Below are 57,025 nucleotides of genomic sequence, written 5' to 3'. Positions count from 1 at the left end.
CGCCTGCAGCGTCAGATTGGCGGCCAGCGGTTCGTCCAGCAGCAGGCCCTTTCCCTTGCGGTCTTCGGTGAGATAGACCAAGCCCGCATCCGCCCAGCCGGTGACGCTGCGCTGCGTGACCGGCGTGCCGCCAAGCTTCACGCTGTCCGCATGGGACGGACGCAGGCCCATCAGCCCCTCGAACAGCTCGGTCCGGCCCGATCCGATCATGCCGCCGATGCCCAGAACCTCGCCGGACTGCAGCGTAAGGCTAGCCTCGACCGCGCCGTGATCCACGCTCAGACCCGCAATCTCAAGGATCGGGGCGGTATCCGTTGCCGGACGCTTGGGCGGGTAAAGCATGTCCAGTTCCCGCCCGACCATCAGCTCCGCCATGGCGCGCTGTGTCAGCCCGGCCGCGGGCCAGGTGCCGATCATCCGGCCATCGCGCAGCACGGTGATGCGGTCGGCCAGCGCCTCCACCTCATCCAGACGGTGCGAGATATAAAGGACGGCGACGCCCTGCGCCCGCAGCCCGCGCACCACATCCAGAAGGGCCGCCACCTCGTCATTCGCCAGAACGGCGGTGGGTTCGTCGAAGATGACCACCCGGCGGGGTTCCAGCAGGGCACGGGCGATCTGCACCAGCTGGCGCTGCGCCAGCGGCAGGGAACCGACCGGATCGCCCGGCCGGCAATGTGCCCCGATCGACGCAAGAACCTCGGCCGTGCGGCGGTTCATCGCGCGGTCATCGACCATCGGGCCGCGTGTCAGTTCGCGTCCGAGGAACAGGTTTTCCGCAACGGTCAGATCAGGCGCCAGCAGGATTTCCTGATGCACCAGCACCACGCCCGCGGCTTCGGCCGCCACAGCACTGCTGAAATCCACCGGCGTGTCCGCCAGAAAAAGCTGCCCGGCGGTCGGGTAGACATAGCCCGACAGCAGCTTCATCAGGGTCGATTTTCCGGCCCCGTTCTCGCCGATGATCGCATGCACCTCGCCCGGGCGGATATCCAGCGTGACATCCGACAGGACGGTGATCGTGCCATAGGTCTTGCCCAGCCCCACGGCCCGCAACGCGGGCGGCGGCAGGCTCGCCTGTTCCGGCGGGATGGGAAACGGGGTGGCTATCGTCATTCGAACGCCAGCATCAGCCTGTCGCGCGACCGCGAGATATGATCATGCATCGCCTGTGCGGCGGCGCCGGGGTCGCCGGCACGGAAGGCCGCCAACAAGGCCTCGTGCTCCTCAAGCGCCTCTTGCGTGACGCGGGTGTGGAACATCAGCCGGAAGAGATGCAGATGGATGTGCTGATCGGCCAGTGCGTGGCGGATCACCTCGTTCCCGGCCAGCTTCATGATCTCATCATGGAAATGCGCATCCGCACGCGCAAAGCGGGAATAGCGGCTGGTGCGGTCGACCGGCGGCGCACCATGCCCCATGTCGGCGGCGACCTGCTCCAGCCGCTCCAGCGCCTCGGGGGTCATGTTCAGCACGGCAAGGCGGGCACCTTCGGGTTCCAGCAACAGGCGGAATGCGAAGAGATCTTCGAACTGGCGGCGCCCAAGCTGCGGCGCGGCGCTGTAGCCGATCAGATGGGCCTTGTGCACAAGCCCCTCGCGCTCAAGCCGGGCAAGCACCTCCCGCACCGGGGTTTGTGAGACGTTCAGATCGCGCGCCATCGCGTCGATGGAGATTCGGGCGCCGGGCGGGATGTCCAGCGACATCAGCTTTTCGTAGATCCTGTCGTAGACACCCTCAACGATGCTGGTCGGCCGCGCAGGTGCGCCGGCTGCCGATTCCCGTTCCGCTGCGATCCCCATGCCCGTTCTCCGTTGTCGGCTTTGCGCCCCGTGATGAGTTGCAAAAATAATATCGGATGTCAAATACAATATCGTATATGATTGGATATATGATTTTGGCAAAGACTGGGCTATATGCTCGGTCGGGCAGGGCACTGGCCCCGCGAAGAGAGGGGCAGCGCGATCTCCATGTGCCCGGAGGATCGCGGCAAGAGGAGAGGAATGAATGATCCATTTCGGTACGATCAGGTCACCGCGCGAGATTATCTTCGGCGCGGGTCAGCGTCGGGCGCTTGGCATGGTGGCAGCGGGTCTGGGGCGCCGCGCGCTGGTGGTCACGGATGCCCGGCTGGCGTCGGATGCGATGTTTCTTGAAATGGTTGCCGATCTGGAAGGCGCCGGCGTGCAGGTTCGCGTCGAATCCGGAACCTTGCCCGATGTGCCGGTGGAATCAGCGGCGGCCGCGACCGCAGCGGCACGCAGCCTTGCGCCCGATCTGTTGATCGGGATTGGCGGCGGATCTTGCCTCGACATGGCGAAATGCGTGGCTCTTCTGCTGTCCCATGGCGGGCAGCCGCAGGATTATTATGGCGAGCTGAAAGTCCCCGGTCCGGTATTGCCGGTGATCGCTGTGCCGACGACATCGGGCACCGGATCCGAGGTCACGCCGGTCTCTGTCCTTTCGGACAGCGCGCGCAGCCTGAAAGTGGGCATCTCCAGCCCGCATCTCATTCCGTTGGTGGCGATCTGCGACCCGGATCTGACGCTGAGCTGCCCGCCCGGGCTGACCGCGATCGCGGGGGCGGATGCGCTGACCCATGCCATCGAGGCCTTTACCGCCAGTCGCCCCGAGACCACGTCGCGTCTGACGCAGGAGCGGGTCTTCGTCGGCAAGAATCAGGTCTCGGATCAATTCGCGCTCATTGCGATTGCCTTGCTGTGGCAGGGGCTGGAACGGGCCTGCCGCGATGGCCGCGATGCTGAGGCGCGCGCGCTTGTCATGCAGGGCGCGACCTTCGCCGGCCTGGCCTTCGGCGTGGCGGGAACGGCCGCGGCCCATGCGATCCAGTATCCGGTCGGCGCGCTGACCCATACCGCACATGGCGCGGGCGTGGCCTGTCTGATGCCCTGGGTGATGGAATGGAACCGTCCCGTTATTGGTGCGGAGCTGATGCAGATGGCCGATGCGATGGGGCTCGATGGGCCGGACGCGGTCATCCCTGCTGTTTCGGCGCTTTTCACCCGGATCGGCATTCCCCCCACTCTGGCCGCGCTCGGCCTTGCCGAAGACCGCATTGACGAGGTTGCAACCCTGGCCTGCGGGATCGAGCGGCTGATCCGCAACAATCCGCGCCCGCTGCCTTTGCCCGACATGACCCGCCTTCTGCGCGCGGCCTTTGCCGGCGACGCCGGGCTGATGACCTGACACCTTCCGAAAGGACCTGACATGACCCTTGATTCCCCTCATCTGCCCTATGCCGATCCGGCCCTTCATGCCCATGGCTTGTTTATCGGCGGCCACTGGCTTTCCGGCGCGGGCATTCCGGTCATCAACCCCTCGACCGGCACCATGCTGGCCGAAGTCGCCGATGCCACGATTGACGATGCCCTGCGCGCGGTTGAGGCGGCCGATGCGGCAGCGGCAGGCTGGCGTGCGACACCCGCCCGACAAAGATCGCAGATCCTGCACCGCTGGTTCAACCTGATGACCGAACATGCCGAGGATCTGGCCCGACTGATTGCGCTGGAAAACGGCAAGGCGCTGCCCGATGCGCGGGGCGAGGTGGCCTATGCGGCGGAATTCTTTCGCTGGTATGCCGAAGAGGCGGTGCGGGTGCCCGGCGAATTCCGCCATGCGCCGTCCGGGGCGCATCACATCCTTGTCGATCATGATCCGATCGGCATCTGCGTGCTGATCACGCCGTGGAATTTCCCCGCAGCCATGGCCACCCGAAAGATCGGCCCGGCGCTGGCGGCGGGTTGCACGGTGATCCTGAAACCGGCCTCCGAGACGCCGCTGACCGCCTATGCCATGGCACGGCTGGGGGCCGAGGCCGGGGTGCCTCCGGGTGTGGTCAACGTGCTGACCACAACGCAGCCCGGGCCGGTGACCAATGCGATGCTGGCCGATCCCCGGGTGCGCAAACTGTCTTTCACCGGGTCCACCGGGGTCGGGCGCGGCCTTTTGGCCGAGGCGGCAAAGACCGTCGTCTCCTGCTCGATGGAACTGGGCGGCAACGCGCCCTTCCTCGTCTTCGATGATGCGGATCTGGAGGCGGCGCTGGACGGGGCGATGATCGCCAAGATGCGCAATGCCGGAGAGGCCTGCACCGCCGCCAACCGGTTTTACGTGCAATCGGGCATCCATGATGCCTTCGTCGCCGGTCTGGCACAGCGCATGGCGGCGCTGAAGATCGGCGCGGGCGCGGATGCCGGCACGCAGGTCGGCCCGATGATCACCACCAGAGCGGTGCAGAAGATCGACCAACTGGTCACGCAGGCCGTGGCGGATGGCGCGCGTGTGGTCACCGGCGGCGCCCCCTTGCCGGGGACGGGCTATTTCTACCCGCCGACCGTGCTGGAAAATGTCTCGCCCGACAGCCGCATCGCGCATGAGGAAATCTTTGGCCCCGTCGCGCCGGTCTACCGGTTCGACACCGAGGAAGAGGCGATCCGGCTGGCCAACACCACCGAATATGGCCTTGCCGCCTATGTCTATTCGCAGGACCTGTCGCGCGCCCTGCGCATCGGCAAGGGGATCGAGACCGGGATGGTTGCTATCAATCGCGGATTGATGTCCGATCCCGCCGCTCCCTTTGGCGGCGCCAAGCAAAGCGGGCTGGGGCGCGAAGGCGGGGTCACCGGCATCCTTGAATTCATGGAGCCGAAGTATTTCGCGGTGAATTTCTGAAAGGCAGGGCGGCGTGGCACAGGATCTTTATCGCAACCGCGATTTCATTCCCGATTTCGATGCGATCATCGCTGAAACCGCCGCCCGCTCGCGTGAAGTGTCGGCGCGGACGGATCTGCGAGCCGACATTGCCTATGGGCCCGGACTGCGGGAACGGATGGACATTCTGCTGCCGAAGACGCCGGCACAGGGGGCGCCGCTGCACCTGTTCATCCATGGCGGCTATTGGCGGTCCGGCAGCAAGGAGGATCATCGCCTTGTCGCCGCGCCGGTGCTGGCGGCGGGGGGGATATGCGCGGTCCTTACCTATGATCTGATGCCGGAAACCCGGTTGGGCGCCATTGTCGCGCAGGTGCGGGCGGCGGCGCGCCATCTGACCGGCATCGCTCCCTCGCTCGGCGCGGATCCGGGACGCCTGACCGTCAGCGGCCATTCCGCCGGGGCGCATCTGGCCAGCTATCTGGCGGCTTATGCTCCGCATGAGCCGATGCCCGACCTGCCGGCCCTGCGCGGGTTGCTGCTGGTCAGCGGCATTTACGATCTGTCGGGCATTCCCGGCAGTTTCCTGAAGGACGAGGCGAAGATGACCCCGGCCGAGGCCGCGGACTGGTCGCCGATGACCTCAACGCACCAGCCTGACCTGCCACGCATCATTACACGGGGGCAGGCAGAAACCGCGCCGTTCCAGCAGCAAGCGGCCGCGCTTGCGGCACTGTTGCCGGGCAGCGAGCTGCGACAGGAGCCCGGGCTTGATCATCTGGCAATCGTTCTGGCTCTGGGTGATCCGCAGGCCTCTTTGGGCCGCAGGCTATCGGAGCTGGTAGCGGCATCATGACATCCACCGGACCTGCCCGATAAGCGGCCACGGAACCGGTGGCATGATGCGGATGGTCCGGCCCTGACCAGCCGCTGATGAAATCTTGGGCAACCGCACGCCCCGCCGCGTGTTTTCCGCGCGGGGGCGGCGGTTGACGCTGGACGCAGGCGCGGGCGGGGACCAGACATCCCGCAACCCAAGATGAAGACCGCGCTGACCATCATCATCGTCGAACAGGACCGCGACCGCGCCATGATGATCGTGGACGCGCTGAAAGAGCTTGGCGAACATTCGATCCATGTCATCGCTTCGGGCACCGGGCTGGCCCGCCGCGTGGCCGAGCTGCGGCCCGATCTGGTGCTGATCCATGCGGGCGACCCGTCACGCGACGCGATGGAGGAGCTGACGCTGGCCGCGGGGCCGCTGGAACGCCCGGTGGCGATGTTCGTGGACCGCGCCGATCAGGGCCTGACCCGCGCCGCGATCGAGGCGGGCGTGTCGGCCTATGTGGTGGACGGGCTGCGCGCCGACCGCATCCGCCCGATTCTGGATGCCGCCATCGCGCGGTTCCATGTGTTCCAGCGCATCCGCAGCGAGCTGGCCGCCACACGCGCCGCGCTGGAGGAGCGCAAGCTGATCGACCGGGCCAAGGGTGTGCTGATGCGCGCCAAGGGGCTGAGCGAGGAAGAGGCCTATGCCCTGCTGCGCAAAAGCGCGATGGATCAGGGCAAGAAGCTGGCCGAACTGGCGCAGGCGCTGGTCACTGCGGCGGATCTGCTGAAATGAGCGCGCCGCTGTCCTTGGGCTTTGTGCCGCTGCTGGATGCCGCGCCGCTGATCGTGGCGGCGGAGCTGGGCTTTGCCGAGCAGGAGGGGTTGAGGCTGGACCTGCACCGCGCGGCCAGCTGGTCGCAGCTGCGCGACATGCTGGATCTGGGCACGGTCGAGGCGGCGCATATGCTTTCGGTCATGCCGGTGGCGCGGGCGCTGGCCTTAGGGGGCGGCACCGGCGGGCTGGATGTGCTGATGGTCCTGTCGATGAACGGGCAGGTCGTGGGTCTGTCCGCCGCGCTGGCCGGGCAGACCGGCGGCTTTGCCTTTGGCGACCCCGCGCTGGCCACCGCGCTGCCGCGGGGCGGCGTGCCGCTGCGGCTTGGCGTGCCCTTTCCGTTTTCGATGCATGCGCTGTTGCTGCGCTACTGGCTGACCCGGACGGCGCCGGATCTGGCCTTTACCATCCATTCCGTCCCGCCCCCCCGCATGGCCGAGGCGCTGCTGGCGGGCGAGATCGACGGTTTCTGCGTGGGGGAACCGTGGGGCACCCGCGCCGTGCAGGTGGCGGGCGCGCGGCTGGTGCTGCCCGGCGCCGCGATCTGGAGCCAGTCGCCCGAAAAGGTGCTGGCCGCCCGGTCTGGCTGGGCCGAGGCGCAGCCAGACCGCGCCGCCGCCCTTTTGCGGGCGCTGTGGCGCGCGGGCGAATGGGCGGGCGACCCGGCCAACCGCACCACTTTGGCCGAGCTTCTGGCCCTGCCCCGCAATCTGGACACTGCCTCGGACCATATCGAACCTGCATTGCGGGGCCATGTCCTGCCCGCCGCCCGCGGGGCAGAGGTGGAGGTGCTCGCGCTGCTGGCCTTTCACCGCGGGCTGGCGAATTTCCCGTGGCGCAGTCAGGCGGGCTGGATCGGGACGGAACTGGCAGCGGCGCACGGGCTGGACCCTGCCCCCACGACAAAGGCCGCCCGCGCCACCTTCCGCAGCGACCTTTACCGGCGGTTCCTTGGCCCCGCGGGGGTGCCGCTGCCCCGCGCCTCGGACAAGGCCGAGGGCGCGCTGGAGGCAGAAGAATCGGTCCCGGCGGTGCATGGCACGCTGATCTTGGCGCGGAACCGTTTCTTCGATGGCGCGGTTTTCGACCCCGCCCCTGCGCACTGATCAAAAACCGGGCAGAATTCTGCGGCGCGGCGAAATTCTGCGGATGCAGCCGGCCGCAGCCGCGCATCCCGCTTGACCCCCGCGCCCGGCGCATGGAACCTGACCTCAAGACGGGGCAATGGCGTTCCGTTCGTCTCCCGCTTCGCTGAGACCAGGCAAGGCCGCCTGACCGCTTTCGACACATGCGTGTCCAAAGCTGTCTGCGGCCTTTTCGCATTTTCCCCTCCGGCTTCCTCCTTCAGCCTTCAAGGACAGATCCCATGCCCCTGATCCGCCACCTGATGCTTTCCGCAGCCTTTCTGGCGCTGCCCGCCCATGCCAAAACCGCCGGTGTCGAAAAGGACACGCTGACCCTTGGCTTCATCAAGCTGACCGATATGGCCCCACTGGCCATCGCCAAGGAGAAGGGTTTCTTCGACGACGAGGGCCTGTCCGTCACGCTGGAGGCGCAGTCGAACTGGAAGGTCCTCTTGGACCGCGTGCTGGCCGGAGAGATCGACGGCGCCCATATGCTGGCGGGCCAGCCCTTGGCCTCGACCATCGGTTACGGCACCGCAGGCGAATTGATAGCCCCCATCGCGCTGGACCTGAACGGCAATGCCATCACCGTCTCGAACGCGGTGTGGGAACTGATGAAGCCGGGCCTTGCGCTGGATGCCGCGGGCAAGCCGGTGCATCCGATCCCCGCTTCGGCGCTGGTCCCTGCCATCGAGGATGCCGCCGACATGGGCCGCCCGTTCAGCATGGGCATGGTCTTCCCCGTCTCGCCCCACAATTACGAACTGCGCTACTGGCTGGCGGCGGGCGGCATCAATCCGGGCTTTTACTCGCCCGATGACACCTCGGGCCAGATCGGCGCCGATGTGTTGTTGTCCGTCACCCCGCCCCCGCAGATGCCCGCCACGCTGGAGGCCGGGACCATCGACGGTTATTCCGTGGGCGAGCCGTGGAATCAGGCTGCTGTCGCCAAGGGGATCGGCGTTCCCGTCATCTCGGACGCGGCGATCTTTCAGCAGAACCCGGAAAAGGTGTTCGGCCTGACCAAGGCCTTCGCCGAAGAGAACCCCAATACCGTGATCGCACTGACCAAGGCGCTGATCCGGGCGCAGATGTGGCTGGATGCCGAAGGCAATGTGAACCGGGCCGAGGCGGTGGAAATCCTGTCCAGCCCCGATTACGTGGGCGCCGATGCCGCGGTGATCGCCAATTCGATGACCGGCACCTTTGAGTATGAAAAGGGCGACAAGCGGGACGAACCGGATTTCAACGTGTTCTTCCGCGGCAATGCAGCCTTTCCCTATTATTCGGACGCGGTCTGGACGCTGACCCAGATGCGCCGCTGGGGCCAGATCGCCGAGGCGAAGCCGGATGCGTGGTATGACGAAACCGCGAAATCGGTCTACCGCCCCGATATCTTTACCGAAGCTGCCAAGCAGCTGATCGCCGAAGGGCGGGCGACCGAGGCGGATTTCGACTTCGACGCCGACGGCTACCGCGACCCGAACGCCACCTTCATCGACGGCGTGGTCTTCGACGGCACCCAGCCCAACGCCTATCTGGACAGCTTCGCCATCGGCCTCCGGACGGGTCAGACCGTCTCGGGCGGTGAAGTCATCAACTGAGCCACGCCCTCTGACCCGCGGATCACAGCCATGACCTCGATCGACCCCGCCACCCTGCCCGGCAAAGAGCGTTCCTCCGTGCAGCCCCGCCTCAAGGCCGTGATCCAGCGGCTGGACCCGTGGTTCGCCCTGCTGGGGCTGGCCTGGATCGCGCCCTTGGGCCGCCTTCTCATCGGCGATGCGCCGCAGGTGCAGCTGCGGCTGATCTGGCGCACCGCGCTGGTGCCGCTGCTGGCCATCCTTGCCTTCCTTGCGCTTTGGGCATGGGCCGCGCCCAAGGTGGAAACCTCGCTCGGCGCCATTCCGGGGCCGGGACAAGTCTGGGCGCAGGTGGGCGTCCTGAATGCCGATGCCGCCGCCGAACAGGCCAAAGAGGCGGCGTTCTACGAAAAGCAGGCGGCCAAGAACGCCGAACTGGTGGCCGCGGGCAAGGCGGATGAGGTGAAGACCCGCAGCTATGCCGGCAAGCCCACCTACTACGACCAGATCCTGACCTCACTGAAGACGGTGTTCATGGGGTTCCTTTTGGCCACGGTGGTGGCGGTCCCTCTGGGCATTCTGGCGGGCCTGTCACCCACGGCGAATGCCGCGCTGTCGCCGCTCATTCAGGTGTTCAAGCCGGTCTCGCCGCTGGCATGGCTGCCCATCGTCACCATGACCGTCTCGGCGCTTTATGCCGGGGGCGATGGTGCGATGTCGAAAAGCTTCATCGTCTCGGCCGTCACGGTCACGCTCTGCTCGCTCTGGCCCACGCTGATCAATACCGCACTGGGCGTGGCGACCATCGACAAGGATCTGGTGAACGTGGGCCGCGTGCTGAAGCTGTCGCTCTGGACCCGGATCACCAAGCTGGTGCTGCCCTCGGCCCTGCCGCTGATCTTCACCGGGCTGCGGTTGTCCCTGGGCGTGGGCTGGATGGTGCTGATCGCGGCGGAAATGCTGTCGCAGAACCCCGGCCTTGGCAAATTCGTCTGGGATGAATTCCAGAACGGGTCCTCCGACAGTCTGGCTCGGATCATGGTGGCGGTGCTGACCATCGGCATCATCGGCCTGCTGCTGGACCGGGTGATGATCGCCGCGCAGACCCTGCTGACCTTTCAGGGGCGGAGGTAACCATGGCCGTCCTTGAATTCCGCAATGTCCACAAGGGCTTTGGCGATGGCGCCGCCCGGGCCGAGGTTCTGCGCAACATCAGCCTCTCGGTGGAGGAGGGTGAGTTTCTGGCCATCCTCGGCTTTTCAGGCACCGGGAAATCCACCCTGATCAACCTGATGGCCGGGCTTGCCCTTCCCGACCGTGGCAGCGTCACCTTCCGGGGCGCGCCCGTCACCGGCCCAGGGCCGGAGCGGGGGCTGGTGTTCCAGTCCTATTCGCTGATGCCATGGCTGACCGTGGCGGGCAATGTGGCGCTGGCGGTGGATGCAATCCACGGCGCCCGGCCCAAGACCGAACGCGCGGCCATGGTGGCGAAATATGTCGCCATGGTGGGCCTGTCCCATGCCGCCGCCCGGCGTCCGGCGGAACTGTCGGGGGGCATGCGGCAGCGCGTCTCGGTCGCCCGGGCGCTGGCGATGGAGCCACAGGTCCTGCTGATGGACGAACCGCTGTCCGCGCTGGATGCGATGACCCGCGCCGATCTGGCCGATGAGATCGAAGGCATCTGGCGGCGCGACCGCAAGACCGCGGTGCTGATCACCAATGACGTGGATGAGGCCATCGTTCTGGCCGACCGCATCGTCATCCTGACCCCCGACGGCACGCTGGGGCGGGAATTCCCGGTGGCGCTGGATCGCCCCCGTGACCGCGGCGCGCTGAACAACGATGCCACGTTCCAGCGCCTGCGCGCCGCCGTCACGGCGGAGCTGATGGAGGTGGGCCTGACCACGAAATCCGAGATGACGCGCCTTCTGCCCGCGCTGACGCCGCGCCATGCCCTGCCCCGCGCCTATGCGCAGGCCGCGCGCAGCCCGATCGACGACCGCTATCTGCATTATTCCCAGTTGTCCAAGGTCTATGACACACCGAAAGGCCCGCTGACCGTGGTCGAGAATTTCGACCTGAAGCTGAAGAAGGGCGAGTTCATCAGCCTGATCGGCCATTCCGGCTGCGGCAAATCCACCGTCTTGTCGATGACCGCCGGGCTGACCGGCATCTCCGGCGGGGCGATCAAACTGGACGGTTACGCCGTCGAAGGCGCCGACCCCGAACGCGCCGTGGTGTTTCAGGCGCCCAGCCTGTTTCCGTGGCTGACAGCGCGGGAAAATGTCGCCATCGGCGTGGACCGGGTTTACCCGACCGCCGGTCAGGCCGAACGGCAGGAGGTGGTGGAATACTACCTTGAGCGGGTGGGTCTGGGGGATGCGATGCACCGCCTCGCCTCCGACATGTCGAACGGCATGCGGCAACGGGTGGGCATCGCCCGCGCCTTTGCCCTGTCGCCGAAGCTTTTGCTGCTGGATGAACCCTTTGGCATGCTGGACAGCCTGACCCGCTGGGAATTGCAGGATGTCCTGATGGAGGTCTGGTCGCGCACGCAGGTGACTGCCGTCTGCGTGACCCATGACGTGGACGAGGCGATCCTGCTGGCCGACCGCGTGGTGATGATGACCAACGGCCCCCGCGCCACCATCGGCCAGATCACCGAGGTGAAGCTGCCCCGCCCCCGTTCGCGCCGCGCAATGCTGGATCATGCCGATTACTGGCACTACCGCGCCGAGATTCTGAACTTCCTGCACGACCATGCCCATGGTCCCGCCAAAAAGAAGGAAGCCGCGTGATGACCAAGAAACTTGTGGTGATCGGGGCCGGCATGGCCTCGGGGCGGATGCTGGAGCATCTGCTGGAGGCGGGCGGCGACTGGGATGTGACCCTGTTCAACGCCGAACCCCGCGGCAATTACAACCGGCTGATGCTGTCGCCGGTGCTGTCGGGCGAAAAGACCTATGACCAGATCGTCACCCATGATGCGGACTGGTATGCCGCGCAGGGCATCGACTGCCGCTTTGGCGAGGCGGTGGTAAAGATCGACCGCGCGAACAAGGTGGTCCATTCAGCGCAGGGCGGCATGCCCTATGACGCGCTGGTCATCGCCACCGGCTCGGCCCCGTTTATCATCCCAGTGCCGGGCAAGGACCTGCCGGGTGTCTGCACCTACCGCGATCTGGAGGATACCAATGCCATGATTGCCGCGGCCAAGCCCGGCGCCACGGCGGTGGTGATCGGCGGCGGCCTTCTGGGGCTGGAGGCGGCGGCGGGCATGGCCGCGCGCGGGGCCAGCGTGACGGTGATCCACCTGATGGGCCATCTGATGGAGCGGCAGCTTGACCCCTCGGCCGGGTATCTTCTGCAAAAAGACCTCGAACGCCGCGGGATCACCGTGCATTGCAAGGGCGCGACGAAGGCCATCCTTGGCACCGACAGGGTGGAGGCCGTGCTGCTGGAAGACGGCACCGTCTATCCCGCCGATCTGGTCTGCATGGCCGTGGGCATCCGGCCTGAGGTGCGGCTGGCCAATGATGCGCATCTGGAGGTGGGCCGCGGAATCGTGGTGAACGACCAGATGCAGACCAGCGACCCGGCGATTTACGCACTTGGCGAATGTGTCGAGCATGAGAAGCAGCTCTTCGGTCTTGTTGCGCCGCTCTATGATCAGGCGAAAGTGCTGGCCGAGACGCTGAATGGCGCTGAGACGGCCTTCCGCCCGGTCCAGACCGCAACCAAGCTGAAGGTCACCGGCGTCGATCTGTTCAGCGCGGGCGATTTCGCCGATGGCCCGGGGCGCGAGGATATCGTGTTCCGCGACCCCGGCCGCGGCATCTACAAACGGCTGATCCTTGAAGGCGACCGTCTGCTGGGCGCGGTGATGTATGGAGATACCGCAGACGGATCGTGGTTCTTTGATCTGATCAGGCAGGGCAAGGACGTGTCCCCCCTGCGTGAGACGTTGATCTTTGGCCCGGCCTTCGCCGCGGGGGGTGCCTCTGCGGACCCTCTCGCCGCCGTTGCAGCCTTGCCGCCTGAGGCGGAGATCTGCGGTTGCAACGGCGTCTGCAAGGGCCGGATCGTTCAGGCCGTCGAAGGCGGCGCCACCTCGCTGGATGCGGTGCGGGCCCAGACCAAGGCCAGCGCATCCTGCGGGACCTGCACCGGGCTGGTGGAAAAGGTCATGGCCCTGTGCCTTGGCGACAGCTTCAAGGCCGATGCCAATCCGCCGATGTGCAAATGCACCGATCACACCCATGAAGACGTGCGCCGTCTGATCAAGTCGCAGGGGCTGAAGTCGATCCCGGCGGTGATGCAGGAACTGGGCTGGAAGACGGTGGGCGGCTGCGCCTCCTGCCGGCCAGCGCTGAATTATTACCTGATCGCCGACTGGCCGCTGGACTATCGCGACGACCGGCAATCGCGGTTCGTGAACGAACGCAATCACGCCAATATCCAGAAGGACGGCACCTATTCCGTCGTCCCGCGGATGTGGGGCGGGGTGACCAACCCGGCCGAACTGCGCGCCATTGCCGATGCCGCGGACAAATACAATGTGCCGATGGTCAAGGTCACCGGCGGCCAGCGGATCGACCTTCTGGGCGTGAAGAAAGAGGATCTGCCCGCGATCTGGGCCGATTTCAACGCCGCGGGGATGGTCTCGGGCCATGCCTATGCCAAGGGGCTGCGCACGGTGAAAACCTGCGTGGGCCAGCAGTTCTGCCGCTTTGGCACGCAGGATTCCACCGGCCTTGGCATCGCGCTGGAAAAACTCCTCTGGGGGTCTTGGACGCCCGCGAAGGTCAAGTTGGGCGTGTCGGGCTGCCCGAGGAACTGCGCCGAGGCGACGTGCAAGGATATTGGCGTCGTCTGCGTGGACTCTGGCTTTCAGATCAGCGTGGCGGGCGCCGCAGGCCTTGACGTGCGGGAGACGGAACTGCTGGTCACCGTCCCCACCGAGGCCGAGGCGATGGAGGTCATTGCCGCCTTCGTCCAGCTCTACCGCGAAAACGCGCGCTACCTGCACCGCATCTACAAGTGGGTGGACAAGGTCGGGTTGGACTGGTGCCGCGAACGGATCGCGGACACGGAAAGCCGCCGCGCGCTCTATGACCGTTTCATGCTGTCGCAGTCGGTCTATCAGACCGACCCTTGGGCCGAACATGCCGCCCGCCCGCAGGACTGGGCGCCGATGAAGACCATCTCAATGGAGGCCGCGGAATGAACGCCATGACCGGAGCCTGGATCGAGATCGGGCCTTTGTCCGACATCCCGCCGCAGGGCGCCCGGGTGGTGAAGACGCCGCAGGGCTGCATCGCCGTCTTCCGCACCGCCACCGATCAGGTCTTTGCCCTGACCGACCGCTGCCCCCACAAGGGCGGCCCCCTGTCCGAAGGCATCGTCCACGGCGACCGGGTGACCTGCCCGCTGCACAACTGGGTGTTCGACATGAACACCGGCGCGGCGCAGGGCGCGGATGTGGGTCAGGTGGGCACATGGCCCGCGCGGGTTCAGGGGGGGCAGGTCTTTCTGGACCTGTCACAACCGGGATGACCGTGCCGGAAATCCGCAGCACCTGCCCCTATTGCGGGGTGGGCTGTGGCGTCTTGCTGCGCGCCACTGAAGCAGGGGTCACGGTCCGGGGCGACCCGGACCACCCGGCCAACCGCGGGCGGCTCTGCTCCAAAGGCTCGGCCCTCGGGGAAACCGTCGGGCCGGAGGGGCGGCTTCTGGCGCCGATGATCGGGAACCGCCGGGCGGGCTGGGAAGAGGCGCTGGATCTGGTCGCCGCCCGCTTTCACGACACGATCGCAGCGCATGGGCCGGAGTCGGTGGCCTTCTACGTCTCGGGTCAGTGCCTGACCGAAGATTACTATGTGGCGAACAAGCTGATGAAGGGCTTCATCGGCAGCGCCAACATCGACACCAATTCGCGGCTGTGCATGGCCTCGGCCGTAGCGGGGCACCGCCGGGCCTTTGGCACTGACACCGTGCCGGGACTGTATGAGGATCTGGAACAGGCCGATCTGGTGGTTCTGGTCGGGTCCAACATGGCATGGTGCCATCCGGTGCTGTTCCAACGGTTGCAAGCCGCGCGTGAGGGCCGCGGCACCCGTGTGGTCGTGATCGATCCGCGCCGCACCTCCACCTGCGACAGCGCCGATCTGCACCTGCCGATTGCACCAGGCGGCGATGCCGCGCTGTTCAACCTGGCCCTTGCCGAGGCAGAGCGGCGCGGCCTTCTGGACGCGGCCTTCCTGCAAAACGTGGAGGGCGCCAATGCCGCGCTGGAGGCCGCCCGTGCGACGGACCCCACGCTGACCGGCCTGACCGCCGCGCAACTGGCGCAGTTCTTCGACCTGTGGCTGGGCACCAGGCGGGTGGTTACCTGCTGGTCGATGGGGGTGAACCAGTCCGACAGCGGCACCGACAAGGTGAATGCGATTCTGAATCTGCATCTGGCCACCGGCCGGATCGGCCAGCCCGGCATGGGACCCTTCAGCCTGACCGGCCAGCCCAATGCCATGGGCGGGCGCGAGGTGGGCGGGCTGTCGAACATGCTGGCCTGCCACCTGAACCTTGAAGACCCCCTCCACCGGCAGGCCGTGGCCGATTTCTGGGCCGCGCCCCGGATGGCGGAAACACCGGGGCTGAAGGCGGTGGACCTGTTCCGCGCGGTGGAGGCGGGCCGGGTCAAGGCCTTGTGGATCATGTGCACCAACCCCGTGGTGTCCATGCCCGAGGCAGAGCGGGTCGCCCGCGCCATCGCCGGATGCGATTTCGTGGTGGTCAGCGACATGATGGCCGAAACCGATACTGCCCGGCTGGCCCATGTCCGCCTGCCCGCCACCGGCTGGGGTGAGAAGGACGGAACCGTCACCAATTCCGAACGCCGGATCAGCCGCCAGCGCCCGTTCCGCACCCCGATGGGAGAGGCGCGGGCCGACTGGTGGCAGATGGCGCAGGTCGCGCGCCGCATGGGCTTTCACGGCTTTGACTGGTCCCATCCGGCGGAGGTATTCGCCGAACATGCCGCCTTGTCGGGCGTGGCCGGGGGTTTGGGATCGGATTTCGATATTTCGGACCATGCCGGGATCACCCATGCCGGATATGACGCGCTGCAGCCGTTCCTCTGGCCCGCCAACGCGCGGCGGCAGGGCGGGCGGTTCTTTGGCGACGGGCGGTTCCACCACAAGGACGGCCGCGCCCGGATGATTGGCGTCACGCCGCGGGCGACGCCTGCGCCCATGGTGCTGAACACCGGGCGGGTGCGCGACCATTGGCATACGATGAGCCGCACCGGCCTTGCGCCCCGGCTGAACCAGCACATGGCCGAACCCTATCTGGAGATCCACCCCGCGGATGCCGCCCGTCTGGGGCTGGAGGCGGACGGGCTGGCACAGGTGACGGCTTTGGGCGAAACGGCGGTGCTGCGGGTGCTGCTGTCGGACCGGGTCGCCCCGGGCAATCCCTTCGCGCCCATCCACTGGACCGCGGAAACCGCCGCCCGCGGACGGGTGGGCGTGGTCATCCCGGGGCCGGTCGATCCCGTCTCGGGCCAGCCCGCGCTGAAATCGGCCGCGGTCAGTGTGGAGCCCTTCCGCGCCGTATGGTTCGGCTATGCCGTGGCCGCCCGCCCCTTCCGCCCCGACTGCGCCTATTGGGCGCGCGCGGTCCATGCCAAGGGCATGACAGCGGAACTGGCCGGGTGCACCCTGCCCGAAAATTGGGAGGCCGCCGCGCGGGAGATGTTCGGCCTTGATGCAAGGGCCGAGGCGCAGGTCTTCACCGATCCGCAGCGCGGACGGGTGCGGCTGGCCTTCGTGCAGGACGGCGCGCTGGTCGCAGCCCTGTTCATCGACCGCCAGCCCCTGGCCATCGCGCGCGGCCATGTCGCCTCGCTTCTGGGAGAGGCGCCCGGCCCGGCCCTGCTGTCCGGCCAGCCCGGCACCGACCGGCCCGATCCCGGCCCCACCGTCTGCGCCTGTTTCAGCGTGGGGCTGAACACCCTCACCGCCGCCATTGCCCGCGGAGACTGCCTGACCGTTGCCGCCCTTGGCGCCAGCCTGAAGGCGGGCACCAACTGCGGCGCCTGCCGCCCGGAACTTGCCGCCCTCCTCACCCGCCACACCCCAGTGCTGAAGGAAGCCGCCGAATGAGCCTGCTGCCGCATCCCGACGATATGCGCCCCGCCCCGCCCTTCGGCCGTCTGACGCTGGTCGGCGCAGGTCCCGGCGCGGCGGATCTGATGACCTTCCGCGCGGTGGACCGGCTGCGGGCCGCGGATGTGGTGCTGTATGACCGGCTGATCGGGCCGGATATGCTGGCGCTGATCCCGGCGGGGACGCGGCGGATCGACGTGGGCAAGGAATGCGGCCACCACCACTGGACCCAGACCGAAATCGACGCGCTGATCCGGGCCGAGCTGCGGAGGGGCCTGCATGTGCTGCGGTTGAAATCCGGCGATCCGTCGATCTTTGGCCGCGCGGGCGAGGAGATCGCCGCCGCCGAAGCCGAGGGTGCCGAGGTCGAGATCGTGCCGGGCATCACCGCCGCCTCGGCCGCGGCGGCCAGTCTGGGCCGCCCGCTGACCACCCGCGGCGTGGCGCAGCGGCTGGTCCTGGCCACCGCCACCGGAACGGATGGTCAGGCGGCGGACCGGATGTGCGCCAGCTTTGGCCCCGGCACCACGCTGGCACTGTATATGGGTCTGTCCAAGCTGCCGCAGATCCGCGATCACCTGCTGGCGGCCGGTGCCGTGCCGGACACGGCTGTGACGGTCATCGCCTCAATCAGCCTGCGCGCAGAACAGCATGTGACCCTACCCTTGGCCGATCTGGCGCAGGCGGCGGGCCGGATGCCCGCGGGCCATCCGGCGCTGATCCTGCTGAGCTGGGGTCAGCTGGTCACCGCCCCGGATCCGGCGGCGATGGTCTGCGCCTAGCGGACCGAAACCCGCGCGCCCTGCATCATCCGCAGCACTCTCCGGAATGTTCGGCGGCGCCGGGCTTTGCCGGCCCCCCTGTTCTTGTATGATATAGAAGCCATCCCCGCTGATCCGCCACCGGGACGGGGCGAGACGGATCGGCCTGCCACCGGGCTGTGCCCGACGGCAGGACCCTTCACCGAGCGGCTGACCAGCCGATCCGCCCCCTGTTTCATCCCTGCGGCAGATCGAATTCGCGCCGGTGCGCGTGATCGCCATGCGACCATGCCAGACGCAGGCGCACGGGTTGTGCGTCCCCGGTGCTCACCGACAGGGTCGTGACGACGGCTGTGGGTTCGGCGGCAAAGACCTCGATCCGCCCTTCGGCATCAATGCTTTCCAGCGTGATGAGTTCGGCCGGTGCCGCGGGACCTTCGGCGCCGCCGTTGTAGAACACCAGCCCCCAGACCGGACCGCCCTGCCCGATGATCTCCACCTGAGCGCCGTGGCCCATATCGGTCATGAAACCGCCGCGCGGGCCGCGGTCGGCCGTGACCACAGGTGCATCCGGGAACCTGTGCTGGCGGGACAGCCTGCCCTCAGGCGTGGTCAGCGAAATGCGGGCATGGGTGGCGAACTCGACCCAGCCCTCGCCGACCACGGTGCCGGGGGTGGCCCCGGGCCGCAGTTTCAGGTTGCGGGCGATCTGGTCGCTGCTGATCGCCTCGACCTGCAGGGCGCCACAGTCGACCGCGCGGGGCATCCCGGCCAGATCGGTGAACAAGATCAGCCAGCTGTCCTCGTCCTGCCGCAGGATGTCGGCGCGCCAATCCTGGCCAAGGTTCAGGCGTTCGATCTGCATGGTGGCATCGGACATGATGTTTCCTTTCTTCAATCAGGGTCAAAGATCGCGGTTGCGGCCGAAGCGCAGCAGCCGCATGGCGTTCAGCGTGACAAGGACGGTGGCCCCGGTATCGGCAAAGACGGCGATCCAAAGGCCGGAAATCCCGGTGACCGTCGTGACCAGGAACACGACCTTGAGGCCAAGCGCGATCAGCACGTTCTGGCGGATGTTGCGCATGGTTTCGCGGGACAGGCGCACCATGCCGCCGATGTCGGTGATCCGGTTGCGCATCAGGGCGGCGTCAGCGGCCTCCATCGCCACATCTGTGCCCGAACCGATGGCCAGCCCGACATGAGCCATGGCCAGAGCAGGGGCATCATTTACGCCGTCGCCCACCATCACCACGGTGCGGGTGGTGCTGATCTGGCGGACCCGTTCGACCTTGTCCTCGGGCAGCAGTTCGGCATGGGCCACCACACCCAGCTTGCCCGCGATGGCCTCGGCGGTGGCGCGGTTGTCGCCGGTCAGCATCACGCTTTCGATGCCAAGCCGCTTCAGCGCGGCCACCCCTTCGATGGCATCGGCGCGCGGCTCGTCCCGCATGGCGATCAGGCCAAGCGCCTGCCCGTCGGCCATGACCACGGCCAGCGTCTTGCCCTCGGCCTCCAGCCGCTGCGCGGCCTGCGCCTGATCGGGCGGCAGCGTGCCATAGGTCGCGGCAAAGCGGGGCGCCCCGATAAAGACCGCGCGGCCCCCGACCCGGCCCTCCATGCCGCGGCCCGCGATGTTGCGCACGCCTTCGGCGGATTTGGGCGCAATGCCCAGGCTTTCGGCATGGCGGCAGATCGCCTCGGCCAGGGGGTGGCTCGATTCACGCTCGATGGCGACGGCGGTGGACAGCAGGTCTGCCAGCGTGCCCTGCCCCGTCACCACTTCGGTGACCTGCGGCTTGCCCTGCGTCAGCGTGCCGGTCTTGTCGAAGGCCACGACCTGCGCCTTGGCCAGACTTTCGATGACCACACCGCCCTTGATCAGCATGCCGCGCCGGGTGCCGTTGGCAAGGCTGGCGGCAATCGCCGCGGGAACAGAGATGACCAGCGCGCAGGGGCAGCCGATCAGCAGCAGCGCAAGGCCGCGATAGACCCAGGTGCCCCAGTCGCCCAGACCGGCCAAGGGCGGAACCACTGCCACAAGCGCGGCAATCACCACGATCAGCGGCATATAGACCTTCGAAAAGGCGTCGATGAACCGTTCCGTCGGGGCCTTGGCGTCCTGCGCCTCTTCCACAAGCGCAATGATCCGGGCGATGGTATTGTCCCGCGCCTCGCGGTCCACGCGCACGCGCAGCGGCGCCTCGTGGTTGATCGACCCGGCAAAGACGCGCGCATCGGGCTCTTTCACAACCGGGACACTTTCGCCGGTCATCGGCGATTCATCCACGCTGGAGGTGCCCGACAGCACCACGCCATCGGCGGGGATACGCTCTCCGGGGCGGCACAGCACGACCTGACCGATCTGCAACGATGCAGCCGGAACCTCACGCAGGGTGCCCGCCTCCTCGATGGTCGCCACACGCGGCACCAGCGAGCCGAGCGCCTTGATCCCTGAGCGGGCCCGGGCGGCGGCCAGCCCCTCCAGCACCTCGCCGATGGAGAAGAACAGAACGACGATTGCCGCCTCCTCGCCCTCGTCGATGAAAAGCGCACCGATGGCGGCCAGCGTCAGCAGCATCTGGATGGTAAAGGGCGCGCCGAAGCGCAGGGCGACGAAGGCCTTGCGGGCAATCGGCGCCAGCATGATCAGTGTGGTTGCCATGAAGGCATAGCGCCCGGCCTCGGGCAGGATCTGCCCCGCCACGAAGGAGACGGCGACCAGAACCGCACCCAGCATGGCATGCCGCATCTTCGGCTGCTGCCAGATGCTGGCGGCCTTATCCGGGGCGGCTTCCGTCGGGGCCGCAGCCGGCTGCACGGCCGCGGGAGTGGGCGGCGCGGCTGCGGTCTCCTCAAGCTTCGGGCGGAACCCCAGCTTTCGGATCGTCGCCTCCAGCTGCGGGCGCGGGGTGGCGGTCTGGTCCAGCCGCAGCGTCATCATCTCGCGCGCGACTGACACGTTGACGTCGGACACGCCGGGCATCTTGCCGATGGCGGTCGTGATGGTCGCAGCACAGCTGGCGCAATCCATCCCCTCAACGCGATAGACGAAGGGCACCGCATCAGCCGCGGGCGCCGCTTCGGCCGGCGACGGGGCCGTCAGCAGTTTGGGACGAAAGCCCAGCTTGCGCACCACAGCCTGCACCTGATCGACCGAGGTGGTGCCGACATCCAGCGCCAGCGTCATGGTTTCACGCGCCACCGAAACCGTCAGATCGCTGACGCCGGGCATCTTGCCGACCGCTGTGGTGATGGTGGCCGCACAGCTGGCGCAGTCCATTCCTGCAACGCTGAAGACGAAACTCCCGCCGGCAGGATTGCCGGGAACAGAGGTATGATTCATCACGATCTCCTGTAACTGAAGACCGTCGTAATTGCTGCACCGATTGGAGGAGCAAGAGGTTTCTGCGCGCAGTGCCCGAAAAAAATATTCAATAATATCAATAGCTAATACAATGTATCGCTTGCCACTGGCAGGGCAGATCACCGAAATCGCATCGGGGTGTCAGACCGAACCCGGGGCCTCAGCGCCGCCCGCCAGTGCCATCCACCACGCCGCACCCATCGGCAGGATCGCGTCGTTGAAGCGGTAGGTCGGGCTGTGCAGCCGATGCCCTTCACCGGTTGCGGTGCCCAGAAAGGCATAGCAGCCCGGCCGCTCCTGCAGCATGAAGGCAAAATCCTCTGATGCCATCGACGGCCGCGGCGCGGGGTCAACGGCCTCGGGGCCAAGGGCGCGGGCGGCGGCCGCGCGCGCGATGGCCACCTCCTCTGCCGTATTGTTCAGCACCGGATAGCCCCGGCGCCGTTCAAGGTCGATCCGCAGCCCGAAGCCCGCCGCCACGCTGGCGCAGATTGCCGACATCCGGTCATGGATCAGCTGCGCCGTGGCCTCCGACAGGCTGCGGGTGCAGCCCCGCATCTCCACCCGTTCCGGCAGCACATTATAGGCCGTGCCGCCATGGATCTGCGTGACCGACACCACACCGCTTTCCAGAGGGTCGATGTTGCGGGCCACCACGCTTTGCAGCATCTGGTGGATCTGGCTTGCGGCCAGCAGCGCATCCTGCCCGGATTGCGGCATGGCGGCATGGCAGCCCCGCCCTGTTACCGTGATATCGAACTGATCGACCGCCGCCATCTGCGCGCCGACACAGGCCGAGAACCTGCCCTGCGGCAGGTCGGGCCAGTTGTGCAGACCGAACACCCGGGCCACCGGCGCGATGCGAAACAGCCCATCCTCGATCATCCGCCGCGCGCCGGCGCCGGTCTCCTCGGCCGGCTGAAAGATGAACCACACGTCGCCCGGTGGCGGCGGGCCATGGCGCAATGCCTGTGCCGCGCCCAGAAGCATCGCCATATGGCCGTCGTGGCCGCAGGCATGCATCACGCCCGGATTGACCGAGGCATAGTCGAGCCCCGTCTCCTCGGGGATCGGCAGGGCGTCCATATCGGCGCGCAACCCGATTGGCGGGCGCAGTCCCTGCCCCTGCAACCGCGCGACCAGCCCGGTACCGCCGAGCCCGGTGACCGGCGCATAGCCCATCCCGGCCAGCCGCGCGGCCAGAAATTCTGCGGTCCGATGCTCCTGATAGCCGAGTTCGGGCATGCGGTGCAGGTGGTGGCGCCAGGCCTGCATTTTCTGCGTCAGATCGGCGTTCATCGCAAAGCCACCTGTTCAGGGAAAAAGGCGGCCGGGACACCCGCGTTTCCGCAGGGCCCCGGCCCAGTTGCCACAGGGAGCAGCGGGTCAGGCCGAAACCGCGCGGGCCGCGACGGCGGGCAAGAACGCGTTGGTCAGGCCGGGAATGGTGGACAACAGGGTGCGGGTGTAATCTTGGCAGGGACAGCCGAACATGTCATGCGCGGTGCCTTCCTCGACCACCTTGCCGTGTCGCAGGACGATGATCCGGTCACTGACCTTGCCCGCAACCCGCAGGTCGTGGGTGATGAACAGCATGGTCAGACCCAGCTGGTCGCGCAGCTGTGCCAAGAGGTCCAGCACCTGCGCCTGAACCGTCACATCCAGCGCCGAGACCGCCTCATCGGCGATCAGCAGATCGGGTTTCAGCGCCAGTGCCCGGGCGATGCCGATGCGCTGCCGCTGCCCGCCCGAAAACTCATGCGGATAGCGGTTCAGCACGCTGCGCCCCAGCCCCACCAGCGCCAAGAGATCGGCCGCTTCGGCATGGGCCTGCGCCTGCGACATGCCATGGGCAATGGGCCCCGCGGCAACCGCATCGACCACGCGCTGGCGCGGGTCCAGCGATCCGTAGGGGTCCTGAAACACGATCTGTATCCGCCTGCGCGCGGATTTGAGCGCCCTGCCCTGCAGCGACAGCAGATCCTGTCCATGCAGCCGGATCTGGCCGCTGTCGACGGGTTGCAGCCGGGTCAGGCAGCGCGCGATGGTGGATTTCCCCGAACCGGATTCCCCGACCAGCGACACCACCTCGCCCTTGCAGACCTTGAACGAAACGTCGTCCAGCGCGGCAATCCGCTTTTGGCGCAGAAAACCGTCCGAGATGGTGAAGACCTTGGACAGATTCCGCACCTCGACAACCGGTTCAGCGCGTTCTGCCAGCGCAGGGCGGCAGGCATCCAGCCGGGGCACCGCGGCCAGCAGGCTGCGGGTGTAGTCTTGCCGCGGACGCGCCAGAACCGCGTCGCGCTGGCCAAATTCCACCAGTTGCCCGTGCTGCATCACCGCCACATCATCGGCAATGTCAGCCACGATCCCGAAATCATGGGTGACGAAGACCAGCGCCATCCCGGTTTCGGCCTGAAGGTCACCCAGCAGATCCAGCACCTGCCGCTGGGTCGTCACGTCCAGCGCCGTGGTGGGTTCATCCGCGATCAGCACCTTCGGCTTCATCGCCACCGCCATGGCGATCATCACCCGCTGCCGCTGCCCGCCCGAAATGCGGAAGCTGTAGGAATTGGCAATGCGCTGCGGATCATGGATGCCCACCCGCTCCAGCAGATGCAGCACGCGGTCGCGCGCCTCGGCCCGGCTGCAGGACAGACCGTGTGCCTTGAACACCTCGGCAATCTGGCGGCCAACAGGCATCAGCGGGTTCAGCGCCGTCATCGGCTCCTGAAAAACCATGCCAACATCGCAGCCGCGCACCCGCTGCCAGCCGCGTTCGTCCAGCGCGGTCAGGACGGTGCCGTTCAGCGATACCGTTCCGCTGACGGCCTGGCGCAGGGCCGCGGGCAAGAGCCCGGCAACCGTCTGGCCGATCACCGACTTGCCAGAGCCGGATTCCCCCACGATGCACAGGGTGCGGCCCAGCGGAATATCCAGACTGACGTTGCGCACGGCATAGGGGCGATCCGCCCCCGCAGGCAGGCCAACGCTAAGGTTTTCGATCTTCAGCATGGCTTCCCCCTCACAACATGCTTTGCTTGCGCGAACCCAAGAGCCGCGGCAGCCCGTCCGCGATCAGCGTCAGCGCCAGCACGGTGGCAAACAGCGCCACGCCGGGGAAAAGGCTGATCCACCACGCATCCCGCAGGTTGCTTTGCCCGACGCCGATCATCATGCCCCAGGAAATACGGTTCACATCGCCAAGACCCAGGAAGCTGATGGTCGATTCCGTCAGGATGCCGCTGGCGACCTTCAGCGAGGCGACAGAGATGATCGGCCCCAACGCATTGGGCAGCATGTGGCCTGCCATGATCTTCCAGTGGCTTTCGCCCAGAACGGTGGCGGCCAGCACGAATTCTCGGCTGCGCAGCGACAGGAACTCGGCCCGGATCAGCCGCGCGACCGGCGCCCATGTGACCAGCGCAATCGCCAGAACCACCGACCACATCGACGGCCCCAGCACCGCCACCAGCACCAGCGCCAAGGCAAGGCCCGGCATGGTCTGGAGGAATTCCGAAAAACGCATCAGGATGTCATCCACGATGCCGCCGAAATAGCCCGCAAGACCGCCGACGATCACCCCGATCAGGATCGCCGCCGCCGCCGAGGCCGCCCCCACGATCAAGGACACCTGCGCCCCGTGGATCACGCCCGACAGCACATCGCGACCCAGCGTGTCCGTGCCCAGAAGATGCCCCTGTGACAGGGGCGGAAGATAGGGCTGCCCGGCCAGTTCCCATGGGCCATAGGGGGCCAGCAGCGGCGCACCTATCGCCGCCAGGCACAGCGCCACCAACACGCCCGTTCCCAGGATCAGCTGCCAGTCATATTCGCGTGGCGCGCGCGCCGCGGGAATGTCCGTTTTCACATCGGTCATTTTGCCAACTCGATTCTGGGATCGACGACCGCATAAAGGACGTCGGCAATCAGGTTGAAGATCAGCACCATGGCGGCCGAGGCCAGAAACACGCCCAAAAGCATGTTGTAATCCCGCTGGGTCAGCGCCTCATATCCAAGCCTGCCGATGCCGGGCCAGGCGAAGATCGTCTCGACCGCGATCGACCCGCTGACCAGATTTCCCGCCTGAAGCGAGGCCATGGTCAGGATCGGCAGCAGCGAATTGGGCAGGACATGGCGCCGGGTGATCTGGCCCTTGGTCAGCCCCTTGGACCGCGCCGTGCGCACGAAATCCAGTTGCGTCACCTCGATGATCGAGGTTCGCGCCAGCCGCACATAGACCGCGATATAGAACAGCGACAGCGTGACGGCGGGCAGCACCAGATGCGACAGGAATTTGGCCACACCCGGGGCCTGCCCGTATTCGAATCCGGTCCCCGAGGCAGGCAGCCAGCCAAGCTGCAGCGAGAAGGTCAGGATCATCATCAGCCCGATCCAGAACACCGGGACCGAGTAGAGCCCGAGCGTCAGGATACGGATCGTGCGGTCCAGCGCGGTATCGGGCCGGGTTCCGGCGATGACACCCAGGCCGACCCCCACGATCAGCGACAGCACGAAGGCCGAGCCGGTCAGCGCCACCGTCGCAGGCAGCCGGGAGAGGATCAGGTCAAGCACCTCGCTCTGCAGCCGGTAGGAATAGCCCAGATCCAGCGACACCGTATTGGTGATATAGGTCTTGAGCTGGACCAGCAGGGGCTGGTCCAGTCCGTAGATCCGGCGGATGGACTCGACAAAGGCCGGGTCCGAGGTGCCGCTTTCCCCGGCGATCACCGTCGCCGGGTCGCCGGGAATAAGCCGGATCAGCAGGAAATTCAGGGAGACGACGCCCAGAAGCAGCACCGCTGCCTTGCACAAGCGCCTGATGATGTAGCCGAGCGTCTTCATCCCGCTCTCACTGATCAATATAGGCTTCGCGCCACGAGCCCCAGGGCCCGAACGCATCCGTCACCACCCCGTGCACCGATTTGTGCGAGATGGTCAGACGTTCCAGATCCAGAAGCCAGATCGCCGGAACATCCTCGACGATCTTCGTCTGGATCCGGGCATAAAGATCGGCACGCTTGGCCGGATCCATCTCCATGCCCGCCTCGTCATACAGCGCATCGACCTCGGGGTTGGCATAGCCGCCCATGTTCGAGAACATCACGCCTTTGCGGATATTGTCCGAATGATAATAGCTGCGGCTGCCGATGCCCGGGTCGGCAAACTGGCCAAGCGCCGCGATGGCAATATCATAGTTCCAGTTCGACATCCGGTCATACCAGTTTGCAAGGTCCACCGTCTGCAGCTCGGTTTCGACGCCGATCTTGCGCCAGGCCTCGCGCAGGTATTCCGCCAGACGGCCATAGGGTTCGCCGGGCAGGATCAGCAGGCCGACCCTGAGCGGATTGCCCGCCGCATCGACGCGCATCCCGTCGGCACCGAGGGTGGTCCCCATCTCGTCCAGCAGGGCGTTTGCGGTTTCGACGTTGAAGTCATAGCCCGGCAGGTCGGCGGTGAAATATTTGGTCGAGGCGCTGACCGGCCCGGCCGACAGCTTGCCCAGACCGCCCCAGATGTGATCGCGCACGAACTGGCGGTCAACCGCGTGGTACAGGGCGCGGCGGAAGTCCAGATTGTCCATCGGCGCCGTCCGCATATTGATGCTGAGCAGCGACTGCGAGGCGAAATACTCCCATCCGGCCGGGTTCAGCTCCAGCACGCCATCCTTGCGCATCCGCGAAATGTCGCTGCTGCTGAGCTCCAGAGACGACGCGACCTGCACATCCCCGGTTTCCAGCGCGATCCCGCGCGAGGCCGCATCGGGCATGATCCGGTAGGTGACGGCATCCAGATAGGGCAGATCGGCGTCCCAGTAGTCTGCGTTCCGCTCCAGCCGCAGATACGACCCGCGTTCCCAGGTGACAAAGCGGAACGGTCCGGTGCCCACCGGCGCGGCATTGGCCGGGTTATTGGCGTAATCCGTGCCCTCATAGATATGCTTGGGCATGATCGGCATCTGCTGGCCGGGGAACAGCATCAGGAAATAGGGCACCGGCTGGTCCAGCGTGATGACGACGGTTTCCGCGTCCGGCGCCTCGATGGATTTGACGTTCTGCAGCGATTGCTCGGCCGCGGCATTAACCGCAGGCAGCATGGTGCCCAGGCTGAACACCACATCGGCCGAGCTGAAATCGGCCCCGTCATGCCATTTCACGCCCGATTGCAGGTGAAAGGTATAGACGGTGCCGTCTTCCGAGACCTCCCAGCTTTTCGCAAGCGCCGGGATCGGCTCCAGATCGCTGGTGTAATTCAGCAGACCCTCAAAGATCTTTGCGGCCACGATCCGGGTGTCACCGCCATGCGGAAAAGCCGGGATCAGCCCCTTGGGATCACCCCGCATCACCGTCACCAGATTGCCGCCATGCGTCTGCGCCAGAAGCGGGGCCGATGTCAGGGCACAGACCGCCAGAACGCTGGCAAATCGCAGGAGACTTTTCGTATTCCCATTCATTCTCATTGCTTTACCTTCCTGAAGAGTGTTGGCTTTCTGTGGCCGGACGTGCCATTCGGCATCTGTCTTTTGGCAGAACAGGACCAGCTGTCGCATCGGCCCTGTGGCGGACGGGCAGCCATCGCCACCCGTCCGGTTGTCTTCTGGCGCGCTAGGCGGCAATTGCCGCAACCTGCTGCTGCAATTCGCGGTCGGCCGCCGCCAGCGCCTTCAGGGCATCGTTCAGCCAGATCCGGTCGCGTTTCAGCGCCTTGCGGGCGTCCTCGATCGCCTCCCGCACCGATTCCGGGGCGGGCATCCCCTTGCCCTTGCGCCGCCGCACATTCTGCACCGGGTCCAGCGCATCGGCGATATCGGCCTCGGTCACCGCGATCTCATGGCCGATCTGGGCCACCGCCGCCTCTTGCACCAAGGCCAGACCGATCCGGTCCGCCTTGATGCCCCGGTCGATGGCGGTGATCACCACACGGGCCACAATCTCATGCGCCTCGCGGTAGTCGATGCCGATCTGGCGCACCAGCATGTCGGTCAGATCGGTCATGGTCGCGTAATTCTCGGCAGCATAGCGCAACATCTGCGCCTTGTTTGCATGCAGTGTCCGCACCACGCCGGTCATCGCATGGGTGGCGGCGATCATCGCATCAATGGACCGCGGCTCCAGCTCCACCCGCGCCGCGCTGTATTGATACTCGATGCCATTCAGCGAGGTCAGGATACCGACCAGCGGCCCCATCGCGGCAAAGGCGGCCTTGCGGCTGCGTTCCAGCGAATCCGGGTTCTTCTTCTGCGGCATGATGCTGCTGGTGCCGGCGAAGGAGGAATCCAGTTCCGCCATCTGGTATTCATCCGTGCTCCACAGCTGGATTTCCGAGGCCAGACGGCTGAGCCCGGCAAGGAAAATCGCGTTGTCGAAGGCAAATTCGGCCACATGATCCCAGCCGGCCACACCTTCGATGCTGTTGACGACCAGCCCGTCAAAGCCAAGCAGCCGCGCCGTCAGATCGCGGTCCAGCGGCCAGCCGGTGCCCGCCGTTGCCGCAGCCCCCAGCGGGCATTGGTTGATGCGGGGATAAAGCTCACGGTAACGGTCCAGATTCTTGGACAGGTTTTCCGAAATCGCCATCAGATAGTGGCCCAGCGTGATCGGCTGCGCCTCCTTGCGTTGGGTATAGACGACCATCACCGTCTCCAGATGATCGGCGGCCTTGTTCACCACGGCCTCGTGCAGATCGGTCACGGCGCCGATGGTGCGCAGCAGCTGGTCCCGCAGGAACATCCGTTTGCCGGCATTGGCCAGATCGTTGCGGCTGCGACCGATATGCATCTTGCCCGCGACATTGCCGATCTCGCGCTTCAGCGCGGCCTCGTAGGGCAGATAGGTGCGCAAGGATGCATCGGCGGCGGCCAGATCATCGGCCCGCTCCAGCCCCTTCAGGATGGCCGATGCCTCTTCCGCCGTCAGAATGTCCTGTTTTGCCAGCATCACCACATGGGCGCGGTGGATCTGGCTGTCATAGGGAAAGACGGCCGAGGTCAGCGTCTGCGCGGCGGCATCGAAGTCGTAGAGTTCCTGAAACTCGGCCGCCTTGGCGCCGCTGGCGCGGCCGATCCGCGTGGCATCGGTGACGGGCTTGTTCATCGCTTTTCCTTTCATTCTCAACGGGTCGAAGGAGCGCCGGGCGAGCGGCGCTCGACAAAATGGGCATAGGGGCCAAAGCCCATTCGGGCCCAGAAGGCCTGTCCGCCCGGATTGCTGTGCAGCACCTCCAGAAGGATGCGGGTGTCGGCCGGGAAATGGTCCATCAGCGCCTCAAAGGCCCGGCGACCCAGCCCCCCGCCACGGGCGTCGCGGCAGATGTAGAACTGGCGCAGATACACCCGGCGGCCCGAGGGTTCGGTGATGTCCGCCTCTTCGCGCCAGGTGGCGAAACCGGCGGTGGCACCCTGCGACAGGAAGAGGTCGATATGCCAGCCGCCTTCGCGCAGGAAGCCGCGGGCCCGCTCTTCCAGTTCGGTCACCGTCATCGGGTTGCGGTGACCTTCATCGTTGATCAGGTCGCGGTTCATGCGGGCGATGTCGGGCAGATCAGCCTCGGTCGCGGGGCGCAGGGTGATCGTCATGCACCTTCTCCCTGCAGCGCGATCCAGGTGGTCTTGAGGTCGCAGTATTTCTCGAACGCATGCAGCGACAGATCGCGCCCGTTGCCCGATTGCTTGACCCCGCCAAAGGGGGTGCGCAGGTCCACATTGTCGACCGCATTGACGCTGACGCTGCCCACCTGCATGGCGCGCGACAGCCGCACGGCACGGTCGAGGTCCGAGGTCCAGACCGAGGCCCCCAGCCCGTAGATCGAGGCATTGGCGGCAGCGACCACCTCGGCCTCGGTCGCGAAGGACATCACCGAAAGCACGGGGCCGAAGATTTCCTCGGTGGCGATCACGGCCTTCGGGTCGACATTGCCAAAGATCGTCGGGGCGATGAAAGAGCCGCCGGTCTCTGCCAAGACCCGTGTGCCGCCCGTCAGCAGATCCGCCTCGGCCCTGCCCTTGTCGACATAGCCCATGACCCGCGCGGTCTGCTCTTCGCTGATCATCGCACCCATGCCGGACGACAGGTCCAACGGATTGCCGGGGCGATAGGCCTGCGACGCCTCCAGCAGCAGCGCAGTGAATTCGTCGGCCACATCGCGGTGCACGAACAGGCGCGAGGTGGCCGAGCAGACCTCGCCCTGATTGAAAAAGATACCGGCGGCAGCGGCCTTTGCGGCGGCGGCCAGATCCTTGGTATCGGGAAAGACGACGAAGGCGCTTTTGCCGCCGCATTCCAGCCAGACGCGCTTCATGTTCGACTGACCGGCATAGATCATGAACTTCTTGCCGATCTCGGTCGATCCGGTGAAACCCACGCAGTCGATGCCGGGGTGCAGGCCGATGGGGCCGCCCGCCTCGGGGCCGAAACCGGGCAGCACGTTGAACACGCCGTCAGGAATGCCCGCCTCTGCCGCCAGTTCGGCAAGGCGCAGGGCGGTCAGCGGGCTTTGCTCTGCGGGTTTCAGGATCACGCTGTTGCCCGCCGCCAGCGCGGGGGCGCATTTCCAGGCGGCCATCTTCAGCGGAAAGTTCCACGGCACGACCGCGCCCACCACGCCCACCGGCTCCCGCGTGATGGTGGCCAAAGCGCGTGAGCCCACCGGCACCACCTCATCCAGCAGCTTGTCGCAGGCCTCACCGAAGAAACGGAAGACGGCGGCAGAGCCGGGAATGTCCAGCGTCAGCGCATCGCGCAAAAGCTTTCCGGTATCCAGCGATTCCAGCAGCGCAAGCTCCTCGGTCGCGCCTTCGATCAGATCGGCCAGCCGGATCAGCACTTTGCGCCGTTCGCTCGGGTCGCAACGCGACCAGGACCCTGCCGCAAAGGACCGGCGCGCGGCCTTTACCGCCCTGTCGACATCCTCTGCCCCGCAGGCGGCGACCTTGGCGATCACCTGTCCGGTGGCGGGGTTGATGCAGTCAAAGCTCTGCCCGTCTGCCGCGGCAACCGGGCGGCCGTCTATGAAGGCCTTGCCAGAGGGCTGCAGGGCTGCGGCCCGTGCTGTCCAGGCGCTGGTGTCGGTGCTGTGGTCTTTCATCTGCGGCCTCCTGTTACTTGTCCGGTCAGACGCCGGCACGTTTGCGATCCAGCCAGTCCCCAAGGGCGAAGGCACCGGCGGCGAAGGGAACATACCAGGAGGTCCCGGCAAGATTCGGCATCCGCCCGAAATCTATCCGCTCAAAGACAGTGGGGGCGGTGCGGTGGCCCAGCAGGCGCTCGACCGCCAGACGGCCCAGCCATGGCATGATGACAACGCCGCTGCCGTTGCAGCCCACGGCGAACCAGATGCCGTCATACTGCCCGATATGCTGCACATGCCGGCGGGTCATGGCGATGGTGCCGGTCCAGGCATGGCTGATCCGCACATCCCGCAGGGACGGGAATACAGTGCCCAGAAAGCCATGCAGCTTGACCGCCGCGGCCCGGGGCTGCGATGGGGCGATGCCGGGCCGCGCCCCGAAGAGGATGCGCCCGCCATCGGTCGAGGGGCGGAAGAACCAGAGGCTGCGCTTGGTGTCGGAATACATGCGCAGGCCCGGCATCAGCGCCTTGACCCGGTCCCTGCCCATATCCTCGGTCGCGATCATGAAAGAGCCGACCGCCGCGATCCGGCGGCGCACCGGGGGCAATGCGGCATCGGTATAGCCATTGGTGGCGAACAACACCTGACGGGCGAGGATCGTCCCCGCGGTGCTGACCACCCGGAAACCTGCCGCCTCGCGGCGCACCGAGACCACCCGGGCATGCGAACGCAGAACGCCACCGCGCCGGGCGACATCCGCCGCCAGCGATGCCGCGAAAAGCGACGGGTGAAGTCCGCCGAAATCCTCGACCAGCAGGCCCCCGTGATAATGGGGCGTCGCGATCTCGGCCGACAGTTCGGTGCGCCCGATCACCCGGGCCCGCATGCCGCCACGTTCGCGCAGGATGCGGGCATGACCCTCGAACCGGGCAAGATCGGCGGGAACGGCGGCCAGGAACAGCCGTCCGCTGGCCTGATAGCCCGCATCAATCCCGGCCTCCGCCGCCGTCCGGCGGATGTGATCCAGCGCCATTGTGTGCTGATCGACCAGTTCGGCCACCACATTCGTCGGCAACCCTTGGGCGGCGCCGCTGATCAGCAGCTTTTGCGCACTGGAGGCCATGGCGCCGCTGCGAGAGCTGGCGCCGCCACCGATGGCACCGGCATCCAGAACCACCGGAACCGCCCCCAGATCCAGCGCCCGGCGGGCCGCGCTCAACCCGCAGAGGCCAGCCCCCACGATCAGCAGGTCGGCCCGCGCCGGCAGTTCGCCACCCGCCGAGGCCGGGCGCGCAACATCCCACCACTGCGGCTCGATACGGAAGTCGTCTGTGAAGATGTGTGATCGCATGAGTGGAGAATCTCGGTCTGTCACGCCGGTGGCGCTTTGGTGAACTGTTGTCGTTCTTCATTAAACTGTCAACAATTTAATATTTGCATTCTCCAATGACTGAATGCTAGGCTGCCTCAGCACGCAAGGAAGCATCATGACGTCCAGTACGGCCAACATCACCAGTCGCAGACCGCTTGCCGAAATCGTTGTCGAGGAGATGACCAACATCATCCTGAACGGAGAGCTCCGCCCCGGCGAAAAGCTGAACGAGGTGGAGATCGCTGAGCGCCTGAATGTCAGCCGCGGCCCCGTGCGCGAGGCGACACGCCAGCTGCAGGAGGCGGGGCTTCTGGAATCCTTCGCCTATCGCGGCTCTTTCGTGCGCAAGCTGAACCAGCGGGAAGTGGCGGAAATCTATGCGCTGCGCGAGGTTCTGGAATGCACGGCCGTGGGCGAAGCGGTGCGGCTGGCCACGCCCGAAGACCTGCGCGCCATGGATCAGGCGCTGCGCGATACAGAGATGGCCGCGCTGTCCAATGCCCGCGGCCGCATGATCGAGGCCGATGTCGCCTTTCACCTGGCGCTGTGCCGGGCCGGGCACAACCTGCGGATCGCGGAAACCTTCAACAAGCTGGCGACCGAGCTTCGGCTGGTCCATCTGATGATGAACCCCAATCCCGAAGAATTGCGCGCCGCCGCCCAGGATCACGGCGCCATCTTCAGCGCCCTGCGAGAGCGCAACACCGACCGGGTGATGGACACGTTGCGCGGCCACATATCGACAGAGCGGGATGAGGTTCTGCAATATCTGGGACCGCACGGCGACAGCTCAGGCATGCAGGCGCAGATCCGCACCGGCGAAGGGGCGCCCCCGTCGCGATTCACCGGCAAGGTCAGCCTGCGTGGCCATCAGCCCGGAGACTTCCCCCTGCTGGCCCGGATGAACCGCGAGCTGGCCGATGACGAAGGCCACCGCAACCCGATGAGCGTGGCCGAGATGGAAGAGCGCTTTCACCGCTTTGTCGGGCAGGAGGGCTGGAGCGTCGATCTGTTCCTTCTGGGGGACGAGATCGTCGGCTATGCCACCTATCGGCGTGAGGCCGACCCCACCAATCCGGGGGGCGAGCGCGTGTTCCTCCGCCAGTTCTACATTGCCCGGCACTACCGCCGGGACGGCATGGGACAGGCCGCTTTCGAGGCACTTGCCGCCAGCCGCTTCCGCCCCGCTGACCGCGTGGTGCTGGAGGTGATCGAGAACAACCCCGGCGGACGGGTTTTCTGGCTGCGCACGGGCTTTGCCCCCTACAGCTCGCTGCTGGAATATACCGTTCCCGGTGGACACGAAGACGCCCAGCCATGAGTGGCATCTTCACCGAGCGCGCCTTCCGCATCCTCTTCGGTGCCCAGACGCTTGGGCTTCTGGGCAACGGGGTCACGATCGTCGGCCTGTCCTATTTCGCCTATTCCGTGGCCGGCGACCGCGCCGGGGCGGTGATCGGGCTGTTCTACATCACCAAGATGCTGGCCTTCATAACCATTGCGCCTCTGTCTTCAGGCATCAGGATCGACCGCAAGTCGGCCCTGATCGGGCTGTGCCTGTTCCGGGCCGCGGTTGTGCTGCTGCTGCCCCTGTCTGACAGCGTATGGCAGGCGGTGCTGGTCGTGCTGCTGATCCATTCGGCCACCGCGGCCTTCGTGCCGCTGATGCAGACGGTGCTGAGCCAGATATTCCCCGACGAGGCGCGCTTTACCCGCGCCGTCGGCATGACCCGGCTGTCCTATTCGATGGAGCAGGTGGCCAGCCCGATCATCGTCGGCGCCCTGCTGTTCATGGTGGCGCCGCCGAACCTGTTCTTCGTGACGGCGGTCGGGTTCGTGCTGGCCGCACTGGTGCTGACCCGGATCCGCCTGCCGCAGGTCCCCGCGACCGCACAGCAGCGGGCGGGCCTGCGCGGTGCGCTGCGGGGCATCCGCATCTACAGCCGCACACCCCGCCTGCGCGCATTGGTGGCCGCGGATCTGGCCGTGGCCTGTGCCGCCGCCACCGTGTTTCTGAACACGGTCGTGATTGTGCAGGGAAGGTTCGGCCTGCCGGAACATTTCACCGCCATCGCCTATGGCGCGTTTGGCTGCGGGGCTGCCGCGTCTTCGCTGCTGACCCCCCGCCTCCTGGACCGTATCAGCGACCGCAGCGCCATTCTGGCGGCAGGCACCAGCATGGCCGTGCTGACAATCCTGCAATATCTGTTGCCGGGCTTTGCTGCACTGTTGCCCGTATGGTTCCTGATGGGCGCCGGATACAGTCTGGCACTGATCCCCGCGGCCCGGGTGGTGCGCCGCTCCTCCGCACCGGAGGCGCTGCACCATCTGTTCGCGGCGCAGGTGATGCAGACCCATTGCTGCTGGCTGGTGGCCTATCTTGTGGTGGGCTTCAGCAGCGCGGCTTTCGGAGCCGATGCCTCGGCGCCCGCACTAGGCCTGTTCAGCCTGCTCTGTCTGGCCGCAACTGCCGCGCTCTGGCCCGCCCGCGACCCCGAGGAACTGGCCCACAGCCATGACGATCTGCCCGCCGATCATCCCCATCTGCGCGAGGGGATCGTGATCGGCGGCACGCGCCACAGCCACCGTTTCGTCATCGACGATCTGCACCGCCGCTGGCCCGCCCCGCATCCGTGATCCAAGCCGGAGATCCTGCATGAACATTCCAATTGGCGAACTGTCCCGCCGGTCGCGGATCAAGATTCCGACCATCCGGTATTACGAATCCATCGGCCTGATCCCCCGGGCACCGCGCAGCGAAGGAAACCGCCGGTTCTACGATCTGGCGGCCGTCGAGCGGCTGAGCTTCATTCGCCATGCCCGCGAACTGGGGTTCGATATCGAGGCGATCCGCGACCTGCTAACCCTGTCCGAGGCGCCGCAATCCTCCTGCGCCGAGGCAGATGGCATCGTGTTGAGGCATCTGGCCAATGTGGAACAGCGCATCGCACAGCTGGAGCTTCTGCGCGCCGAGCTGGCCCGGATGGTGCACGAATGCGCCCATGACCGCATGGCCACCTGCCGGGCCATCTCGATTCTGGCCAACCATGATGAATGCCTGGCCGACAGCCACCCGGCGCCGGTCGCCCATGGTCATGAACTGATGTCGGCCGGCGCCGCGCCCCAGCGGTCCGCCCGATCCGGCCCCGCCCGCCTGCAAGGAGGCCCCCGGTGAAGATCGGCAATATGCTTTTCCCCGAAAGCGCCTCGCCGGACGGCGACGCCGCGCGCATTCATGAGACGCTGGCCGAAGCGCAGCTTTCCGAACGGCTCGGCGTCGACATGCTCTGGCTGGCCGAGCATCATTTCGACGGCAACTGCGCCTATGTCGACCCGATCACCTTTGCATCCAACCTGCTGGGACGGACCTCGCGGATCGGTGTCGGTTTCGCGGTCCTCCAGACCTCGCTTTACCACCCGGTGCGGCTGGCCGAACAGCTGGCCCTTTTGGACATCCTGGCGCAGGGGCGGCTGACCATCGGCATCGGCAGGGGGTCCAACGGGAATATCTATGAGTATCAGGGATATGATATTGATCCCAATGAGGCCGAGGCCCGCCATCAGGAAATTCTGGCCATTCTGGAACAGGCCTGGACCAGCGAAGGCGCCCTGCGGTTCGACGGCAATTTCTGGAAGGTTAACGCGCCCGCCTTCCGTCCCCGCCCGGCCAGCCACGGAAAGCCCGCCTTCATCAAGCCTGCCGCGACCGAGGCCACGCTGACCACTCTGGCACTGCGCGGAGAGCCGCTGCTGCTGGGGCCGCAATCCTTTGACGAGACGGCACACCGGGTTGCCCGCTACCGTGCGCTTCTGGCCGAGACGGGCTACGGCGAAGACGCGATCCGCGACCGGCTGTCGCGCTGCTGGGTCTGGCGCAATGTCTATGTCGCACAGACCGAGGCCGAGGCCCGGCGCATTGGCGGCGAAGCAATGCGTCAGATGGTGGAGAACCGTGCCGCGATGCGCCGACAGACCTATGCCGCGCAGGGTCTGCCACCGCATGCAAAGGACATCGCGCCGGCGGGTGCTGTTCCGGGCACCTCAAAGGGGCTGCTATGCGGCGAGGTCGGCCAGATCGCCGCGGAATTCGTGAAACTGCGCGATCTGGGTCTGGGTGGGGTCATCACCGGCTTCCGCTCCGGTCCGCTGGCCTGGGAAGCGGCCGCCGGCAGCCTTACCCTTTTCATGCAGGATGTCGCGCCGCTTGTGCGCCAATGAGCCCGAAAGGGACCCTCGCGCAAACCCTTCTGGATGACGCCGGCCGCTTGACCTGCGGTTAAGGATGTGACGGCGCGCAACGCCATCCATGCCACGGCGGGCGTGTAAGGTCCTGCCCGGGCGGCGAAATCACCATCGACGCCGGGACCCCCAGACCGCCGCGACATCTCCGGCAGGCCGCGCCTGCCCGGCCCAAGCCGTTTGCCGATGCGGCATGGCATCGGGGCGCTGCAGGCCGGGCATAAGCGCCTCATCAACCACATCCTCCGCGGCCTGCGGGCCGACTGCCGCAGGCAGATCAGCCGCCCCCACACCTCCGATCATGACCCGTAACCGCTTCAACCGCGGGGGACAGCGTGATCCTTGGGCCTGTACCCTCACCATCTCCGGCAAGGACATGCGCGTTGTTCCGGTTTGGACTGTCGAAGCCTTCCCCGCCCTGATTTTCCGGACGGCGGCGTCTTGCTTCTGCAACTTGTATGACAGATATTGACATCCAGACATACATGAAACTAGAAGAGTCGGACACGCGATGATTCCGCGGCACGATCACAGGGGGCAGACATGATCATCACCGATGTCGAGGTCAGGGTTTTCAACACCACGACCCGCCGGCACTCGGACAGTGCGGGTCATGCCCATCCTGGTCCGGCACACAAGGTTCAGCAGGCGATGCTGACCATTCGCACCGAAGATGGCCACGAAGGCCATTCCTTTACCGCGCCCGAGATCGTTCGCCCGCATATCATCGAGAAATTCGTCAGGAAGGTTCTGATCGGGCAGGATCACCGCGACCGCGAAAGGCTGTGGCAGGATCTGGCGCATTGGCAGCGCGGATCGGCGGCACAGCTGACTGACAGGTCGCTGGCGGTTGTCGACTGCGCCCTGTGGGATCTGGCGGGCCGCGCGCTGAACCAGCCGGTCTACAAGCTGATCGGCGGTTACCGCGACAAGGTTCTGGCCTATGGCAGCATCATGTGCGGCGACGAGATGGAGGGCGGGCTGGCCACGCCGGAAGATTACGGCCGCTTCGCCGAAACGCTGAAGAAACGCGGCTACAAGGGCATCAAGCTGCACACCTGGATGCCGCCCGTCAGCTGGGCGCCCGATGTGAAGATGGACCTGAAGGCCTGTGCCGCCGTGCGCGAGGCGGTGGGACCCGATTTCAGCCTGATGATCGACGCTTTCCACTGGTATTCGCGCAGCGATGCGCTGGCGCTTGGCAAGGGTCTGGAAAAGCTGGGCTTTGACTGGATCGAAGAGGCGATGGATGAGCAGTCCATGTCCTCCTACAAATGGCTGGCGGACAATCTGGACATTCCGGTGATCGGGCCCGAAAGCGCCGCGGGCAAGCATTGGCACCGGGCCGAATGGATCAAGCAGGGTGCCTGCGACATCCTGCGCACCGGCGTGAACGATGTGGGCGGCATCACCCCGGCGCTGAAGACCATGCATCTGGCCGAGGCTTTCGGCATGGAGTGTGAGGTCCATGGCAACACGGCGATGAACCTGCATGTGGTGGCCGCAACCAAGAACTGCCGCTGGTACGAACGCGGGCTGCTGCACCCGTTCCTGGAATATGACGACGGGCATGACTACCTGAAATCCTTGTCCGACCCGATGGATGCCGAAGGCTATGTCCATGTGCCCAACAGGCCCGGTCTGGGCGAAGACATCGACTTCGACTTCATCGAGAACAACCGGGTCGGGTAAGACGCTGATGAAGCAGATCCTCGCCTTCGGTGACAGCCTGACCTGGGGGGCGGATCCCGCCACCGGGCTGCGCCATCCGCCGGAATTCCAGTGGCCGATGGTGCTGGAGCGGGAGTTGGCAGGGCTGGCGCGCGTCACGGGCGACGGGATCGGCGGGCGCACCACCTGCCGCGATGACCATGGCGGGCCGTCCTGCCGCAATGGCGCGAAATCCCTGTTCAAGGATCAGCGCGCGGGCAATCGCCACCCGCTGACGCTGCCCACCCGAAAGCTGATGCGGGAACCGTTCCAGAAAATCCACCGGCAGGCCGACATCGACCATGGCCTGACGCATACGTTCCTCGCGCCGGTCAAGGCCGTGGATGCGTAGCGGTTCGGACAGGACGGTGCGCACCGACTGGCGCGGATGCAGGCTGCCATAGGGGTCCTGGAACACCATCTGCAACATGCGGCAGCGTTCCTTGACCGGCACCTTGCGCACGTCCCGCCCGCCGATGGTAACCCGGCCGGTCCAGAAATCATTCAGCATCGAGATGCAGCGGAGGACGGTCGACTTGCCCGAGCCGCTTTCGCCGACAAGGCCGAAGCATTCGCCCGGCCGCACATCCAGCGTGACCGAGGGCAGGATCTTCGCCGCGCCGAAGCTGATCGAAAGGTCGCGGATTTCGACGGCGGCGGTCATGCCAGCGGCTCCTCTTTCCATTCCGGTTTGCGGTCCAGCACCGCCAGCGGCTGGCGCGACCCGCCGATACGCGGCTGCGCGGCCAGCAGACCTTGGGTATAGGGATGCCGGGCGCGGTCGAACTCACCCGATTTCAGCAGCTCGACCACCCGGCCCGCATACATGATCAGCACCCGGTCACAGAAATTGCGCACAAGGTTCAGGTCGTGGGAAATCATGATCAGCCCGATGCCACGATCCCGCACCAGCCCGTCCAGAATGTTCAGCACCTGAAGCCGAACGGTCACGTCCAGCGCGCTGGTCGGCTCATCCGCGATCACCAGATCGGGGTCGGCCAGCAGCATCATGGCGATCATCACCCGCTGGCCCATACCGCCCGAAATCTCATGCGGATACAGGTCATGCACCCGTTCCGGATCGCGGATCTTCACCGCCGCCAGCATCTCCAGCACCTTGGCCTTCGCCTCGGCCCGGGTGCAGCGGAAATGGCGCAGATAGGTCTCGGCCACCTGATGGCCAACGCGCTGAATGGGGTTCAGGCTGAATTTCGGGTCCTGCAGGATCATCGACATGCGACGCCCGCGGACCTTCAGCATGGCCCGTTCGGACAGGGACAGCAGGTCCAGCTCCTCGAACCGCAGCTGATCGGCCCGGATCACCGCACCGGGCAACAGGCGCAGCAGCGCCCGGCCCACGGTGGATTTGCCCGATCCGCTTTCGCCCACGATGCCAAGGCGTTCGCGGCCCAGCTGGAAGGTCACCCCGCGCACGGCATCTGCTGCGGCCCCGGGATAGCGGATCGACAGGTTTTTCACGTCAAGGATGGGCTTTTCCATCACGCTCACCGCTGGTTCATCTGCTTGGGGTCCAGCGCATCGCGCAGCCCGTCGCCCAGAAGGTTGAAGGCAAGGCTGACCGACAGGATGCAGAGTCCCGGGAAGGTGACCAGCCACCAGCTGTCGATCATGTAGCGCCGCCCGGTGGCGATCATCGCACCCCATTCCGGCAGCGGCGGCTGTGCGCCAAGGCCCAGAAAGCCAAGCCCCGCCGCGGTCAGGATCACCGTCGCCATGTTCAGCGTCAGCCGGATCATCACCGAGGGCAGGCACATCGGCATGATGGATTTCACGATGATCCGCATGGAGGATGCCCCCTGAAGCCGGGCCGCCGCGATGTAATCCGCCTTGCGGAAGGTCAGCGTCTCGGCCCGTGCCAGCCGGGCAATGGGCGGCCAGGCGGTCAGGCCAATGGCGATGATTGCATTGTTCAGGCTGGGACCAAGCGCCGCCACAAAGGCCAGGGACAGGATCAGCGAGGGGAAGGACAGGAAGATGTCGGTGATCCGCATCATCACCGTGTCGAACCGCCCGCCGATATATCCGGCGGTGGTGCCGACCATCAGCCCGATCGGCCCCACGACGATGGAGACCAGAAAGATGATCCGCAGCGTGATGCGCGATCCCCAGACCAGCCGGGAAAAGATGTCACGGCCCAACTCATCCGTGCCGAACAGATGGCCGTTGCCGGGCGGCTGCAGCACATTACTCAGGTTCTGGACATAGGGGTCATGCGTGGCGATCCACGGCGCGAAAAGCGCGGTCAGGATCAGGACACCCAGCACGATCAGCCCGAAGGCCGAGGTGGGTGTCCGCCACAGAAAGCGGATGATGTTCCGCATGGCCAGAAGCGATGCCGGAAGGCGGAAGTCAGGGGTGCTGGTCATTTCGTCCTCGGGTCAAAGAGGCGATACAGGATGTCGGACAGCAGGTTCAGCGCGATGAAGATGACGCCCACGATCAGGACACAGGTCATCACCGCATTCATGTCGCCGGTGATCAGGTTGTTGGTCAGGTATTGGCCAAAGCCGGGCCAGGCAAAGACCGTCTCGATCAGGACTGCCCCTTCCAGCAACCCGCCATAGGCCAGGGCGATGATCGTCACCAGCTGCACGCGGATATTGCCGAAGGCATGGCGCCAGATGGTCTGGCCGCGCGACAGGCCCTTCACCCGGGCCGTCACCATGTATTCCTGCCCCAGCTGGTCCAGCATGAAGCTGCGGGTCATGCGGGTGATATAGGCCGAGGAAGAATAGCCCAAGAGGCTGGCCGGCAGGATCAGATGGTTCACCGCCGACCAGAACACATCCCATTCGCCCGCCATCGCGGAATCAAGGAGCAGGAACCCGGTGCGTTCATCGACCAGACCGATGTAGAATTGTTCCATCCGGCCCGAACCGCCGACCCAGCCCAACTTGGCGTAAAACACCAGAAGCGCGATCATCCCGGTCCAGAAGATCGGCATCGAATGCCCGAACAGGCTGAAGACGCGGACCAGATGGTCGGGCCAGCGGTCCTTGTTCACCGCAGCCGTCACCCCCATCGGAATGCCCAGACCCGCCCCGATCAGGATGGCAAAGGTGGCAAGCTCGATCGTGGCCGGCATCACATGCAGGATATCGTTGATGACGGGCTGGCCGGTGCGGATGGATGTGCCGAAGTTGCCCGTCAGCACATCGCCCAGATAGCGCAGGAACTGTTCCCAGACCGGGCGGTCCAGCCCGAGCTGCCGGAAGACCATCTGATAGGTTTCCTGCGAGGCGTCCTCGCCAATGATGGCGCGGACCGGATCGGCCGGCATCATCCGGCCGATGACAAAGGTCAGCAGCAAAAGACCGAACAAGGTGATCGCAATCGTCGCGACCTGCCCGGCCGCCCGTTTCAGGCGCAGACTGGATACGGCCATGTTCCCCCCTCTGGCGTCAGTTCACCGCAGGGCGAATCTGACAGAAGCATCAACCTGTAAGACAAGTTGTCTGATATCTGTCACGCAAGAATACGCAAGTCAAGCCGGATCAGAGGAAGTCGTCGCGCCGGGGCGAGAAGACGTCGATCAATTCCCCCTCTTCCAGACAGGTGCAGCCATGCGTGACGCCGGACGGGATCACCAAGCTGTCGCCGGGCCGAAGCAGAAAGGTCTCTCCTGCACGGTGAAATTCGAAAACCCCCTTGGCAACATAGGTCGATTGCACATGCGGGTGATTGTGCGGCTTGCCTTCTGCGCCGCTTTCAAAGCGGAAGGACACCACCATCTGCGCGGGGGATTCCGCCAGAACCTGACGGCGGATGCCGGTGTCGGGGCTGTGCACGGGAAAGACGGGAAGGGTCATCGGAAGCACCTTTTGCGATTGCGCCCTGACCTTATAGCTTTCGCGATGCTGTCAGACAAGAATCAGCTCAGCCGTTGCGCGGGGTAAAGCGCAGCAGCTCCTGATAACGATCAAGGCTGCCGCGCAGATGCGCGCGCATCCGGTCCCGGGCGGCCGCCCCGTCCCCCTCGATGATCGCATCCAGAATCCGCCGGTGCTCCTCCTGCAGATGCAGGTTGTAGTCCTTGGGCCGCGCCCCCGGCTCCGCCCCCTGCAACTCGCCCCGGGGAATGATGCCCGAGCGGATCAGCAGCAGGAATTCCGGAAACCGCCGGTTCTGGGTCGCCTCGGCCACGGCAAGGTGAAAGGCGAAGTCGGCATCCCGCGTCGGTTCGCCCCGCCGCAGGCAGCCGACGATTGCCTCATGCGCGTCATGGATCGCCTCCAGCTGGCTGGGAGAACGGCGCACCGCTGCCAGCGCTGCCGCCTCGATCTCGCAGGCGGTGCGCAGTTCCAGAAGCTCGATGACCGATGAAATCCGCGCGGTCGTCAGATCGTCGAAGGCCCGGCCCGGACGCTCGGCCGGGTCAAGGACGAAAACGCCTGCCCCCTTGCGCGCCTCGACCAGACCATCGGATCGCAGGGCGGCGATGGCCTCACGCACGACGGTGCGGCTGACGGAATGGATGCGGGTCAGTTCCGCCTCGCTGGGCAGCTTGTCGCCGGGACGATACTCTCCCGCATCCAACGCGCGGCGCAGCGTGGCGCTGACCCGCGTGGCCAGCGAATCCTCCTTGGGCGGAACAGGCTTGGCTTGGACTGGCATGAGGGCGAACCGATCTGTCTGACATGTATCCATCCGTGCTAGCGCGAATGCCGCAGGGCAGGCAAGCCCCGTCTGCGTGGCCATCAAAGCCGACGATCCAGCCAGTCGAAGGCCAGCGCCTGCCGGTCCGGTCCGAAATGGTGCCCTCCGGGCAGTCGGTGCAGCGCCAGTCTTTTGGCGGCACCCTGCGCCGACCAGACCGCGGCAAGCCGGTCGAAGGCCGGGTCCACCGCCGCAGGCGGAAACAAGGGATCGGCCAACCCGGTCAGGAACAGCGCCGGTTTTGGCGCCGCCAACGCAGCGATGTCGGGCAGATCAAGATCGCGGTAAAGCATCGGATGCGTCATCCAGAAGGCCGACTGGCCACGGATCTGGTTGTTCCCCTCGACCAGCAGGCCCGGCAGGCTGGCCATCCAGCAGGCCGCCACACAGGCGCCGACATGCGGCGACAGGGCCGCCACCTGCCATGCCCGGAAGGCGCCCATCGAAAAGCCGACCGCGGCAATACGGCCAGGATCCACCTCGGCGCAGGTGGCCAGGAATTCGGCGGCGCGCAGATCTTCCCAGGCCATCAGCCCTGCCGCCGACAGGCCAAGGTTCAGCAGGTTCGCGGCCAGCGCCTGCTGGTCGGCATAGCCATTGCCCGGTCGCCCGCCCCAGCCCAAGGCATCGACCGACAACACGGCATAGCCGCGGCGCAGCAGGTCCTGGGCCATCGGGCGGCCGCCAAAGAACCTGCCCCACCAAAGCTCTGCGGCCTCGGGCACCGGGCCGGGCGGGGCAAGGCACTTTTCCTTGCCGATGCGAAACTCGGACCCGTGATCATGCAGCGCCAGAACGGCCGGAAACGGCCCCTGCCCTTTCGGCACAGCAAAAAGCGCGGGCGCGGACAGGCCTTCGGCCAGATGCAGCCGCAGCAGGCGGATAACATGATCGCCGCGGTCCTCCTCAGCCTCGACCATCGGCGCAAAAGGCACCGGGGGCAGGTCGGGCAGGATCAGCGCGCGGGTATGGGCCAGCGCGCGGTCACGCCAGCCGTCAGGATCACCGCCCTGCCACCCCATCGGGAACCCCCGCCGCGCCGCATGAGCAACCAGCGCGGGGACAAGATTGCCGGCGGTGATGCAGCCCCTGTCCTGACGCGGATCATCGCCCTGCATTGCAGATCACACCGACGGCAGAGGCGGCAGCCGGTACAAATCGACCGGGTTGCGCACCAGAACCGCCTCACGCGTGCCCTCGGGCAGCCAGCCCAACGACAGCGCCGCAAGCGCCGCGTCGTCCGGATAATCCGCCGTGGTCCGCGCCCCATTGTGGGGCCAGTTGGTGCCCCAGACGATGCGGTCCGGCGCGTGGGCGGCGATCCGGCGCGATGGCCCCGCAACATCTGCATAGGGCCAAGGCTGCGCGCTGCTTTCATAGGCCCCGGCAAATTTGAACCAGCAATTGCCCCGGTCGATCAGCCGCAGCACCGCATCTGTTTCAGGCCCATCCGCCGCCACGCCGCCAAAGAACTTGCCATGGTGATCAAAGACCCAGCGGGACCGCAGCCATTGCAGCCGCGGCAGATGATCCAGAATGTGCGAGCCGTCGAATTGCACGGCGATCATCCAGCCCATGTCATGGGCGATGGCATCCACCACCTCCAACTGGGTCAGATCCACTGCACCGCCGGGCAGATCCATGATCCGCGCGCCGACGATCCGGCGGTCGGCCAGCGCGGCAAGCTGGGCCTTTGTTGTATCCTTCGTCACCACCGCCACGCCCCAGGCGCAATCGCCCAAGGCCTCCAGACTGGCCAGAAGATTGGTGTTGTCGTGCTGATGCGCATTACCCTGCGTCACGATCACCCGGTCCAGCCCCAGCCAGTGCATCACCTGGGCATAGGCCCCAGCATCGGGAAGCGGATCTTCCGGCAGGCCGGGCCCGCCCGGAAGCGCCGGAAACCCCGGCAGGTAAAGATGCATCTGCGTGTCGGTCGCCCCGCGCGGAAAGGCCGGCACAGGCGGCGCTCCGGTCAGTTTGCGGGTGATCATGCGTCTTTCATCCGGTATTCGCGCAGGGCATCGCGGTCGACCTCAATCCCCAGGCCGGGGCCGTCGGGAATGGCCACGACACCCGCCTCCGCCTCGATCGGTCGGCGCAGGATGGCCTGACGGAAGGGGTTGTGGGTGCGGTCGAATTCCATGATCGGCTCAACCGGGTTCACGCGCACCGGATCGGGCACCATTGCCGCCATGAACTGCAACGCCGCGGCGATCTGCACGCCGGTGCCCCAGACATGCGGCACCACGCGCACGCCGTGCAGACTGGCCAAGGTCGCGATCTTCTGCGCCTCGGAGAAGCCGCCGCAGCCACAAAGATCGGGTTGCAGGATGTCGACCGCCCGCGCCTCGATGGCGGGCCACATGCCCCAGCGGGAATGCCAGGTCTCTCCTCCCGCCACGGGGATCGGCTGGCCCGCCCGAACGGCGGCATAGGCCGAAATCTGCTCGGGCACGACCGGCTCTTCAAACCAGTCGATGTCCAGATCGGCGGCGGCGCGGCCCACGCGGATCGCCTCGGCCAGGGTATAGCCGTGGTTCGCGTCGATCATCAGCCGCATGTCGGGGCCGATGGCCTCGCGCACGGCGCGGATCACCCGCAGGTCTTCCTCGACACCAAAGCCAATCTTGATCTTGCAGGCATGAAAACCCTCGGCCCGGCGCTGTGCCATCTCATCGGCATTGTCCTGCACCCGGTCCACGCCGTCCCGCTTGAAACTGCCGGTGGCATAGGCGCGGACCTTCTCGCGCCAGCGCCCGCCCAGCAGGACCGAGACGGGCTGGCCCAGCACCTTGCCCTTGATGTCCCACAAGGCGATGTCGATGCCGGACAGCGCCGTCACGGCAAGCCCGCGCTGCCCCTGATCGCGCAGCGCATTATACAGAACCGCCCACAGCCTTTCGGTCGCCAGCGGGTCCTGCCCGATCAGCCATGGCGCATAGCTGGCCACCACCGCCGCATTGGCCCGCGCCGGGCCAAGGCATTCGCCCCAGCCCGTGGTGCCGTCATCGCATTCGACCTCGACCAGCACATGGCTGCGCCGGTCAAAGCGCATCGAGGCGCTTTCAAACGGCACATCCAGCCGGTGTTCCAGCAGATGCGTGCGGACGGCGGTGATCTTCATTGCTGCCTCAGCGCTTCCAGGGGGCGATCAACGCAGCCAAGTCCGCTTCTTCCTTGGCCGTCAAGTCTTTCAGCGGCGCGCGCACCGGCCCGGCGTTGAAGCCCCGCAGCCGGACCCCGGCCTTTACCGCCGAAACCGCATAGCCCTTGGCCCGGCTGCGGATTTCCATGAACGGATAGAAGAACTCATTCAGGATGCGTTCGCAATTCGCCCGGTCGCCGCCGCGCAACGAGGCGTAGAACTCATTCGCCAGCGCCGGCACAAAGTTGAAGACCGCGCTCGAATAGGTGGTGAAGCCCGCACCCAGATAGGCCTCGGCGAACAGTTCCGCCGTGGGCATGCCACCCAGATACATCAGCCGGTCGCCCATCTTGGCGGTGATCTGGCGCACCAGACCGATGTCGCCGGTGCCATCCTTGAAGCCGATCAGGTTCGGGCATTCGTCGCACAACCGCGCCAGCGTATCGGCCTGCAGCACCGCATTGTCGCGGTTGTAGACCATCACCCCGAAATCCACCGACTGGCAGATCCGGCGCACATGATGGAACAGCCCCTCTTGCGGCGCATCAATCAGGTAGTGCGGCAGAAGAAGGATGCCATCCGCGCCGATCTTCTGCACCGATTGCGCGATCTCGATGGCCATTTCGGTGCCATAGCCGCAACCCGACACGATGGCCGTGTCGCCCGAAACGTCTTTCGCGGCCTTGACGATGGCCGGAATCTCTTTGGGCGCCAGCGAGAAGAACTCGCCCGTGCCGCCCGCCGCGAACAGGACCGGCGCCTTGTAGCCCGCCAGCCATTCGACATGCTCCCGATACGGCTCCTCGGCAAAGCGTCCCTCGGCATCGAAGGCAGTGACGGGGAAGGACAGCAGGCCGGAGCCGAGCTTTGCCTTGATCTCGTTCGGGGTCATGGGGCGATTCCTCTTGTGAAGATATGGCGGCACGAAACCACGCCGCCATCACTCTGTCAATGATTCATCATACAGCTTATATGATGACTACCGCGCCATCCATCCGCCATCGACATTCAGCACCGCGCCATGCACATAGGCCGCCGCGGCCGAGCACAGGTAAACAGCCGTGCCGGCAATGTCTTCGGGGCGCCCCCATCTGCCCGCGGGGATACGGTCCAGAATGGCTTTTGACCGGTCGGGATCGTTCCGGAGGGCCTCGGTGTTGTTCGTCTCGATATACCCTGGCGCTATGGCATTCACATTGATGCCCCTGGCGGCCCATTCATTGGCCATCAGCTTGGTCAGCCCCGCCACACCATGCTTTGATGCGGTATAGCTGGGCACCCGGATGCCACCCTGAAACGACAGGAGCGAAGCGATGTTCACGATTTTGCCCGCGCGCCCTGAGGCAAGGCAATCCTTCGCAAAGGCCTGACAGGTGAAGAACAGCGCCTTCAGGTTCACGTCGATCACATCATCCCAGTCGGCCTCGGTGAAGTCGACGGAATCGGCCCGGCGGATGATGCCGGCATTGTTCACAAGGATGCTGAAGCCCGCGCCCATGAACACATCCCGCGCCGCCATCGGGTCGGCGAAATCCAGCGCCAGTGCCGACCCCTTGCCCCCCGCGGCCGCGATCAGCGCCAGCGTCTCGTCGCAATCGCGGCGCGCGGCACAGACCACTTCGCCCCCCGCCCGCGCCAGACCCACCGCAATCGCCTGCCCAAGCCCGGTGTTCGCCCCGGTGACAAGCGCCTTATGTCCCTGAAGAGAAAAGGGATTCATCGCAGGTCACCCGGCTGGATGAAGTCCATGTCGGTATAGTCGACATTGTCGCCCGCCATGGCCCAGATGAAGGTATAGGACCCGATTCCAGCCCCCGAATGCACCGACCACGGCGGTGAAATCGCGCCCTGTTCATTGGCGATGAACAGGTGCCGGGTCTCCTGCGGCTCTCCCATCAGATGCAGGACGCGGCTTTTCTCATCCATCCCGAAATAGAGATAAGCCTCCATCCGGCGGTCATGGATATGGCTTGGAATGGTGTTCCAGACCGAACCGTCCTCCAGCATCGTATAGCCCAGAACCAGCTGGCAGCTTTCCATCACCAAGGGGTGGATGAACTGGTTGATGACCCGCTTGTTCGAGGTTTCGGTGGCGCCAAGGCGCACCTCTTTGCTGTCCGCCAGCCGGATCAGGCGATGCGGCAGGCTGCGGTGCGCCGGGCAAGAGGTGATGTAGAACCGTCCCGCCCCGGCAAACGTAACGGCGCCCGCCCCCATGCCCAGATAAAGCACGTCGCCCCGCGCCAGCTCCCAGCTTTCACCCCCGGCCGAGACGGTGCCGGTCTCGCCGATATTCACGACCCCCATCTCGCGCCGGTCAAGGAAAGAGGCGGTCTTCGTCTCTTCGACCCGGTCCAGCACAAGGCTGCCGTTGCCCGGCACCGCGCCGCCCATGACGAAACGGTCATAATGGGTATAGATCAGCCGGATCTCGCCCGCGACGAACATCTCATCCGCCAGAAAGTGCCGGCGCAGGGTCGCGGTATCCATGGTTTTCGCCTGCTCTGGATGCACGGCATGGCGGGTAGTGACGGTCAGCATGAAACCCTCGATCAAAAGAAGTCATATGTCTTGACACTTGTCATATGATATGTTTCCTGAGTCAAGCGGATTGCGCCGGGGGCCAGCCCGGGCCATCCTGCGCGCCCGGCAAACCGGCCGGAGATACGGGGAATGATGCGCATCCTTTCGGCGGGCGAGGTGATGGTGGAACTGTCCGGGGCCGGCCCCGGGCTGTGGCGGCAGGGCATTGCCGGCGACACGTTCAACACCGCCGCCTATCTGGCCGCGCTGCGGCCCGGCTGGCAGGTGGGCTATCTGACCCGGCTTGGCCGCGACACGATCTCGGACACCGCGGTGCAGGCCATCGCAGCCGCCGGCATCGACATCCGCGCCATCACCCGCGACCCGGATCGGACGATCGGCCTTTACATGATCGCCCTGCATGAAGGCGAACGCAGCTTCTCCTATTGGCGCGGCCAGTCTGCCGCCCGCCTGATGGCCGAGGATGCGGGCTGGCTGGCCGAGATCTTCGACAGCACGGATGTCATTTACCTGTCGGGCATCACGCTGGCGATCCTGTCGCCCGGCGGACGCGACCGGATGCTTGCCGCGCTCAGCGGACGCAGGGTGATGTTTGACCCGAACATCCGCCCCCGGCTTTGGGAAGACCCTCAGGTGATGCGCGACACGATCAGCCGGGCCGCCGCGCTGTCGGAAATCGTGCTGCCCAGCTTCGACGACGAAGCGGCCGCCTTCGGCGATGCCGATCCTGCCGCCACAGCCGCCCGCTATGCCGGGGCAGGCACGGGCGAAGTCATCGTCAAGAACGGCAGCGGCCCGCTGGCACTGTGGTCCGCCGGGGCATTGCACACCCTGCCCGCACCGGACCCCGTGGTCCCGGTAGATACCACCGGGGCCGGTGACAGCTTCAACGCGGGCTATCTGGCCGCGCGTCTGGATGGGGCCGATCCCGCAACCGCCGTCCGGGCGGGGCAACGGCTGGCCGCGCTGGTGGTGCAGCATCCCGGCGCACTGATTCCGCGCGACCTGCTTGACGGCTATATCAGGGAATCCGTGTCGTGACCGAACCCGTGCTTGACCGCCTTCTGATCACCGGCGCCGCGGGCAGCCTTGGCCGGGCCTTGCGCCAAAGGCTGGCCCCGCTGGCCCGCCGGATCCGGCTGGCCGATCTCGTGCCGGTGGACGCTCCCGCCCCGCATGAAGAGCCCGTAACCTGCGATCTGGCCGATGCGGCAGCCGTGGATGCCATGGTCAAGGGCTGCGACGGCATCCTCCATCTTGGGGGCATCTCGGTCGAGGCACCCTTCGATCCGATCCTGCAGGCGAATATTCTGGGGCTTTACAATCTGTATGAGGCCGCCCGCCGCCATGGTCAGCCGCGGATCCTGTTCGCCAGTTCGAACCATACCGTGGGCTTCTGGAAGCAGACCGACCGGCTTGGCCCGGACTGCACGCTTCGGCCCGACGGGCTTTACGGTGTGTCAAAGGCCTTTGGCGAGGCGCTGGCCCGGATGTATTTCGACAAGTTCGGACAGGAAACCGCGCTGGTCCGCATCGGTTCTGCCACGGCCGAGCCGACCAACCACCGGATGCTGGGAAGCTGGTTGTCGCATGATGACCTTGCCACGCTGATCCGGGCGGTCTTCACCGTGCCAAAGCTGGGCTGTCCGGTGATCTGGGGGGCCTCGGCCAATACGCAGGGCTGGTGGGACAACAGCCATCTGGGATGGCTGGGTTGGACACCGCAGGACAATGCCGAAACCTTCCGCGCCAAGATCGACGCCAGCCAGCCGCGCCCTGCGCCGGATGCCGCCGTTGCCGTCTATCAGGGCGGCATCTTCACCGAATATCCCATCTTCACCAAGGACGAGACATGACCTTCACCCCCCACGGCCAGCATCTGATCGCCGGCGACTGGGTCGCGACCGAGGCGCGCTTTGCCAATGAACCCGTGTCCGGCCCCCTGCATTCCTTCTCGGTCGGCACCGTCGATCTGGTGAACCGCGCCTGCGAGGCGGCGGAAGAGGCCTTCTGGTCCTACGGCTATTCCTCGCGCGAGGAGCGGGCGAGATTTCTTGACACCATCGCAGACGAGATCGAGGCCCGGGCCGAAGCCATCACGGAAATCGGCACGGCCGAGACCGGGCTGCCCACAGCGCGCCTGCAGGGCGAACGTGGCCGCACCACCGGCCAGCTGCGGCTTTTCGCGTCGCATATCCGCGCCGGGGATTACCTCGACCAGCGCTTCGATGCGGCCCTGCCCGACCGCCAGCCCGCCCCGCGGCCTGAAATCCGGATGATCCAGCGCCCGATCGGCCCTGTCGCGGTCTTTGGCGCCTCGAACTTTCCGCTGGCGTTTTCCACCGCCGGGGGCGACACCGCCGCCGCCCTCGCCGCCGGCTGCCCGGTGGTCGTGAAGGGCCATTCCGCCCATCCCGGCACGGGTGAGATCATTGCCGAGGCCGTACATGCAGCCATCGGGAAATGCGGCGTGCATCCGGGCGTCTTCAGCCTGATCCAGGGCGGCCGCCGCGATGTGGGCACCGCCCTGGTGCAACATCCGCGGATCAAGGCCGTGGGCTTTACCGGATCGCTGGCCGGGGGCCGCGCGCTCTTTGACCTCTGTGCCGCGCGCCCTGAGCCGATCCCGTTCTTTGGCGAGCTGGGCAGCGTCAACCCGATGTTCATCCTGCCCGAAGCCGCAAAGGCGCGGGCCGGAGCCTTGGGCGCCGGATGGGCCGGATCGCTGACCATGGGCGCGGGCCAGTTCTGCACCAACCCCGGTATTGCCGTGGTGGTGGACGGCGCCGATGCCGACCGCTTCACCAAGGCAATGACCGAGGCGCTGGCCAAGGTCGGACCCCAGCCGATGCTGACGCCGGGCATTGCCAAGGCATATCGTGACGGCCAGGCGCGGTTCCAGACGCGCAACACCGTCAAACCGCTCTATGAGACGGCATCGGGCGAGCGGACGGCGAGCCCCAATCTTTATGAAACGACCGGCGACCAGTTCCTGGCCGATCACGCCCTGTCGGAAGAGGTGTTCGGCCCGCTGGGTCTGGTGGTGCGCGTTGGTTCGGCCGAAGAAATGGTCAAACTTGCCAAGGGGTTCGAGGGACAGCTGACCGCCACGATCCATATGGACAAGGCCGATACCGAAGCCGCCCGCGCCCTGATGCCGGTGCTGGAGCGCAAGGCCGGCCGCGTGCTGGTCAACGGCTTCCCCACCGGGGTCGAGGTGGTGGATGCACAGGTCCACGGCGGGCCCTATCCGGCCTCTACCAACTTCGGCGCAACCAGCGTGGGAACCCTGTCGATCCGCCGCTTCCTGCGCCCGGTTGCATTCCAGAACGTTCCGGCTGAATTGTTACCCGAAATCCCCGGCTGACAACCGGAGCAACAGGGCGGGCCGCAGCGATGCGGCCCCCACCCAAGGACCGGCCCCGGAGGACCCATGCCGCCGACAGATGCTTCGCCCCCGCCTCAGGGTCAGACAAGAGTGACCCAGGTGCGAGAGGCAATCAGGGGACAGATTGCCAAAGGCACCTACAAACCCGGCGACCGGCTGCCTTCGGAATCGCGGCTGACACAGGAATTCGGCGTCAGCCGCACCGTCGTGCGCGAGGCGGTGGCCGCGCTGCAATCCGAACGGTTGCTGGAACCCCGGCAGGGCGCGGGTGTGTTCGTGCTGGAACCTTCGGCCGGCGACGGGATCGCGTTCCGCAACCTCGACATGGCGCGCGTCTCGTCTCTGATCGAAATGCTGGAGCTGCGGACCGCGGTGGAGGGCGATGCGGCGGGTCTGGCCGCACAGCGCCGTTCCCCCGCGCAGGAGGAAAAGATCATCGAGGCCTTCGATGCGCTGCGTGCGCTGTCGCGCGCCGGACAACCCACGGCCGAGGCCGATTTCCGGTTCCATCTGGCCATCGCCGATGCCTCGAACAACCCGCGCTTTCCCGAATTCCTGCGCCTGATCGGCCCCGCGATCATTCCGCGCCGCGCGATCAGCAACGAGGCTGCCTCGCCGGAATATTCCGCCGTTCTGGACCGCGAGCACGAAGACATTCTGGTGGCGATCCAGAATGACGACGAAGAGGCGGCGCGAACCGCGATGCGGCAGCACCTGAAGAACGCCCAATCGCGGTATCGGCAGTTCCTGCGCGACGCCCGCCGGACCGAGAGGTAGGCGCTCTCCACGCTCAGCGTCCGGTCTTCTTGCGCCACTCGTCATAGCGGGCCAGATTTTCCGGCCGGGTCGCAGGGTAAAGCCCGATGATCCCCGCGCCCGCCTGCACCTGCTCCAGCACGAAATCTTCGTAGGATTCCATTGCGGTGCATTCCTCGGCGATCTCATCGGCCAGATGGGCGGGGATGACCATCACCCCGTCCTTGTCGCCCAGCATGACATCGCCGGGAAAGACCGGCGCATCGCCGCAAGATATTGGCACGTTGTGATCCAGCGCCTCGTGCAGGGTCAGGTTCGTGGGGGCCGAGGGACGCTGGAAATAGGCGGGCATGTCCAGCTTTCCGATCCCATCGGCATCGCGGAAGCCACCGTCCGACACAACACCCGCCGCGCCACGCACCGCCAGCCGGGTGATCAGGATCGACCCCGCACTGGCCGCGCGGGCATCCTTACGGGCGTCCATCACCAGAATCCAGCCGGGGGGGCAGGCCTCAATCGCGGTGCGCTGCGGATGATCGGCATTGCGAAAGACGGTGATCGGATTCCGATCCTCGCGCGCGGGAATATAGCGCAGGGTGAAAGCCTGGCCGACCATCACCTCATCCTTCGGCGCAACCGGCACCACGCCCTGCACGAACTGGTTGCGCAACCCGCGTTTGTAAAGCGCGGTGGCGACGGATGCGGTCGACACCCGCTTCAGCCGGGCGCGGGTTTCATCGGACAGGATGTAATCGCCCATCGGCAATCCCTCAGTTGATGACAGGCTCGTCCACCGGGCGGCCAAAGTCGGTTTTCAGGAAATCGAAATCACAGCCCTTGTCGGCCTGTTCGATATGTTTGGTGAACATGAAGCCGTAGCCGCGTTCATAGCGGGGTTCCGGCCGGACCCATTCCGCGCGGCGGGCCGCGATCTCTTCCGGCGGGACCAGCATGTTCAGGCTGCGCGCCGGAATATCCAGCGCCACCATATCGCCGGTCCGCAACAGCGCCAGCGGGCCGCCGATATGGCTTTCTGGCGCGACATGCAGCACGCAGGCCCCGAAACTGGTGCCCGACATCCGCGCATCGGAAATCCGCACCATATCGCGCAGGCCCAGTTTCAAAAGCGCCTTGGGCATAGGAATCATGCCCCATTCCGGCATCCCCGGCCCACCCTGCGGCCCGGCATTGCGCAGGACCAGCACGGTGTCGGGCGTAAGGGGATAGTTGGGGTCGTCAATGATCGCCTTCAGCTCGGCATAGCTGTCGGCCACCAGCGCGGGCCCGGTGTGGCGATGGAATTTCGGGTCACAGGCGGCAGGCTTGATGACCGCCCCATCGGGACAGAGATTGCCCTTCAGCACCGCAAGGCTGCCCTCATGATAGACCGGGTTCGACAGCGGGCGGATGACATCCTCATTCCAGACCTTCACCGTCTCCAACCCTTCAACCAGCGGCTTGCCGGTCACGGTGATGGCGGTGGGGTCCAGCTTGTCGCCCAACTGCTTCATCAGCGCGCGCAGGCCCCCGGCATAGTAGAAATCCTCCATCAGATAGGTGGTGCCCGACGGTCGGATATTGGCGATGACCGGCGTTCTGCGGCCGATGCGGTCCAGATCCTCCAGCGTCAGCGGGACGCCGGCCCGGCGCGCCATGGCAATCAGATGGATGATGGCATTGGTCGAACAGCCAGTGGCCATGGCCACCGTCACCGCATTCTGGACCGCGGCCGGAGTCAGGATGCGGTCTGGCGTCAGATCCTCCCACACCATGTCCACGATGCGGCGGCCGCATTGGGTGGACATGCGCTGATGCCCCGCATCGGCCGCAGGGATCGAGGATGCGCCGGGCAGGGTCAGGCCCATGGCCTCGGCGATGGCGGTCATGGTGCTGGCGGTGCCCATGGTCATGCAATGGCCATAGCTCCGGGCAATCCCGCCCTCGATCCCCTGCCATTCCTGCTGGCTGATGGTGCCGGCGCGGCGTTCGTCCCAGTATTTGAACCCGTCGGTGCCCGAACCCAGATGCTTTCCCGCGTAATTGCCGCGCAGCATCGGCCCGGCGGGCAGGTAGATGAAGGGAAGCCCCATGCTGACCGCCCCCATCACCAGCCCGGGCGTGGTCTTGTCGCAGCCGCCCATCAGCACGGCGCCGTCAACGGGATGAGAGCGCAAAAGCTCCTCCGTCTCCATCGCCAGCATGTTGCGGTAGAGCATCGTTGTCGGCTTGACGAAGTTCTCCGACAGCGACAGCGCGGGCAGCTCCATCGGAAAGCCGCCGGATTGCAGGACCCCCCGCTTGACCCATTCCACCCGGTCCTTGAAATGCATGTGGCAGGGCTGGGCATCGGACCATGTGTTCAGGATGGCGATGATCGGCCGGCCCTGCCAATCCTCTGGGTCATAGCCCATCTGCATCGTACGGGAGCGGTGGCCGAAAGACCGCTGATCATCCGGCACCATCCAGCGGGCGGAACGGAGCTGGTCATAGGTCTTGCGGGTCATGCCGTCACCTCGTGGGCGGTCAGGGTGATCGCGCCCGACAGGCGTTCGCCGGGGGCAAGCGGGGTCATGGCGGCCTCTGGCCCCAGGTCGGGGCGGTTCACCGCATCGGGCAGATGGCTGACCGGCTCGGCGCAGAACACCGGGCGTTCGGCAGGCAGATAGATATGCAGGTGGCGCAAGGCCCCTTCGGCCCGCAGGGTCAGCGCGGTTTCCGCATCGGACCACAGGATCCGGGCCGTCCGCGGGGTCCAGCCGCTGAAACAGGCATCCAGCGGCGGCAGATCCTGCAACGGGCGGCCATCGCCCTGTGACAAGCCGGGAACCGGGACAACCTCGGGCAGCGGCAGGCCGCGCTCATCCCGTCTGTGCGCGCCTGCGGCGCTGAAGGTCAGCCGCGTGCCATCGGGCCGGGGAAACCACGGATGCAGGCCCAGACCGAAGGGCAAACTCTCTTGCCCTCGGTTGGTGATGGTCAGCCCGATCCTTATGCCTTCGTCCGACAGCCCCAGATCCTGCACCATATCGAAGTGCCATGGCCCGGCCGAGACCTCCTCCAGCACCAACCGGACCTGCGCAGGCCGCTGTTCAGCAATCCGCCATTGCAGGTCCCGGGCCATGCCATGGATCGCCATCCCCTCTTCAGGACGGTTCAGCGGCAGCTTGTGGCGCCTGCTGCCGAAGTCGAAAGCGCCCCCGGCAATGCGGTTGGCAAAAGGGGCCATGACAAAGATCCCCCCGGCCCATCCGGCGGCCGGATCGGACAGGGGATGCAGCAGCGGAACGTCGCGCCCCGAGGGATGCCGCCAGCTGGCCGACAGGATCGTCGCACCCTGCCCCGGCGCCACCACCAGCGCATAGCCCTGCGCGGCAAGGGAAAGCCGGGTCAGCATCCCGCCATCCGCGTGACAGGAACGCCCGGCGCAGGCGCCTCGGCCAGAAACACCCCTCCCCCCGGCAGGTCCGGATAGGAGGGATCGCGGCGGCTGGTGACGGCCAGCTGCCGAAGGCCGTCGCCGCAGAAACACGGCATGGTCGGGGCAGTGCAGGGCAGCGGAAAGCGGCCGGTCAGATCCCCGGTGGCGGTGAACCGGTTCAGGATGCCGGCAAAGGCCCCCGCACTCCAGTAATGGCCGGCGAGATCGGTTGCCGCGCCATCCGGCCGCCCGGTCGCCTGATCCAGATCGCGGATGCGCCGCCGGTTCGACAATGCGCCGGTTTCGGGATCGAAATCATATGCGTCGATCCACGGCCCCATGGAATCGGAGTGGAACAACGTTCGCCC

General features: G+C 66.1%; 50 protein-coding genes (2 of these 50 cut by a window edge). 21 read left to right on the top strand and 29 right to left on the bottom strand.

Translation table 11 applies throughout. The features are described 5' to 3' along the window. Together ACO2Q5_RS16610 and ACO2Q5_RS16605 are read right to left on the bottom strand one after the other, a co-directional pair. On the bottom strand, positions 1–1,116 hold the 5' portion of the coding sequence (locus ACO2Q5_RS16610; RefSeq protein ID WP_423293081.1) for a sugar ABC transporter ATP-binding protein. The gene continues 504 nt to the left of window position 1, outside the view; only the first 1,116 of its 1,620 coding nucleotides appear in the window; it begins with the start codon at positions 1,114–1,116; its stop codon lies off the left edge, out of view. Then, positions 1,113–1,802 (bottom strand): GntR family transcriptional regulator, encoded by a 690-nt coding sequence (locus ACO2Q5_RS16605; RefSeq protein WP_423293079.1) that lies wholly within the window; start codon positions 1,800–1,802, stop codon positions 1,113–1,115. Before ACO2Q5_RS16605 ends, ACO2Q5_RS16610 begins: the two co-directional genes overlap by 4 nt. A 205-nt stretch (positions 1,803–2,007) precedes the next feature. Between ACO2Q5_RS16605 and ACO2Q5_RS16600 the strand changes: the two genes are divergently transcribed. The 12 genes from ACO2Q5_RS16600 to cobA all read left to right on the top strand — a co-directional run bounded on the left by ACO2Q5_RS16600 (position 2,008) and on the right by cobA (position 17,991). Beyond that, complete coding sequence (locus ACO2Q5_RS16600; protein ID WP_423293077.1) at positions 2,008–3,207, top strand: iron-containing alcohol dehydrogenase; 1,200 nt, start codon at positions 2,008–2,010, stop codon at positions 3,205–3,207. A gap of 21 nt (positions 3,208–3,228) precedes the next feature. Then, entirely contained in the window at positions 3,229–4,692 is a 1,464-nt protein-coding gene (locus ACO2Q5_RS16595) for an NAD-dependent succinate-semialdehyde dehydrogenase (protein WP_423293075.1), read from the top strand. 13 nt (positions 4,693–4,705) lie between these two features. Further along, positions 4,706–5,527: an alpha/beta hydrolase gene (locus tag ACO2Q5_RS16590; protein ID WP_423293073.1), complete on the top strand. Its 822-nt coding sequence runs from the start codon at positions 4,706–4,708 to the stop codon at positions 5,525–5,527. Positions 5,528–5,710: 183 nt separating this feature from the next. Next, positions 5,711–6,295: an ANTAR domain-containing response regulator gene (locus tag ACO2Q5_RS16585; protein WP_423293071.1), complete on the top strand. Its 585-nt coding sequence runs from the start codon at positions 5,711–5,713 to the stop codon at positions 6,293–6,295. After that, on the top strand, positions 6,292–7,443 hold the full coding sequence (locus ACO2Q5_RS16580; RefSeq protein ID WP_423293069.1) for an ABC transporter substrate-binding protein: 1,152 nt from the start codon (positions 6,292–6,294) through the stop codon (positions 7,441–7,443). The genes ACO2Q5_RS16585 and ACO2Q5_RS16580 overlap by 4 nt, the downstream gene beginning before the upstream one ends. Before the next feature lie 260 nt (positions 7,444–7,703). Next, positions 7,704–9,065 carry a CmpA/NrtA family ABC transporter substrate-binding protein gene (locus tag ACO2Q5_RS16575; protein WP_423293067.1) on the top strand — a complete coding sequence of 454 codons (1,362 nt, stop codon included), beginning with the start codon at positions 7,704–7,706 and terminating at the stop codon, positions 9,063–9,065. A gap of 30 nt (positions 9,066–9,095) precedes the next feature. Beyond that, positions 9,096–10,178 carry an ABC transporter permease gene (locus ACO2Q5_RS16570; RefSeq protein WP_423293065.1) on the top strand — a complete coding sequence of 361 codons (1,083 nt, stop codon included), beginning with the start codon at positions 9,096–9,098 and terminating at the stop codon, positions 10,176–10,178. 2 nt (positions 10,179–10,180) lie between these two features. Beyond that, positions 10,181–11,842: an ABC transporter ATP-binding protein gene (locus ACO2Q5_RS16565; RefSeq protein ID WP_423293063.1), complete on the top strand. Its 1,662-nt coding sequence runs from the start codon at positions 10,181–10,183 to the stop codon at positions 11,840–11,842. Next, positions 11,842–14,271, top strand: coding sequence for a nitrite reductase large subunit NirB (nirB, locus tag ACO2Q5_RS16560; protein ID WP_423293061.1), 2,430 nt, complete (start codon positions 11,842–11,844; stop codon positions 14,269–14,271). The genes ACO2Q5_RS16565 and nirB overlap by 1 nt, the downstream gene beginning before the upstream one ends. Positions 14,272–14,276: 5 nt before the next feature. After that, positions 14,277–14,600, top strand: coding sequence for a nitrite reductase small subunit NirD (gene nirD / locus ACO2Q5_RS16555; protein ID WP_423293130.1), 324 nt, complete (start codon positions 14,277–14,279; stop codon positions 14,598–14,600). After that, positions 14,597–17,206 carry a molybdopterin-dependent oxidoreductase gene (locus ACO2Q5_RS16550; RefSeq protein ID WP_423293059.1) on the top strand — a complete coding sequence of 870 codons (2,610 nt, stop codon included), beginning with the start codon at positions 14,597–14,599 and terminating at the stop codon, positions 17,204–17,206. Before nirD ends, ACO2Q5_RS16550 begins: the two co-directional genes overlap by 4 nt. Beyond that, positions 17,203–17,991, top strand: a complete 789-nt coding sequence (gene cobA, locus ACO2Q5_RS16545; RefSeq protein ID WP_423293057.1) for a uroporphyrinogen-III C-methyltransferase — start codon at positions 17,203–17,205, stop codon at positions 17,989–17,991. Before ACO2Q5_RS16550 ends, cobA begins: the two co-directional genes overlap by 4 nt. A gap of 214 nt (positions 17,992–18,205) precedes the next feature. On the opposite strand, the gene ACO2Q5_RS16540 is transcribed toward cobA, so the two are convergent. From ACO2Q5_RS16540 to ACO2Q5_RS16490, 11 genes are all read right to left on the bottom strand, one after another. After that, positions 18,206–18,850 (bottom strand): hypothetical protein, encoded by a 645-nt coding sequence (locus tag ACO2Q5_RS16540; RefSeq protein WP_423293055.1) that lies wholly within the window; start codon positions 18,848–18,850, stop codon positions 18,206–18,208. Positions 18,851–18,874: 24 nt separating this feature from the next. Beyond that, positions 18,875–21,313, bottom strand: coding sequence for a heavy metal translocating P-type ATPase (locus ACO2Q5_RS16535; protein ID WP_423293053.1), 2,439 nt, complete (start codon positions 21,311–21,313; stop codon positions 18,875–18,877). A 162-nt stretch (positions 21,314–21,475) separates the two neighbouring features. Then, positions 21,476–22,633: an amidohydrolase gene (locus ACO2Q5_RS16530; protein ID WP_423293051.1), complete on the bottom strand. Its 1,158-nt coding sequence runs from the start codon at positions 22,631–22,633 to the stop codon at positions 21,476–21,478. 87 nt (positions 22,634–22,720) lie between these two features. Continuing rightward, the gene (locus ACO2Q5_RS16525; protein WP_423293049.1) at positions 22,721–24,352 is read right to left on the bottom strand and encodes a dipeptide ABC transporter ATP-binding protein; all 1,632 of its coding nucleotides are present in this window, start codon (positions 24,350–24,352) and stop codon (positions 22,721–22,723) included. A gap of 10 nt (positions 24,353–24,362) precedes the next feature. Beyond that, positions 24,363–25,217 carry an ABC transporter permease gene (locus ACO2Q5_RS16520; RefSeq protein ID WP_423293047.1) on the bottom strand — a complete coding sequence of 285 codons (855 nt, stop codon included), beginning with the start codon at positions 25,215–25,217 and terminating at the stop codon, positions 24,363–24,365. After that, on the bottom strand, positions 25,214–26,182 hold the full coding sequence (locus ACO2Q5_RS16515; RefSeq protein WP_423293045.1) for an ABC transporter permease: 969 nt from the start codon (positions 26,180–26,182) through the stop codon (positions 25,214–25,216). Before ACO2Q5_RS16515 ends, ACO2Q5_RS16520 begins: the two co-directional genes overlap by 4 nt. Positions 26,183–26,189: 7 nt before the next feature. Beyond that, positions 26,190–27,791: an ABC transporter substrate-binding protein gene (locus tag ACO2Q5_RS16510; protein ID WP_423293043.1), complete on the bottom strand. Its 1,602-nt coding sequence runs from the start codon at positions 27,789–27,791 to the stop codon at positions 26,190–26,192. A 151-nt stretch (positions 27,792–27,942) separates the two neighbouring features. After that, positions 27,943–29,430, bottom strand: coding sequence for an argininosuccinate lyase (argH, locus tag ACO2Q5_RS16505; protein WP_423293041.1), 1,488 nt, complete (start codon positions 29,428–29,430; stop codon positions 27,943–27,945). 17 nt (positions 29,431–29,447) lie between these two features. Then, positions 29,448–29,912: a GNAT family N-acetyltransferase gene (locus ACO2Q5_RS16500; RefSeq protein WP_423293039.1), complete on the bottom strand. Its 465-nt coding sequence runs from the start codon at positions 29,910–29,912 to the stop codon at positions 29,448–29,450. Beyond that, on the bottom strand, positions 29,909–31,420 hold the full coding sequence (locus ACO2Q5_RS16495) for an aldehyde dehydrogenase (protein ID WP_423293037.1): 1,512 nt from the start codon (positions 31,418–31,420) through the stop codon (positions 29,909–29,911). Before ACO2Q5_RS16495 ends, ACO2Q5_RS16500 begins: the two co-directional genes overlap by 4 nt. 25 nt (positions 31,421–31,445) lie before the next feature. Then, positions 31,446–32,756, bottom strand: a complete 1,311-nt coding sequence (locus ACO2Q5_RS16490) for an NAD(P)/FAD-dependent oxidoreductase (protein WP_423293035.1) — start codon at positions 32,754–32,756, stop codon at positions 31,446–31,448. A gap of 136 nt (positions 32,757–32,892) precedes the next feature. On the opposite strand from ACO2Q5_RS16490, the gene ACO2Q5_RS16485 reads away from it, so the two are divergent. The 5 genes from ACO2Q5_RS16485 to ACO2Q5_RS16465 all read left to right on the top strand — a co-directional run bounded on the left by ACO2Q5_RS16485 (position 32,893) and on the right by ACO2Q5_RS16465 (position 38,708). Further along, positions 32,893–34,098: a GNAT family N-acetyltransferase gene (locus ACO2Q5_RS16485; protein WP_423293033.1), complete on the top strand. Its 1,206-nt coding sequence runs from the start codon at positions 32,893–32,895 to the stop codon at positions 34,096–34,098. After that, positions 34,095–35,414, top strand: coding sequence for an MFS transporter (locus tag ACO2Q5_RS16480; RefSeq protein ID WP_423293031.1), 1,320 nt, complete (start codon positions 34,095–34,097; stop codon positions 35,412–35,414). The genes ACO2Q5_RS16485 and ACO2Q5_RS16480 overlap by 4 nt, the downstream gene beginning before the upstream one ends. Positions 35,415–35,433: 19 nt before the next feature. Continuing rightward, positions 35,434–35,952, top strand: coding sequence for a MerR family transcriptional regulator (locus ACO2Q5_RS16475; protein ID WP_423293029.1), 519 nt, complete (start codon positions 35,434–35,436; stop codon positions 35,950–35,952). Beyond that, a complete protein-coding gene (locus ACO2Q5_RS16470) occupies positions 35,949–36,995 on the top strand; it encodes an LLM class flavin-dependent oxidoreductase (RefSeq protein ID WP_423293027.1) in 1,047 nt (348 codons plus the stop codon). The genes ACO2Q5_RS16475 and ACO2Q5_RS16470 overlap by 4 nt, the downstream gene beginning before the upstream one ends. A gap of 564 nt (positions 36,996–37,559) precedes the next feature. Further along, the gene (locus ACO2Q5_RS16465; protein ID WP_423293025.1) at positions 37,560–38,708 is read left to right on the top strand and encodes a mandelate racemase family protein; all 1,149 of its coding nucleotides are present in this window, start codon (positions 37,560–37,562) and stop codon (positions 38,706–38,708) included. On the opposite strand, the gene ACO2Q5_RS16460 is transcribed toward ACO2Q5_RS16465, so the two are convergent. The 12 genes from ACO2Q5_RS16460 to kduI all read right to left on the bottom strand — a co-directional run bounded on the left by ACO2Q5_RS16460 (position 38,683) and on the right by kduI (position 49,092). Further along, entirely contained in the window at positions 38,683–39,390 is a 708-nt protein-coding gene (locus tag ACO2Q5_RS16460) for an ABC transporter ATP-binding protein (protein WP_423293023.1), read from the bottom strand. The genes ACO2Q5_RS16465 and ACO2Q5_RS16460 overlap by 26 nt on opposite strands. Beyond that, a complete protein-coding gene (locus ACO2Q5_RS16455) occupies positions 39,387–40,226 on the bottom strand; it encodes an ABC transporter ATP-binding protein (protein ID WP_423293022.1) in 840 nt (279 codons plus the stop codon). Before ACO2Q5_RS16455 ends, ACO2Q5_RS16460 begins: the two co-directional genes overlap by 4 nt. 5 nt (positions 40,227–40,231) lie before the next feature. Beyond that, positions 40,232–41,113, bottom strand: coding sequence for an ABC transporter permease (locus ACO2Q5_RS16450; RefSeq protein WP_423293020.1), 882 nt, complete (start codon positions 41,111–41,113; stop codon positions 40,232–40,234). Continuing rightward, a complete protein-coding gene (locus ACO2Q5_RS16445; RefSeq protein ID WP_423293018.1) occupies positions 41,110–42,132 on the bottom strand; it encodes an ABC transporter permease in 1,023 nt (340 codons plus the stop codon). Before ACO2Q5_RS16445 ends, ACO2Q5_RS16450 begins: the two co-directional genes overlap by 4 nt. A gap of 109 nt (positions 42,133–42,241) precedes the next feature. Next, the gene (locus ACO2Q5_RS16440) at positions 42,242–42,556 is read right to left on the bottom strand and encodes a cupin domain-containing protein (protein ID WP_423293017.1); all 315 of its coding nucleotides are present in this window, start codon (positions 42,554–42,556) and stop codon (positions 42,242–42,244) included. A 67-nt stretch (positions 42,557–42,623) separates the two neighbouring features. Further along, positions 42,624–43,361, bottom strand: a complete 738-nt coding sequence (locus tag ACO2Q5_RS16435; protein ID WP_423293015.1) for a FadR/GntR family transcriptional regulator — start codon at positions 43,359–43,361, stop codon at positions 42,624–42,626. Between the two features lie 83 nt (positions 43,362–43,444). Further along, positions 43,445–44,425, bottom strand: a complete 981-nt coding sequence (locus tag ACO2Q5_RS16430; RefSeq protein WP_423293013.1) for a dienelactone hydrolase family protein — start codon at positions 44,423–44,425, stop codon at positions 43,445–43,447. A 102-nt stretch (positions 44,426–44,527) separates the two neighbouring features. Further along, entirely contained in the window at positions 44,528–45,397 is an 870-nt protein-coding gene (locus tag ACO2Q5_RS16425; protein ID WP_423293011.1) for an amidohydrolase family protein, read from the bottom strand. Then, positions 45,394–46,530 (bottom strand): mandelate racemase/muconate lactonizing enzyme family protein, encoded by a 1,137-nt coding sequence (locus tag ACO2Q5_RS16420; RefSeq protein WP_423293009.1) that lies wholly within the window; start codon positions 46,528–46,530, stop codon positions 45,394–45,396. The genes ACO2Q5_RS16425 and ACO2Q5_RS16420 overlap by 4 nt, the downstream gene beginning before the upstream one ends. A gap of 7 nt (positions 46,531–46,537) precedes the next feature. Beyond that, positions 46,538–47,443, bottom strand: coding sequence for a 5-dehydro-4-deoxyglucarate dehydratase (gene kdgD, locus ACO2Q5_RS16415; protein ID WP_423293007.1), 906 nt, complete (start codon positions 47,441–47,443; stop codon positions 46,538–46,540). 87 nt (positions 47,444–47,530) lie between these two features. Beyond that, positions 47,531–48,271 carry a 2-dehydro-3-deoxy-D-gluconate 5-dehydrogenase KduD gene (gene kduD, locus ACO2Q5_RS16410; protein WP_423293005.1) on the bottom strand — a complete coding sequence of 247 codons (741 nt, stop codon included), beginning with the start codon at positions 48,269–48,271 and terminating at the stop codon, positions 47,531–47,533. Then, positions 48,268–49,092: a 5-dehydro-4-deoxy-D-glucuronate isomerase gene (gene kduI / locus ACO2Q5_RS16405; RefSeq protein ID WP_423293003.1), complete on the bottom strand. Its 825-nt coding sequence runs from the start codon at positions 49,090–49,092 to the stop codon at positions 48,268–48,270. Before kduI ends, kduD begins: the two co-directional genes overlap by 4 nt. A 132-nt stretch (positions 49,093–49,224) precedes the next feature. Here kduI and ACO2Q5_RS16400 point away from each other — a divergent pair, with 132 nt between their 5' ends. The 4 genes from ACO2Q5_RS16400 to ACO2Q5_RS16385 all read left to right on the top strand — a co-directional run bounded on the left by ACO2Q5_RS16400 (position 49,225) and on the right by ACO2Q5_RS16385 (position 53,260). Beyond that, positions 49,225–50,136, top strand: coding sequence for a sugar kinase (locus ACO2Q5_RS16400; RefSeq protein WP_423293001.1), 912 nt, complete (start codon positions 49,225–49,227; stop codon positions 50,134–50,136). Then, positions 50,133–50,951 (top strand): NAD-dependent epimerase/dehydratase family protein, encoded by an 819-nt coding sequence (locus ACO2Q5_RS16395; RefSeq protein ID WP_423292999.1) that lies wholly within the window; start codon positions 50,133–50,135, stop codon positions 50,949–50,951. The genes ACO2Q5_RS16400 and ACO2Q5_RS16395 overlap by 4 nt, the downstream gene beginning before the upstream one ends. Then, the gene (locus ACO2Q5_RS16390; protein WP_423292997.1) at positions 50,948–52,462 is read left to right on the top strand and encodes an aldehyde dehydrogenase (NADP(+)); all 1,515 of its coding nucleotides are present in this window, start codon (positions 50,948–50,950) and stop codon (positions 52,460–52,462) included. Before ACO2Q5_RS16395 ends, ACO2Q5_RS16390 begins: the two co-directional genes overlap by 4 nt. A 111-nt stretch (positions 52,463–52,573) precedes the next feature. Beyond that, on the top strand, positions 52,574–53,260 hold the full coding sequence (locus ACO2Q5_RS16385; protein WP_423292995.1) for a FadR/GntR family transcriptional regulator: 687 nt from the start codon (positions 52,574–52,576) through the stop codon (positions 53,258–53,260). Between the two features lie 13 nt (positions 53,261–53,273). Here the strand turns inward: ACO2Q5_RS16385 and ACO2Q5_RS16380 are convergent, their stop codons facing one another. The 4 genes in view from ACO2Q5_RS16380 to ACO2Q5_RS16365 are tightly spaced (at most 10 nt apart) and all read right to left on the bottom strand, a layout consistent with a single transcriptional unit that may run on beyond the window. Continuing rightward, entirely contained in the window at positions 53,274–53,999 is a 726-nt protein-coding gene (locus ACO2Q5_RS16380) for a ribonuclease activity regulator RraA (protein WP_423292993.1), read from the bottom strand. A 10-nt stretch (positions 54,000–54,009) separates the two neighbouring features. Then, positions 54,010–55,743, bottom strand: coding sequence for an L-arabinonate dehydratase (gene araD / locus ACO2Q5_RS16375; RefSeq protein ID WP_423292991.1), 1,734 nt, complete (start codon positions 55,741–55,743; stop codon positions 54,010–54,012). Then, positions 55,740–56,633, bottom strand: a complete 894-nt coding sequence (locus ACO2Q5_RS16370; RefSeq protein ID WP_423292989.1) for an aldose 1-epimerase — start codon at positions 56,631–56,633, stop codon at positions 55,740–55,742. Before ACO2Q5_RS16370 ends, araD begins: the two co-directional genes overlap by 4 nt. Beyond that, positions 56,627–57,025, bottom strand: partial view of an SMP-30/gluconolactonase/LRE family protein gene (locus ACO2Q5_RS16365; protein ID WP_423292987.1) — the 3' portion only. 477 nt of this gene lie beyond the right edge of the window; the window shows 399 of its 876 coding nt (coding positions 478–876); the start codon falls outside the window, past its right edge; its stop codon occupies positions 56,627–56,629. Before ACO2Q5_RS16365 ends, ACO2Q5_RS16370 begins: the two co-directional genes overlap by 7 nt.

The organism is Neotabrizicola sp. VNH66 (genome assembly GCF_049445895.1).
In the GTDB taxonomy this organism is placed as follows: domain Bacteria; phylum Pseudomonadota; class Alphaproteobacteria; order Rhodobacterales; family Rhodobacteraceae; genus Pseudogemmobacter.
This window is presented reverse-complemented; position numbering and strand designations above follow the sequence as displayed.

What these genes read in the sequence shown, in the direction of transcription:
- ACO2Q5_RS16605 (WP_423293079.1), bottom strand. Translation starts at nt 1,802, where the DNA reads ATGGGGATCGCAGCGGAACGGGAATCGGCAGCCGGCGCACCTGCGCGG.
- ACO2Q5_RS16600 (WP_423293077.1), top strand. Translation starts at nt 2,008, where the DNA reads ATGATCCATTTCGGTACGATCAGGTCACCGCGCGAGATTATCTTCGGC.
- ACO2Q5_RS16595 (WP_423293075.1), top strand. Translation starts at nt 3,229, where the DNA reads ATGACCCTTGATTCCCCTCATCTGCCCTATGCCGATCCGGCCCTTCAT.
- ACO2Q5_RS16585 (WP_423293071.1), top strand. Translation starts at nt 5,711, where the DNA reads ATGAAGACCGCGCTGACCATCATCATCGTCGAACAGGACCGCGACCGC.
- ACO2Q5_RS16580 (WP_423293069.1), top strand. Translation starts at nt 6,292, where the DNA reads ATGAGCGCGCCGCTGTCCTTGGGCTTTGTGCCGCTGCTGGATGCCGCG.
- ACO2Q5_RS16575 (WP_423293067.1), top strand. Translation starts at nt 7,704, where the DNA reads ATGCCCCTGATCCGCCACCTGATGCTTTCCGCAGCCTTTCTGGCGCTG.
- ACO2Q5_RS16570 (WP_423293065.1), top strand. Translation starts at nt 9,096, where the DNA reads ATGACCTCGATCGACCCCGCCACCCTGCCCGGCAAAGAGCGTTCCTCC.
- ACO2Q5_RS16565 (WP_423293063.1), top strand. Translation starts at nt 10,181, where the DNA reads ATGGCCGTCCTTGAATTCCGCAATGTCCACAAGGGCTTTGGCGATGGC.
- nirB (WP_423293061.1), top strand. Translation starts at nt 11,842, where the DNA reads ATGACCAAGAAACTTGTGGTGATCGGGGCCGGCATGGCCTCGGGGCGG.
- nirD (WP_423293130.1), top strand. Translation starts at nt 14,277, where the DNA reads ATGACCGGAGCCTGGATCGAGATCGGGCCTTTGTCCGACATCCCGCCG.
- ACO2Q5_RS16550 (WP_423293059.1), top strand. Translation starts at nt 14,597, where the DNA reads ATGACCGTGCCGGAAATCCGCAGCACCTGCCCCTATTGCGGGGTGGGC.
- cobA (WP_423293057.1), top strand. Translation starts at nt 17,203, where the DNA reads ATGAGCCTGCTGCCGCATCCCGACGATATGCGCCCCGCCCCGCCCTTC.
- ACO2Q5_RS16540 (WP_423293055.1), bottom strand. Translation starts at nt 18,850, where the DNA reads ATGTCCGATGCCACCATGCAGATCGAACGCCTGAACCTTGGCCAGGAT.
- ACO2Q5_RS16535 (WP_423293053.1), bottom strand. Translation starts at nt 21,313, where the DNA reads ATGAATCATACCTCTGTTCCCGGCAATCCTGCCGGCGGGAGTTTCGTC.
- ACO2Q5_RS16530 (WP_423293051.1), bottom strand. Translation starts at nt 22,633, where the DNA reads ATGAACGCCGATCTGACGCAGAAAATGCAGGCCTGGCGCCACCACCTG.
- ACO2Q5_RS16525 (WP_423293049.1), bottom strand. Translation starts at nt 24,352, where the DNA reads ATGCTGAAGATCGAAAACCTTAGCGTTGGCCTGCCTGCGGGGGCGGAT.
- ACO2Q5_RS16520 (WP_423293047.1), bottom strand. Translation starts at nt 25,217, where the DNA reads ATGACCGATGTGAAAACGGACATTCCCGCGGCGCGCGCGCCACGCGAA.
- ACO2Q5_RS16515 (WP_423293045.1), bottom strand. Translation starts at nt 26,182, where the DNA reads ATGAAGACGCTCGGCTACATCATCAGGCGCTTGTGCAAGGCAGCGGTG.
- ACO2Q5_RS16510 (WP_423293043.1), bottom strand. Translation starts at nt 27,791, where the DNA reads ATGAATGGGAATACGAAAAGTCTCCTGCGATTTGCCAGCGTTCTGGCG.
- argH (WP_423293041.1), bottom strand. Translation starts at nt 29,430, where the DNA reads ATGAACAAGCCCGTCACCGATGCCACGCGGATCGGCCGCGCCAGCGGC.
- ACO2Q5_RS16500 (WP_423293039.1), bottom strand. Translation starts at nt 29,912, where the DNA reads ATGACGATCACCCTGCGCCCCGCGACCGAGGCTGATCTGCCCGACATC.
- ACO2Q5_RS16495 (WP_423293037.1), bottom strand. Translation starts at nt 31,420, where the DNA reads ATGAAAGACCACAGCACCGACACCAGCGCCTGGACAGCACGGGCCGCA.
- ACO2Q5_RS16490 (WP_423293035.1), bottom strand. Translation starts at nt 32,756, where the DNA reads ATGCGATCACACATCTTCACAGACGACTTCCGTATCGAGCCGCAGTGG.
- ACO2Q5_RS16485 (WP_423293033.1), top strand. Translation starts at nt 32,893, where the DNA reads ATGACGTCCAGTACGGCCAACATCACCAGTCGCAGACCGCTTGCCGAA.
- ACO2Q5_RS16480 (WP_423293031.1), top strand. Translation starts at nt 34,095, where the DNA reads ATGAGTGGCATCTTCACCGAGCGCGCCTTCCGCATCCTCTTCGGTGCC.
- ACO2Q5_RS16475 (WP_423293029.1), top strand. Translation starts at nt 35,434, where the DNA reads ATGAACATTCCAATTGGCGAACTGTCCCGCCGGTCGCGGATCAAGATT.
- ACO2Q5_RS16465 (WP_423293025.1), top strand. Translation starts at nt 37,560, where the DNA reads ATGATCATCACCGATGTCGAGGTCAGGGTTTTCAACACCACGACCCGC.
- ACO2Q5_RS16460 (WP_423293023.1), bottom strand. Translation starts at nt 39,390, where the DNA reads ATGACCGCCGCCGTCGAAATCCGCGACCTTTCGATCAGCTTCGGCGCG.
- ACO2Q5_RS16455 (WP_423293022.1), bottom strand. Translation starts at nt 40,226, where the DNA reads ATGGAAAAGCCCATCCTTGACGTGAAAAACCTGTCGATCCGCTATCCC.
- ACO2Q5_RS16450 (WP_423293020.1), bottom strand. Translation starts at nt 41,113, where the DNA reads ATGACCAGCACCCCTGACTTCCGCCTTCCGGCATCGCTTCTGGCCATG.
- ACO2Q5_RS16445 (WP_423293018.1), bottom strand. Translation starts at nt 42,132, where the DNA reads ATGGCCGTATCCAGTCTGCGCCTGAAACGGGCGGCCGGGCAGGTCGCG.
- ACO2Q5_RS16440 (WP_423293017.1), bottom strand. Translation starts at nt 42,556, where the DNA reads ATGACCCTTCCCGTCTTTCCCGTGCACAGCCCCGACACCGGCATCCGC.
- ACO2Q5_RS16435 (WP_423293015.1), bottom strand. Translation starts at nt 43,361, where the DNA reads ATGCCAGTCCAAGCCAAGCCTGTTCCGCCCAAGGAGGATTCGCTGGCC.
- ACO2Q5_RS16430 (WP_423293013.1), bottom strand. Translation starts at nt 44,425, where the DNA reads ATGGGGTGGCAGGGCGGTGATCCTGACGGCTGGCGTGACCGCGCGCTG.
- ACO2Q5_RS16425 (WP_423293011.1), bottom strand. Translation starts at nt 45,397, where the DNA reads ATGATCACCCGCAAACTGACCGGAGCGCCGCCTGTGCCGGCCTTTCCG.
- ACO2Q5_RS16420 (WP_423293009.1), bottom strand. Translation starts at nt 46,530, where the DNA reads ATGAAGATCACCGCCGTCCGCACGCATCTGCTGGAACACCGGCTGGAT.
- kdgD (WP_423293007.1), bottom strand. Translation starts at nt 47,443, where the DNA reads ATGACCCCGAACGAGATCAAGGCAAAGCTCGGCTCCGGCCTGCTGTCC.
- kduD (WP_423293005.1), bottom strand. Translation starts at nt 48,271, where the DNA reads ATGAATCCCTTTTCTCTTCAGGGACATAAGGCGCTTGTCACCGGGGCG.
- kduI (WP_423293003.1), bottom strand. Translation starts at nt 49,092, where the DNA reads ATGCTGACCGTCACTACCCGCCATGCCGTGCATCCAGAGCAGGCGAAA.
- ACO2Q5_RS16400 (WP_423293001.1), top strand. Translation starts at nt 49,225, where the DNA reads ATGATGCGCATCCTTTCGGCGGGCGAGGTGATGGTGGAACTGTCCGGG.
- ACO2Q5_RS16390 (WP_423292997.1), top strand. Translation starts at nt 50,948, where the DNA reads ATGACCTTCACCCCCCACGGCCAGCATCTGATCGCCGGCGACTGGGTC.
- ACO2Q5_RS16380 (WP_423292993.1), bottom strand. Translation starts at nt 53,999, where the DNA reads ATGGGCGATTACATCCTGTCCGATGAAACCCGCGCCCGGCTGAAGCGG.
- araD (WP_423292991.1), bottom strand. Translation starts at nt 55,743, where the DNA reads ATGACCCGCAAGACCTATGACCAGCTCCGTTCCGCCCGCTGGATGGTG.
- ACO2Q5_RS16370 (WP_423292989.1), bottom strand. Translation starts at nt 56,633, where the DNA reads ATGCTGACCCGGCTTTCCCTTGCCGCGCAGGGCTATGCGCTGGTGGTG.